The organism is Pseudonocardia nantongensis (assembly GCF_046546495.1).
GTDB classification, from domain to species: domain Bacteria; phylum Actinomycetota; class Actinomycetes; order Mycobacteriales; family Pseudonocardiaceae; genus Pseudonocardia; species Pseudonocardia nantongensis.
Genome location: NZ_JBKGXT010000016.1, coordinates 1 through 56,616 on the forward strand (window position 1 = coordinate 1; position 56,616 = coordinate 56,616).

52 protein-coding genes (1 of these 52 only partly in view) are annotated in these 56,616 nt (G+C 73.9%); 14 read left to right on the top strand and 38 right to left on the bottom strand.

Annotated elements, in window-relative coordinates; genetic code table 11:
- Positions 1-123 precede the first annotated feature (123 nt).
- The 5 genes from ACLFMI_RS17685 to ACLFMI_RS17705 form a co-directional block, all read right to left on the bottom strand.
- The gene (locus ACLFMI_RS17685; protein WP_410948983.1) at positions 124-1,578 is read right to left on the bottom strand and encodes a vWA domain-containing protein; all 1,455 of its coding nucleotides are present in this window, start codon (positions 1,576-1,578) and stop codon (positions 124-126) included.
- 49 nt (positions 1,579-1,627) lie between these two features.
- Positions 1,628-2,518 (bottom strand): serine protease, encoded by an 891-nt coding sequence (locus ACLFMI_RS17690; RefSeq protein ID WP_410948984.1) that lies wholly within the window; start codon positions 2,516-2,518, stop codon positions 1,628-1,630.
- Positions 2,519-2,608: 90 nt separating this feature from the next.
- Positions 2,609-3,484, bottom strand: a complete 876-nt coding sequence (locus ACLFMI_RS17695; protein ID WP_410948985.1) for an AAA family ATPase — start codon at positions 3,482-3,484, stop codon at positions 2,609-2,611.
- Positions 3,485-3,567: 83 nt separating this feature from the next.
- Entirely contained in the window at positions 3,568-4,401 is an 834-nt protein-coding gene (locus ACLFMI_RS17700; RefSeq protein WP_410948986.1) for an ABC transporter permease, read from the bottom strand.
- Positions 4,398-5,369 (bottom strand): ATP-binding cassette domain-containing protein, encoded by a 972-nt coding sequence (locus ACLFMI_RS17705; RefSeq protein ID WP_410948987.1) that lies wholly within the window; start codon positions 5,367-5,369, stop codon positions 4,398-4,400. The genes ACLFMI_RS17700 and ACLFMI_RS17705 overlap by 4 nt, the downstream gene beginning before the upstream one ends.
- 102 nt (positions 5,370-5,471) lie before the next feature.
- Here ACLFMI_RS17705 and ACLFMI_RS17710 point away from each other — a divergent pair, with 102 nt between their 5' ends.
- The 3 genes from ACLFMI_RS17710 (at position 5,472) to ACLFMI_RS17720 (ending at position 9,102) form a co-directional block, all read left to right on the top strand.
- Positions 5,472-6,272, top strand: coding sequence for a TetR/AcrR family transcriptional regulator (locus tag ACLFMI_RS17710; protein ID WP_410948988.1), 801 nt, complete (start codon positions 5,472-5,474; stop codon positions 6,270-6,272).
- A gap of 139 nt (positions 6,273-6,411) precedes the next feature.
- The gene (locus ACLFMI_RS17715; RefSeq protein WP_410948989.1) at positions 6,412-8,517 is read left to right on the top strand and encodes a RecQ family ATP-dependent DNA helicase; all 2,106 of its coding nucleotides are present in this window, start codon (positions 6,412-6,414) and stop codon (positions 8,515-8,517) included.
- Between the two features lie 180 nt (positions 8,518-8,697).
- Positions 8,698-9,102 carry a nitroreductase/quinone reductase family protein gene (locus ACLFMI_RS17720; RefSeq protein WP_410949121.1) on the top strand — a complete coding sequence of 135 codons (405 nt, stop codon included), beginning with the start codon at positions 8,698-8,700 and terminating at the stop codon, positions 9,100-9,102.
- 28 nt (positions 9,103-9,130) lie between these two features.
- Here ACLFMI_RS17720 and ACLFMI_RS17725 read toward each other — a convergent pair whose 3' ends face one another.
- The 7 genes from ACLFMI_RS17725 to ACLFMI_RS17755 all read right to left on the bottom strand — a co-directional run bounded on the left by ACLFMI_RS17725 (position 9,131) and on the right by ACLFMI_RS17755 (position 18,492).
- Entirely contained in the window at positions 9,131-10,480 is a 1,350-nt protein-coding gene (locus tag ACLFMI_RS17725) for a class I SAM-dependent methyltransferase (protein ID WP_410948990.1), read from the bottom strand.
- A 97-nt stretch (positions 10,481-10,577) separates the two neighbouring features.
- On the bottom strand, positions 10,578-11,696 hold the full coding sequence (gene proB / locus ACLFMI_RS17730) for a glutamate 5-kinase (RefSeq protein WP_410948991.1): 1,119 nt from the start codon (positions 11,694-11,696) through the stop codon (positions 10,578-10,580).
- Positions 11,697-11,704: 8 nt separating this feature from the next.
- Complete coding sequence (obgE, locus tag ACLFMI_RS17735) at positions 11,705-13,207, bottom strand: GTPase ObgE (RefSeq protein WP_410948992.1); 1,503 nt, start codon at positions 13,205-13,207, stop codon at positions 11,705-11,707.
- Positions 13,208-13,302: 95 nt separating this feature from the next.
- Positions 13,303-13,560, bottom strand: a complete 258-nt coding sequence (gene rpmA, locus ACLFMI_RS17740; RefSeq protein WP_410948993.1) for a 50S ribosomal protein L27 — start codon at positions 13,558-13,560, stop codon at positions 13,303-13,305.
- An 11-nt stretch (positions 13,561-13,571) separates the two neighbouring features.
- Complete coding sequence (gene rplU, locus ACLFMI_RS17745) at positions 13,572-13,877, bottom strand: 50S ribosomal protein L21 (protein WP_410948994.1); 306 nt, start codon at positions 13,875-13,877, stop codon at positions 13,572-13,574.
- Between the two features lie 171 nt (positions 13,878-14,048).
- Positions 14,049-17,501 carry a translation initiation factor IF-2 N-terminal domain-containing protein gene (locus ACLFMI_RS17750; RefSeq protein WP_410948995.1) on the bottom strand — a complete coding sequence of 1,151 codons (3,453 nt, stop codon included), beginning with the start codon at positions 17,499-17,501 and terminating at the stop codon, positions 14,049-14,051.
- A 172-nt stretch (positions 17,502-17,673) separates the two neighbouring features.
- Positions 17,674-18,492, bottom strand: a complete 819-nt coding sequence (locus ACLFMI_RS17755; RefSeq protein ID WP_410948996.1) for a TIGR03936 family radical SAM-associated protein — start codon at positions 18,490-18,492, stop codon at positions 17,674-17,676.
- A 127-nt stretch (positions 18,493-18,619) separates the two neighbouring features.
- Here ACLFMI_RS17755 and ACLFMI_RS17760 point away from each other — a divergent pair, with 127 nt between their 5' ends.
- Both ACLFMI_RS17760 and ACLFMI_RS17765 read left to right on the top strand, forming a co-directional pair.
- Positions 18,620-19,450, top strand: coding sequence for a class I SAM-dependent methyltransferase (locus ACLFMI_RS17760; RefSeq protein ID WP_410948997.1), 831 nt, complete (start codon positions 18,620-18,622; stop codon positions 19,448-19,450).
- Between the two features lie 84 nt (positions 19,451-19,534).
- Positions 19,535-21,073, top strand: a complete 1,539-nt coding sequence (locus ACLFMI_RS17765; RefSeq protein ID WP_410948998.1) for a hypothetical protein — start codon at positions 19,535-19,537, stop codon at positions 21,071-21,073.
- A gap of 22 nt (positions 21,074-21,095) precedes the next feature.
- On the opposite strand, the gene ACLFMI_RS17770 is transcribed toward ACLFMI_RS17765, so the two are convergent.
- Positions 21,096-21,674: a GNAT family N-acetyltransferase gene (locus ACLFMI_RS17770; RefSeq protein WP_410948999.1), complete on the bottom strand. Its 579-nt coding sequence runs from the start codon at positions 21,672-21,674 to the stop codon at positions 21,096-21,098.
- A complete protein-coding gene (locus ACLFMI_RS17775; RefSeq protein WP_410949000.1) occupies positions 21,667-23,670 on the bottom strand; it encodes a TIGR03960 family B12-binding radical SAM protein in 2,004 nt (667 codons plus the stop codon). The genes ACLFMI_RS17770 and ACLFMI_RS17775 overlap by 8 nt, the downstream gene beginning before the upstream one ends.
- A gap of 208 nt (positions 23,671-23,878) precedes the next feature.
- On the opposite strand from ACLFMI_RS17775, the gene ACLFMI_RS17780 reads away from it, so the two are divergent.
- Complete coding sequence (locus ACLFMI_RS17780; protein WP_410949001.1) at positions 23,879-25,054, top strand: acyl-CoA dehydrogenase family protein; 1,176 nt, start codon at positions 23,879-23,881, stop codon at positions 25,052-25,054.
- On the opposite strand, the gene ACLFMI_RS17785 is transcribed toward ACLFMI_RS17780, so the two are convergent.
- The 3 genes from ACLFMI_RS17785 to ACLFMI_RS17795 form a co-directional block, all read right to left on the bottom strand.
- Positions 24,985-25,227: a hypothetical protein gene (locus ACLFMI_RS17785; protein ID WP_410949002.1), complete on the bottom strand. Its 243-nt coding sequence runs from the start codon at positions 25,225-25,227 to the stop codon at positions 24,985-24,987. The two genes, ACLFMI_RS17780 and ACLFMI_RS17785, sit on opposite strands and share 70 nt — an antisense overlap.
- A gap of 419 nt (positions 25,228-25,646) precedes the next feature.
- Positions 25,647-26,834 carry a fatty acid desaturase family protein gene (locus tag ACLFMI_RS17790; protein WP_410949003.1) on the bottom strand — a complete coding sequence of 396 codons (1,188 nt, stop codon included), beginning with the start codon at positions 26,832-26,834 and terminating at the stop codon, positions 25,647-25,649.
- Positions 26,835-26,845: 11 nt separating this feature from the next.
- Complete coding sequence (locus ACLFMI_RS17795; RefSeq protein WP_410949004.1) at positions 26,846-27,904, bottom strand: ferredoxin reductase; 1,059 nt, start codon at positions 27,902-27,904, stop codon at positions 26,846-26,848.
- 88 nt (positions 27,905-27,992) lie between these two features.
- Here ACLFMI_RS17795 and ACLFMI_RS17800 point away from each other — a divergent pair, with 88 nt between their 5' ends.
- The gene (locus ACLFMI_RS17800; protein ID WP_410949005.1) at positions 27,993-28,820 is read left to right on the top strand and encodes a MerR family transcriptional regulator; all 828 of its coding nucleotides are present in this window, start codon (positions 27,993-27,995) and stop codon (positions 28,818-28,820) included.
- Positions 28,821-28,905: 85 nt separating this feature from the next.
- Here the strand turns inward: ACLFMI_RS17800 and dapA are convergent, their stop codons facing one another.
- The 11 genes from dapA to ACLFMI_RS17855 all read right to left on the bottom strand — a co-directional run bounded on the left by dapA (position 28,906) and on the right by ACLFMI_RS17855 (position 38,828).
- A complete protein-coding gene (gene dapA, locus ACLFMI_RS17805; RefSeq protein ID WP_410949006.1) occupies positions 28,906-29,784 on the bottom strand; it encodes a 4-hydroxy-tetrahydrodipicolinate synthase in 879 nt (292 codons plus the stop codon).
- A 57-nt stretch (positions 29,785-29,841) separates the two neighbouring features.
- Positions 29,842-30,618 (bottom strand): hypothetical protein, encoded by a 777-nt coding sequence (locus tag ACLFMI_RS17810; protein ID WP_410949007.1) that lies wholly within the window; start codon positions 30,616-30,618, stop codon positions 29,842-29,844.
- Between the two features lie 126 nt (positions 30,619-30,744).
- Positions 30,745-31,269 (bottom strand): GNAT family N-acetyltransferase, encoded by a 525-nt coding sequence (locus tag ACLFMI_RS17815; protein ID WP_410949008.1) that lies wholly within the window; start codon positions 31,267-31,269, stop codon positions 30,745-30,747.
- Entirely contained in the window at positions 31,266-31,676 is a 411-nt protein-coding gene (ndk, locus tag ACLFMI_RS17820; RefSeq protein WP_410949009.1) for a nucleoside-diphosphate kinase, read from the bottom strand. The genes ACLFMI_RS17815 and ndk overlap by 4 nt, the downstream gene beginning before the upstream one ends.
- Positions 31,677-31,723: 47 nt before the next feature.
- Positions 31,724-32,113, bottom strand: a complete 390-nt coding sequence (locus ACLFMI_RS17825) for a type II toxin-antitoxin system death-on-curing family toxin (protein ID WP_410949010.1) — start codon at positions 32,111-32,113, stop codon at positions 31,724-31,726.
- A complete protein-coding gene (locus tag ACLFMI_RS17830; RefSeq protein ID WP_410949011.1) occupies positions 32,110-32,310 on the bottom strand; it encodes a ribbon-helix-helix protein, CopG family in 201 nt (66 codons plus the stop codon). The genes ACLFMI_RS17825 and ACLFMI_RS17830 overlap by 4 nt, the downstream gene beginning before the upstream one ends.
- A 45-nt stretch (positions 32,311-32,355) precedes the next feature.
- A complete protein-coding gene (locus ACLFMI_RS17835; RefSeq protein ID WP_410949122.1) occupies positions 32,356-32,757 on the bottom strand; it encodes a DUF4233 domain-containing protein in 402 nt (133 codons plus the stop codon).
- Positions 32,758-32,762: 5 nt separating this feature from the next.
- Positions 32,763-34,409: a bifunctional folylpolyglutamate synthase/dihydrofolate synthase gene (locus ACLFMI_RS17840; RefSeq protein WP_410949012.1), complete on the bottom strand. Its 1,647-nt coding sequence runs from the start codon at positions 34,407-34,409 to the stop codon at positions 32,763-32,765.
- 3 nt (positions 34,410-34,412) lie between these two features.
- Positions 34,413-37,049, bottom strand: coding sequence for a valine--tRNA ligase (locus ACLFMI_RS17845; protein WP_410949013.1), 2,637 nt, complete (start codon positions 37,047-37,049; stop codon positions 34,413-34,415).
- 52 nt (positions 37,050-37,101) lie between these two features.
- On the bottom strand, positions 37,102-37,620 hold the full coding sequence (locus tag ACLFMI_RS17850; protein WP_410949014.1) for a hypothetical protein: 519 nt from the start codon (positions 37,618-37,620) through the stop codon (positions 37,102-37,104).
- Positions 37,617-38,828, bottom strand: coding sequence for an MFS transporter (locus ACLFMI_RS17855; protein ID WP_410949015.1), 1,212 nt, complete (start codon positions 38,826-38,828; stop codon positions 37,617-37,619). The genes ACLFMI_RS17850 and ACLFMI_RS17855 overlap by 4 nt, the downstream gene beginning before the upstream one ends.
- A gap of 125 nt (positions 38,829-38,953) precedes the next feature.
- On the opposite strand from ACLFMI_RS17855, the gene ACLFMI_RS17860 reads away from it, so the two are divergent.
- The 3 genes from ACLFMI_RS17860 (at position 38,954) to ACLFMI_RS17870 (ending at position 42,135) form a co-directional block, all read left to right on the top strand.
- On the top strand, positions 38,954-39,391 hold the full coding sequence (locus ACLFMI_RS17860; RefSeq protein ID WP_410949016.1) for a PPOX class F420-dependent oxidoreductase: 438 nt from the start codon (positions 38,954-38,956) through the stop codon (positions 39,389-39,391).
- Positions 39,392-39,527: 136 nt separating this feature from the next.
- Positions 39,528-40,562, top strand: a complete 1,035-nt coding sequence (locus ACLFMI_RS17865) for a family 43 glycosylhydrolase (protein ID WP_410949017.1) — start codon at positions 39,528-39,530, stop codon at positions 40,560-40,562.
- Between the two features lie 136 nt (positions 40,563-40,698).
- Positions 40,699-42,135, top strand: a complete 1,437-nt coding sequence (locus ACLFMI_RS17870; RefSeq protein WP_410949018.1) for an MFS transporter — start codon at positions 40,699-40,701, stop codon at positions 42,133-42,135.
- A 115-nt stretch (positions 42,136-42,250) separates the two neighbouring features.
- Here ACLFMI_RS17870 and ACLFMI_RS17875 read toward each other — a convergent pair whose 3' ends face one another.
- From ACLFMI_RS17875 to ACLFMI_RS17915, 9 genes are all read right to left on the bottom strand, one after another.
- The gene (locus ACLFMI_RS17875; RefSeq protein WP_410949019.1) at positions 42,251-43,837 is read right to left on the bottom strand and encodes an alkaline phosphatase D family protein; all 1,587 of its coding nucleotides are present in this window, start codon (positions 43,835-43,837) and stop codon (positions 42,251-42,253) included.
- A gap of 46 nt (positions 43,838-43,883) precedes the next feature.
- Entirely contained in the window at positions 43,884-44,144 is a 261-nt protein-coding gene (locus ACLFMI_RS17880) for a DUF6457 domain-containing protein (RefSeq protein WP_410949020.1), read from the bottom strand.
- Positions 44,144-44,287: an MFS transporter small subunit gene (locus ACLFMI_RS17885; protein ID WP_410949021.1), complete on the bottom strand. Its 144-nt coding sequence runs from the start codon at positions 44,285-44,287 to the stop codon at positions 44,144-44,146. The genes ACLFMI_RS17880 and ACLFMI_RS17885 overlap by 1 nt, the downstream gene beginning before the upstream one ends.
- A complete protein-coding gene (locus tag ACLFMI_RS17890; protein ID WP_410949022.1) occupies positions 44,284-45,675 on the bottom strand; it encodes an OFA family MFS transporter in 1,392 nt (463 codons plus the stop codon). The genes ACLFMI_RS17885 and ACLFMI_RS17890 overlap by 4 nt, the downstream gene beginning before the upstream one ends.
- Positions 45,676-45,804: 129 nt before the next feature.
- The gene (gene clpX / locus ACLFMI_RS17895) at positions 45,805-47,097 is read right to left on the bottom strand and encodes an ATP-dependent Clp protease ATP-binding subunit ClpX (protein ID WP_410949023.1); all 1,293 of its coding nucleotides are present in this window, start codon (positions 47,095-47,097) and stop codon (positions 45,805-45,807) included.
- Positions 47,098-47,325: 228 nt separating this feature from the next.
- A complete protein-coding gene (locus ACLFMI_RS17900) occupies positions 47,326-47,985 on the bottom strand; it encodes an ATP-dependent Clp protease proteolytic subunit (protein ID WP_410949123.1) in 660 nt (219 codons plus the stop codon).
- Positions 47,986-48,017: 32 nt separating this feature from the next.
- Positions 48,018-48,617: an ATP-dependent Clp protease proteolytic subunit gene (locus tag ACLFMI_RS17905; RefSeq protein ID WP_410949124.1), complete on the bottom strand. Its 600-nt coding sequence runs from the start codon at positions 48,615-48,617 to the stop codon at positions 48,018-48,020.
- A gap of 295 nt (positions 48,618-48,912) precedes the next feature.
- Positions 48,913-50,376, bottom strand: a complete 1,464-nt coding sequence (tig, locus tag ACLFMI_RS17910) for a trigger factor (RefSeq protein WP_410949024.1) — start codon at positions 50,374-50,376, stop codon at positions 48,913-48,915.
- Between the two features lie 235 nt (positions 50,377-50,611).
- A complete protein-coding gene (locus ACLFMI_RS17915; RefSeq protein WP_410949025.1) occupies positions 50,612-50,938 on the bottom strand; it encodes a hypothetical protein in 327 nt (108 codons plus the stop codon).
- A 320-nt stretch (positions 50,939-51,258) separates the two neighbouring features.
- Between ACLFMI_RS17915 and ACLFMI_RS17920 the strand changes: the two genes are divergently transcribed.
- Genes ACLFMI_RS17920 through ACLFMI_RS17930 form a run of 3 tightly spaced genes read left to right on the top strand, consistent with a single transcriptional unit; the run spans position 51,259 to position 52,780 of the window.
- Positions 51,259-51,852 (top strand): RNA polymerase sigma factor, encoded by a 594-nt coding sequence (locus ACLFMI_RS17920; RefSeq protein WP_410949026.1) that lies wholly within the window; start codon positions 51,259-51,261, stop codon positions 51,850-51,852.
- On the top strand, positions 51,843-52,418 hold the full coding sequence (locus tag ACLFMI_RS17925) for an Asp23/Gls24 family envelope stress response protein (RefSeq protein ID WP_410949027.1): 576 nt from the start codon (positions 51,843-51,845) through the stop codon (positions 52,416-52,418). The genes ACLFMI_RS17920 and ACLFMI_RS17925 overlap by 10 nt, the downstream gene beginning before the upstream one ends.
- Positions 52,415-52,780, top strand: a complete 366-nt coding sequence (locus tag ACLFMI_RS17930) for an Asp23/Gls24 family envelope stress response protein (RefSeq protein ID WP_410949028.1) — start codon at positions 52,415-52,417, stop codon at positions 52,778-52,780. The genes ACLFMI_RS17925 and ACLFMI_RS17930 overlap by 4 nt, the downstream gene beginning before the upstream one ends.
- Here ACLFMI_RS17930 and ACLFMI_RS17935 read toward each other — a convergent pair.
- On the bottom strand, positions 52,774-53,619 hold the full coding sequence (locus ACLFMI_RS17935; protein ID WP_410949029.1) for a (2Fe-2S)-binding protein: 846 nt from the start codon (positions 53,617-53,619) through the stop codon (positions 52,774-52,776). The genes ACLFMI_RS17930 and ACLFMI_RS17935 overlap by 7 nt on opposite strands.
- A 506-nt stretch (positions 53,620-54,125) precedes the next feature.
- Here ACLFMI_RS17935 and gltB point away from each other — a divergent pair.
- Positions 54,126-56,616: the 5' portion of a glutamate synthase large subunit gene (gltB, locus tag ACLFMI_RS17940; protein WP_410949125.1), read on the top strand. Its footprint extends 2,096 nt past the window's final position; only the first 2,491 of its 4,587 coding nucleotides appear in the window; it begins with the start codon at positions 54,126-54,128; its stop codon lies off the right edge, out of view.

Here is a 56,616-nt window from a genome sequence, read left to right on the forward strand (position 1 = left end):
AACCGCCGTCTGGTGAGTGCACGAGCCCCGCAGCGGACCGGCCGACAGATCCCCTTGAAGACCCGGAGTCAGTCAGTCGGTGGGTCAGACCGACCGCTGCGGGGCTCACCTACATCCTCACTGTCAGACGGGGAGCAGGGCCTCCACGACGTCGGCCAGCTGCGCGGCGGTCCGGCACTCGTGCATCGGCAGCACCTCGGCGTAGGTCCTGGCCGCCGAGTCCCCGCTGCCCCACATCCGCTGCGACTCCGGGTTGAGCCAGTGCGCGTGCCGGACCCGGCCGGTCATCATCCGCAGCGCCCGCAGATTCGGGTCCCGGTAGTTGGTCCGCCCGTCGCCCAGCACCAGCAGCGACGCCTTCGGGGTGAGCGCCTCGGCGTACTGCTCGACGAAGTCACCGAACGCGGAACCGTAGTCGGAGTGCCCGTCGAACGCGGTCAGCCGGGCCTCGCGCAGCACCCGCTGCATCACCCCGGACAGCTCGGCCCCGGGTTCGAACAGGTGCGTCACCTCGTCCGCGCGCTCGACGAAGGCGAACACCCGGACCTTCGAGAACTGCTCGCGCAGCGCCTGGACCAGCAACAACGTGAAGTGGCTGAACCCGGCGACCGAGCCCGAGACGTCACAGAGGATCACCAGCTCCGGCCGGCCGGGCCGGCGCACCTTGTACGCCGGGTCCATCGGGACCCCGCCGGTGGACATCGACCGGCGCAGCGTGCGCCGCAGGTCCAGCTGCCCCCGGTTGGCCCGGCGGCGCCGGGTGGACAGCCGGGACGCCAGCCGCCGGGCCAGCGGGTGCACGGTGCGGCGCAGCTCGGCGAGCTGGGCGGCGTTCGCGGTGAGGAAGCTGACCTGGTCGGTCTGCATCGGCGTCGTGGACTTCGCGACCTGCTCCCGGCCGCGCTGCTCGGCGGTCCGGCGGCGCACCTCGTCCCGGATCATGTCCCGGAAGCGGGCGATCCGGTCCCGGATCTCGCGGCGCCGGACCTCGGAGACGAAGTCGGTGTCGTCCTCCTGGCCCAGCCCGTCCAGGATCCGGGCGAGCAGGGTGTCCGGCGACAGCGCGTTCAGCGCCTGGTAGGCGGACCAGTTCGGCTTCGCGGTCTGCCCGCGCACGCCCTGCCCGGCGGCGCCGGAGTTGCCGATGGCGTCCACCGCGGCGCGGGCCAGCTCGCGCAGGGTCTCCTCGTCGCCGTCGCGGAGCAGGTCGGCGAGCACCTCGCGCAGCGCGTCGACGTCGACCGGGCCCTGCCCTCCGCCGGCCTCGCCGTCGTCCACCCGGGGGACGTCCACCTCGGACGCGCCGGCGCCCAGCGCGGGCGGGAACCACAGGTCGAACAGGGCGTCGAAGGTGTCGCGCTGCCCGGACCGGCGCAGCAGCGCCGCGGCCAGGCCCTCCCGCAGATGGTCGCGCTGCAGCAGGTCCAGCGCGCCGAGGACCTGCGCCGCGTCCACCGACTCCCCCGGCCCGACGGCGACCCCGTGCCGGCGCAGCGCGGCGACGAAGTCGACCAGGTGCCCGGGCAGGCCGTGCTCCGGCGCTACGGAACCGGCGGCGGGGGCGGACGGGGCGGGCACTCCCCCATCATGCGCGAGAGCACCGACATCCGCGACGCCCGGAGCGTGCTCAGGCGCCCTGTCCGAGATCGACCGGCAGCGGCTGCGGCGTGAACGGGCGCTCGCCCTCGACCAGCCGCAGCTCGCCGTCGTGACCGCCCGGCCCGTTGGCGTAGTCCAGTGCCGAGCGCAGGTCGGTGATCCCGTTCGTGCCCGCGTCCGGGGCGACGTTCAGCGTCGACAGCAGGCCGAGCGCCGCGCCGTCCGCGGACAGGTAGCCCGACCCGGAGTCGCCGGGGACCCCGGGCGGCACGGTGACCACGGTGTGCGTCCGGCCCCCGCCGGAGGTGCCGGTCGAGGTGCCGGTCTTCGGCTTCAGCGCGGTGACGCCCTGGCGCAGCGAGGAGTTGCCGTAGCCGTAGACGACCTCGCCGGGCTGCGTCCCGTCCGGGTCGACGCCGGTCGGGCCACCGTAGAAGGGCATCGTCGGCGTGGTCCGGGCGACGTCGGCCGGGTCCAGCGCGACCAGCGCGAAGTCGTTGTACCGGCAGAGATCCGGGTCGGTCTCGCCGGACTCCTGCATCGAGAGCCAGGACGAGTACGCCAGCGTCCCCGGCCGCTCGGCCCCCTCGATCTCGACCGGGGTGCCCAGCGGCAGCGAGTCGGAGGTACAGCCGTCGGTCTCGGACGACTCGCCGGTGCCCGCACAGTGCGCGGCCTGGCCGAGGTAGACCGTCTCGCCGTCGGAGAACACGAAGTTCGCGGTGCACATGGCCCGCTCGGGGCCGGTGAAGGTCATTGCGCCGGGGGCCACCGCGGCGTCGTCCGGCGGGGCGAACCCTGTTTCGTCCTCGGCGGCGGCGGGACCGGCCGCGGCGACGGCCAGGACGAGCGCGGACGCGGTGGCCAGTCCGGCCCGGAGCAGCACCCGAGGCAGGCGGGGCGAGTCAGCGGCGGTCATCGACGTGTCCCTCCGTCGTGCGATGGCGATCTCATCGCTCAACGCCCGGGAGCCGCCGAGGTGACGCCGCGAGCCGGAATCCCTTCCGAGCTAGTTGAGCCGGAGCTCGGCGGCGGCCTTGTCGGCGTCGGTGCGGTGCTTGAGCACCACGCCGAGGGTGGCGCGCACGGCCTCGTCGTCGAGGGTGTCCAGGCCCAGGGCCAGCAGCGTCCGGCCCCAGTCGATCGTCTCCGCGACGCTCGGGACCTTGCGCAGCTCCATCGCGCGCAGCACCCGCACCGTCCGGACCAGCGCGTCGGTCAGCGCCTCGGTGAGCTCCGGGACCCGGGTGAGCACGATCCGGCGTTCCAGGTCGGCGTCCGGGAAGTCCAGGTGCAGGAACAGGCAGCGCCGCTTGAGCGCCTCGGACAGCTCGCGGGTGGAGTTCGAGGTGAGCAGCACGAACGGCCGCCGGTTCGCCGACACCGTGCCCAGCTCGGGGATCGAGACCTGGTAGTCCGAGAGCACCTCGAGCAGCAGGCCCTCGACCTCGACATCGGCCTTGTCGATCTCGTCGATCAGCAGCACCGTCGGGTCGGTGCGGCGGATCGCGGTGAGCAGCGGGCGCGGGAGCAGGAACTCCTCGGAGAACACGTCGTCCCGGGTCGCGTCCCAGCTCTCCTGACCCTGACCGGCGGTGATCCGCAGCAGCTGCTTGGCGTGGTTCCACTCGTAGAGCGCCCGGGCCTCGTCGATGCCCTCGTAGCACTGCAGCCGGACCAGGCCGGACCCGGTCGCCTCCGCGACGGCCTTGGCGAGCTCGGTCTTCCCGACGCCGGCGGGGCCCTCCACCAGCAGCGGCTTGCCGAGCCGGTCGGCCAGGAAGACGGTGGTCGCGACCGCGGTGGACGCCAGGTAGCCGGCCTCGCCGAGCCGCTCCGTCACGTCGGCGACGGAGGCGAACACGGGCTGGTGGGCGAAAGTCACGGCGGCCATCCTGCCCTGCGGCCCCCCGGGACGCCCCGCGCCCCGGAGGGATCGGTGACCCGGATCACCGGTCCCCGCCGGCGTCAGCGACCGCGGCGGGCGAACACCCACGCGGCGGCCGCCAGCGACACCACTGCGAGGCCCGCGCACCAGGTGAGCGCGACCGCGGCGGTCGGGCCGAGGTCGGTCACCGGCGCGCCGTCGGCCCCTAGACCGACCAGCAGGCCGCGGACGGTCTCGATCACCGGCGTCACCGGCTGGTTCTCGGCGACGCCGCGCAGCCAGGCCGGCATCGTCTCCGGCGGGACGAAAGCGCTGGAGACGTAGGGCAGGAACAGCATGAAGAAGCCGAGCCCCCCGGCCGCGGCGGGAGTGCGGGCCACGACGCCGACGAGGGTCGCCACGCAGGTGATGGCCACGACGTAGGCGGTGACGACGCCGACCGCCCCGAGCCAGCCGAGCGGACCCGCGTCCGGCCGAAAGCCGATCACCGCCGCCACCGCGAGCACGGTCGCCGTCGTCACCAGGTTCTTCGCCACGCTCGCCAGCACGTGCCCGGCGAGCACCGTCGCGCCCGCGACCGGCATCGACCGGAACCGGTCCATGATCCCGAGGGAGGCGTCCTGGACCAGCGCGATGGCCGTGTTCGACGCCCCGTACCCGGCGCACAGCAGGATCACCCCTGGCGTGGCGTAGCTCAGGTAGTCGGTGCCGACCTCGATCGCCCCGCCGAAGACGTAGACGAACATCAGCATGATCATCGTCGGCAGCAGCAGCGCGACGAGCAGCTCGTCCGGGTCGCGGCGGGCGAGCCGCAGCGCCCGACCGGTCATGGTCATGGTGTCCGGCACGACCCGCAGCCACCGGGTCGCCGCCGACCCGGGCACCGGTCCCGGGACACCCAGAGTTGCGGTCATGCCGCCACCTCCACGGGCTCGCGGTCGCCGGTTGCCCGGGTGGCGTGCCCGGTCAGCGCGAGGAACGCGTCGTCCAGGGTGGGCGCGCGCAGCTGCCAGTGCTCGGGGACGACCCCGGCCGCCTCGACGCCGGCCAGGAGGTGCCGTACGTGCCCGACCGAGCCGTCGGTGGGCACCCGCAGCTCCCGTGCGACCGGGGCGGGAACGCCGAGCGCGGATGCCACCCGGACCGCGTCGGTGGCCGCGGCGAAGGCCAGTTCGACGCTCGCGTCGCCCACCTCGCGCTTGAGCTGCGCGGGCGTGCCCTCGGCGACCACCCGGCCGCCGTCGATCATCGCGACGCGGTCGGCGAGCCGGTCCGCCTCCTCCAGGTACTGGGTGGTGAGAAGCAGGCTGGTGCCGTCGGCGACGACGCGGCCGATGACGTCCCACATGCCGTGCCGGCTGCGCGGGTCCAGGCCGGTGGTGGGCTCGTCGAGGAACAGCACCCGCGGGTGCCGGAGCAGCCCGGCGGCGAGGTCGAGCCGGCGGCGCATCCCGCCCGAGTAGGTCCGCAGCTGCCGCCCGGCGGCACCGGCGAGGTCGAAGGCATCGAGCAGCTCGTCGACCCGGGGCCGGACCGCACGGCGGGGCAGGTGCGCCAGCCGCGCCATCGTCGTCAGGTTCTCCCGGCCGGTCAGCTTCTCGTCGACCGCCGCGTACTGCCCGGTGAGGCCGATGACCTCGCGGACCCGGCGGGCCTCGGTGACGACGTCGTGCCCGGCGACGACCGCGCTGCCGCCGTCCGGCCGGGTCAGCGTGCTGAGGATGCGCACGGTGGTGGTCTTGCCCGCTCCGTTCGGCCCGAGCAGCGCCAGCACCTCCCCCTGTCCCAGCCACAGGTCGACGCCGTCCAGTACCCGGACGGTGCGCCCGCCACCGCCGTAGCTCTTGCGCAGGTCCCGCACCCGCACCTCGGGCTCGTCCATCTCGGTCCTCCTTCTGCGTACAGCTCAAACTGTTTATAGCATAAGCTGTGTATGGCCGACACAGTGAATCCGCGGCGGACCGGCCGGGAGAGGATGGGCGCCATGGGTGAGCAGGAGGAGGTCCCGTCGACCCTGCGACGGCTGTGGGGACACGCCGACCGTCCGCGGCGCGGGCCGAAGGCGTCCCTGAGCGCGGATCGGATCGTGGCGGCGGCCGTGGAGCTCGCCGACGCCGAGGGCCTGGCCGCGGTGTCGATGGCCCGGGTGGCGGAGTCGCTGGGTTTCTCGGCGATGGCGCTGTACCGACACGTGGCGAGCAAGGACGAACTCCTGGTCCTGCTGACCGACCACGTCGCCGGGCAACTCACGATGCCGGAGCACGGCGACGACTGGCGGTCCGGGCTGCAGGCGTGGACCCGCGCCCAGATCGTGGGGGTCATCGCCCGGCCGTGGTTCCTGGATCTCCCACTGGCCGTCGCGCCGCCGGGGCCGCATCGGATGCGCTGGATGGAGGCGGCCTTCGCGATGCTGCGCGGGGTCGGCCTGACCGGCGAGGAGAAGCTGGCGATCATCGGCCTGCTCGCCCAGCACGTGCTCGCGGAGGCACGGGTGCAGACCGAGGCCGGGCGGGCGGCGGCCGCCGACGTGCGCCGCACCCGGGGACTCCCACCGGGAACCCCGGAGTCCGAGCTGGACCCGGCCGACCTCGCGGCGGCGAACCCGATGCACGACTTCGAGGCCGTGCTGCGCCACCTCGCTGGCCCCGGGGAGTACCCGGAGATGGCCGCGGCGCTGGCCGGGCCCTCCCCCGCCGGCGCCCCCGACGTCGACGACGAGATCGACTTCGGGCTCGGGATCGTGCTCGACGGCATCGAGGCGTTCGTGCGCCGGCGCGCCGGCTGAGCGGAGCTTGCGGAGCGAACATCGGTGCTGAGCGGAGCTTGCGGAGCGAACATCGGTACTGAGCGGAGCCTGCGGAGCGAACGGTCGGTACTGAGCGGGCCGCCGCGAGACTGTCGGGGGTCGGCGCCACCATGGGGACGTGACCACCACATCGACAGACCTGCGCGAGCGTGCCGAGGCCGTCCTGGAGCAGCTCGCCGGCTCCGGCGCCCGGCTGCGCGAGGACCAGTGGACCGCGATCGAGGCCCTGGTCGCGCAGCACCGCCGTGCCCTGGTGGTGCAGCGCACCGGCTGGGGCAAGTCCGCCGTCTACTTCGTCGCGACCGCGCTGCTGCGCGAGCAGGGCGCGGGCCCGACGGTGATCGTGTCCCCGCTGCTGGCGCTGATGCGCAACCAGATCGACGCCGCGATCCGGTCCGGGATCGTCGCGGTCACGGTGAACTCGGCGAACGCCGACGAGTGGGACGCAGTCTACGCCGACATCGCGAACGGCGACGTCGACGTCCTGCTGGTCTCCCCGGAGCGGCTCAACAACCCCGACTTCCGGGACCGGGTGCTGCCGAAGCTGGCCGCGAGCGCCGGGATGCTGGTGGTCGACGAGGCGCACTGCGTGTCCGACTGGGGGCACGACTTCCGGCCGGACTACCGGCGGCTGCGCACGCTGATCGCCGAGCTGCCGTCCGGGATCCCGGTGCTGGCCACGACCGCGACGGCCAACGACCGGGTGGTCACCGACGTCTCCGAGCAGCTCGGCATGGGCCGGACCTCGGACGACGCCGGGACGCTGGTGCTGCGCGGCTCGCTGGACCGGGAGTCGCTGCGCCTGGCCGTCGTGTCGCTGCCGAGCCCGGCCCGGCGACTGGCCTGGCTGGCCGCGAAACTCGACGAGCTGCCCGGCGCCGGGATCGTCTACACGCTGACCGTGCAGGCCGCCGACGAGGTCGCCGAGTTCCTGCGCGAGCGCGGGTTCGCGGTGCGCTCCTACTCCGGGAAGACCGACCCGGAGGAGCGCCTGTCCGCCGAGTCGGACCTGCTGCAGAACCGGGTGAAGGCGCTGGTGGCGACCTCGGCGCTGGGCATGGGCTTCGACAAGCCCGACCTCGGCTTCGTGGTGCACCTGGGCGCGCCCGCCTCGCCGGTGGCCTACTACCAGCAGATCGGCCGTGCCGGGCGCGCGCTGGAGCGGGCCGAGGTGATCCTGCTGCCCGGCCGGGAGGACCGCGACATCTGGGCCTACTTCGCCTCGCTGGCGTTCCCGCCGGAGCCGCTGGTCCGCCAGACCCTGGCCGTGCTGTCCGAGCAGCCGCAGTCGACGGCGTCGATCGAGACCTGGGTGGACCTGTCCCGGACCCGGCTGGAGATGCTGCTCAAGGTGCTCGACGCCGACGGCGCGGCGAAGCGGGTGAAGGGCGGCTGGGTCGCCACCGGTGCGGACTGGGTCTACGACACCGAGCGGCACCAGCGGGTGGACGAGGCCCGGAAGGCCGAGCAGCAGGCGATGCTCGACTACATCGCGACGACCGAGTGCCGGCTGGTCTTCCTGCGCCGCCAGCTCGACGACCCGGACCCCACCCCGTGCGGGCGCTGCGACACCTGCACCGGCACCGCATGGTCCGGCGACGTCGCGGCGGACGGCGAGGAGGCGGCCGCGGAACGGCTGTCCCGGCCCGGGGTGGAGCTCGCCCCGCGCAAGATGTGGCCGTCCGGGATGAAGGAGATCGGGGTCCCGCTGTCCGGGAAGATCCCACCCGGCGAACAGGCCGCGGCGGGCCGGGCGATCGGGCGGCTGTCCGACATCGGCTGGGGCACCCGGCTGCGCGAGCTCCTCACCGGCGGCGACGACCCCGTCCCGGCCGAGGTCCTGGACGCCGTCGTCCGGGTGCTGGCGGGCTGGGGCTGGGAACGACGCCCGGTCGGGGTGATCGGGATCGGCTCGCGGACCCGGCCGCACCAGCTCGACCACCTGGCCCGGCGGATCGCCGAGATCGGCCGGCTGCCGCTGCTCGGCACGCTGCCCCCGCTCGGCGGTCGGCCGGAGGCGAAGGAGAACTCCGCGCAGCGGCTCGCCGCGGTGTGGGAGTGCCTGGACACCGCGGCGCTGCCCGACCTGTCCGGGGTGGACGGCCCGGTCCTGCTGGTCGACGATGTCGTCGACTCCGGCTGGACGATGACGGTCGCGGCCCGCGCGGTGCGACTCGCGGGCGCGCCGGGGGTGCTGCCGCTCACCCTCGCGGTCGCGGGGTGACCTGCCGATGGTCGTCGGCGAGCAGCGGGCGCGGCAGCGGTCACCCGCTGCCCGTCACAGCAGCTCGGCGAGCAGCGCCGCGCCCCGTAGCCACGGCGCACTGCCCGTCTGCACCCGAACGGCCCATTACCCGAGAGTAGGATCGAGCGGGTGAACCCTCCCGACTTCGCGCTGAAGGCGATGAACGCCGGCCATCGGTTACTGATCAAGCTCACCGGCGGGAAGGTCGGCTACTCGGCGATGGGCATGCCCGTCGTCGAGCTGACCACGACCGGGCGCCGCAGCGGTGAGCCGCGGACGGTCCTGCTGACCGCGCCGACGCACGGCGACGGGCGATACGTCGTCGTCGCGTCCCGGGGTGGCGACGACCGGCATCCGGCCTGGTTCCTCAACCTGCGGGCGAACCCGGACGTCGAGGTCGCGGTCGGTGGCGGCGACCGCGTACCGATGCGGGCCCGGATCGCGGATCCGGGCGAACGCGCGGAGCTGTGGCCGCGGATCGCGACCGAGTACCGCAACTACGCCGGCTACCAGCGCAGCACCGAGCGGGAGATCCCGCTGGTGCACCTCGAACCGCGCGGCTGACCCAGGTCGCGCTCGCACCGGGACGGGCTCAGGCCGGGACCGGGCTCCACACCGGGATCAGGACCGTCCCCGCCACATCGACCAGCGCACCGGTGTCCGGCTCCCCTCCCGCGGCGGCGGCCGCCGCTGCGGCAGCGGTCCGCTCCGGCGCGACCGGTGCCGGTCCCACCGACGCCGGTCCATCCGCTGCAGGTTCCGCCGGTGCCGGGTCGTCCGGTGCCGGGTCGTCCGGTGCCGGGTCGTCCGGTGCCGGGCCGGCCGGATTCGGGTCGTCCAACTCCGGCACGACGGCGGAGAGCCGCAGGTCGGCGGAGTGCGGGCGGCCGGCCCGGACCCAGCCCGTCAGCAGCGCCGCGAGCCGGTCGGCGGCCCGCGGCCCGCCCGGTCCGAACTCCCGCACCGTCGCGGCGGGGTCGGCGAGCAGCAGCGCGCAGCCGTCGCTCGCGGCGAGACCGAGCGCGGCCCGGCCCCCGGCCAGCGGCAACGCCGCCGCGGCCAGGCCCGGGCCGTCCGGGCCGAGCAGCCGGAAGACCGCGGGATCGGCGAGCGCGCACCACAGGCCCAGGCCGTCCCACAGGTCTGAGACCGACCCGGCACAGGCCGCCGGCCGGTCCGCGCCGGGATCGTCGAGCACCCGGGCCGGGAACGTCGGCGCGTCCCGGCCGGCGGGCTGGATGGTCCACCCGGATCCTGCGAGCACGGTGTCGGTGTCCGGATCGGCGCCGGCACCGCGCAGCCGGACGAACGCGCAGCTGCGCACCGAGTCCGACTCCAGCCGGCCCGGACCGGTCCGGGTCAGCGCCACCGACAGCTGGCTGCCGCGCACGGTCAGCGGCAGCAGCAGCCGACCACCCGGGGCGAGCTGCGCGACCCATTCCGGGCGGACCCCGCCGGTACCGACGGTCAGCTCGATGCGGTCGTACGGGGCACCGGGCGGGTACCCGCCGGAGCCGTCCGCGGTGACCGCGACCACCGCACCGATCCCCGCGGCCGCCAGGTTCCGCCGGGTGGCCTCGACCAGGTCGTCGTCGATGTCGACCGTGGTCACCACTCCGGTCCGGCCGACGACGTGGGCGAGCAGGCCCGCGTTCCAGCCGGCACCGGCTCCGATCTCCAGGACCCGGTCGCCGGGTCCGGCGTCGAGCTGCTCCAGCATGATCGCGACCATCGAGGGCTGCGACACCGAGCTGACCGTGACGCCGCCGGCGACCTTGATCGGCACGGCTTCGTCGGCGTAGGCGTCGGCCGGTTCGACGTCGGGCAGGAACAGGTGCCGGGGTACCTCTTCGAGAGCGGCGCGGACGCGTGAGCTACGCACCCGACCGCCGCGCACGAGGTCGGCGACCAGCTGCTCCCGGGCCCGGTCGGCGGTCCGCATGCCCGCATCCTCGCCGCTGCCCACCCGTCCGACAATCGCACACCCGAGCACCACCCCACCCACGATGGCTCCACAACGCGGGTGGAGGGGCGGGGGTCTAGATGACGACGAGGTCGTCGGCGTGCACCAGTTCGCGGCGCTGCTCGGGGGGCAGGTCCCGGGTCCGGCGTCCGATCATCGCGGGCAGCTCCGCGGCGTCGTAGGAGACCACGCCACGGGCGACGGCCCGGCCGTGCGGGGCGAGCAGCTCGACGACGTCGCCGGCCACGAAGTCCCCGGACACCCCGTGCACCCCGGCGGCGAGCAGCGACCGCCGGCGCTTGCGGACGGCCTCGACGGCCCCGTCGTCGAGGTCCAGGGCGCCACGGACGTCGGCGGCGTGCCGCAGCCAGAACCGGCGCGCGCTCATCCGCCGCCCGGAGGCCCGGAACGCCGTCCCGACCTTCGGACCGTGCGGCCCGGCGTCGACCGCGGCCGCGGCCTCCTCGGCGGAGGTCAGCAGCACCGGGATCCCGGCGGCCGAGGCCATCGCGGCCGCGGTGACCTTGGTGGCCATCCCGCCGGTCCCCAGCCCCGATCCGGCCCTGGTGACGCTGATCCCGGCCAGCTCGGCGGGATCCTCGACCTCGCCGACCAGCGACGACGCCAGGTCGCCGGGGTGGCCGTCATAGAGGCCGTCGACGTCGGAGAGCAGCAGCAGCGCGTCCGCCCCGACGATGTGCGCGACGAGCGCGGCGAGCCGGTCGTTGTCCCCGACCCGGATCTCGGCGGTGGCGACGGTGTCGTTCTCGTTCACCACCGGTAGCGACCCGAGCTGCAGCAACCGCTCCAACGTCCGCTGCGCGTTGCGGTAGTTGGACCGCCGGATCATGTCGTCCGCGGTGAGCAGCACCTGCCCGATGCCCTGCCCATACCGGCCGAACGACGCCGAGTAGGCATGCGCGAGCAGCAGCTGCCCGACCGACGCGGCGGCCTGCTGGGTGGCCAGGTCGCGCGGCCTGCGACGCAGGTTCAGCGGGGCCAGACCGGCCGCGATCGCGCCGGACGAGACGAGCACGACCTGGCTGCCCGCCTCGCGGCGCGCCATGAGCGCGTCGACCAGGGTGTCGAGCCGGGCCGGGTCCAGCCCACCGGTGAGGCTGGTCAGCGACGACGACCCGACCTTCACCACGATCCGCCGCGCCGCCCCGATCGCGGAGCGCGTGTCCCCGCTCATCGGCGTCGTCAGTCCTCGATCTCGTGGTCGGAGGAGTACCGCGCGCCCGCCGCGAGCTCGGCGTCGGACAGGTGCGCCCGGCGGGCCGCCCGCGCCCGCTTGCGGTCCGAGGCGCCGACCCGGTCGTGACCGTCCTCCAGCCGGACGTCGGTGCCCCGCCCGGTGAGCAGGGCGGCCATCCCGGCCGGGGTGGAGGGCTCCCAGTCGAAGGTGACCTCGCCGATCGTGACCGGGCAGCCGGGGACAGCCCCAGCCTTGGCCAGCGCCTCCTCGACACCGAGCCGGGCCAGCCGGTCGGCCAGGTAGCCGACGGCCTCGTCGTTCTCGAAGTTCGTCTGCCGGATCCAGCGTTGCGGTCGCTCGCCGCGCACCACGAACCCGCCCTCGAGCTCGCGGTCCGATTCCACGGTGAAGCCGCTGTCGCCGATCGCGTGCGGCCGGATCACCGTGCGGGTGGGCTCGACGGCCGGGACCGCGGCCCGGGCCGCGGCGACCCGCTCCGCCATGGCGAACGTCAGCTCCCGCAGGCCGGACCGGCTCGCGGTGGAGATCGCGAAGACCGGCCAGCCGAACCGCTCGGCCAGGTCGGCCCGGACGATGTCGACCAGGTCGGACGCGTCCGGAATGTCGATCTTGTTGAGCGCGATCAGCCGTGGCCGTTCGTCGAGCCGGTCGCCCTGGGTCCCCTCGCCGAGGGCCGCGGCGTAGTGCGCGAGCTCGACCTCCAGCGCCTCGATGTCCGACGCCGGGTCGCGCTCGGTCTCGAACGTCGCGCAGTCCACCACGTGCACCAGCACCGAGCAGCGCTCGACGTGCCGGAGGAACTCCAGGCCCAGCCCGCGGCCGTCGGCCGCACCGGGGATCAGCCCGGGCACGTCGGCGACGGTGAAGGTCTCCTCGCCCGTGCTGACCACGCCGAGCTGGGGCACCAGCGTGGTGAAGGGGTAGTCGGCGATCTTCGGCCGGGCCGCGGACAGCGCCGCGACCAGCGAGGACTTGCCGGCGCTGGGAAACCCGACCAGCCCGACGTCGGCCAGCGACCGCAGCTCGAGGGTGTAGGAGATCTCCTCGCCGGGCTCACCGAGCAGCGCGAACCCGGGGGCCTTGCGGGCGGTCGAGGCCAGCGCGGCGTTGCCGAGCCCGCCGCGGCCGCCCTGCGCGGCGACGAAACGGGTGCCCACACCGACCAGGTCGGCCAGGATCTCGCCGTCGCCGTCGAGCACGACGGTCCCGTCCGGGACCCGCAGCTCCAGGTCGGGGGCGTTCGCCCCGTTCTTGAACGACCCCTGACCCTGGGTACCGCTCTTGGCCATCGCGTGCGGGCGGTGGTGGTAGTCGAGCAGCGTGTGCACGCCCGGATCGACGACCAGCACGATCGAGCCGCCGCGGCCACCGTTGCCGCCGTCCGGGCCGCCGAGCGGCTTGAACTTCTCGCGGTGCACCGAGGCACAGCCGTTGCCGCCGGCGCCCGCGGTCGCGTGCAGCACGACGCGGTCCACGAACCGGGACATGATGGTGCCTCCTCGGTAGGGGTGTCACACGCCGAACGGCGGGCCACCCGTCTCAGGTGACCCGCCGTCGGTGAGCTGGAACCGGTGAGGTCGGATCAGACCTCGGCCGGCACGATGTTGATGGTCTTGCGGCCCCGCTTCGCACCGAACTGCACGGTGCCCGCGGCGAGCGCGAACAGCGTGTCGTCGCCACCGCGCCCGACGTTGACGCCCGGGTGGGTGCTGGTGCCGCGCTGGCGGATGAGGATCTCACCGGCCTTGACGGACTGGCCACCGAAGCGTTTCACACCCAGGAACTGGGCGTTGGAGTCGCGACCGTTGCGGGAGCTGGATGCACCCTTCTTGTGTGCCATGACGCGACTCCTTACTTGCCGATCGAGGTGACCTGGACCGTCGTCAGCGGCTGGCGGTGGCCCTGACGCTTCTGGTACCCGGTCTTGTTCTTGAACTTGTGGATCCGGATCTTCGGACCCTTGGTGTGCTCGACGACCTTGGCAGTCACCGCGGAGGTGAGGCCGGAGGTCTCGGTGGTCACCTGGTCGCCGTCGACGAGCAGCACGGCGGGCAGGCTGATCTCGGCGCCGGGGTCACCGTCGATCTTCTCGACGGTGACCACGTCGTCCACGGCCACCTTGTACTGCTTGCCGCCGGTCTTGACGATCGCGTACATCGCTGACGCACGACTCCTGAAAATCGGGGGGCGCTCACTTGCGCGCTCGGTTCCTCACAGCTCGCGCCGGTGCGGCGCGCACGCCGCGGCCCCCGAAAACAGCAGAGGCGCGGCTTCTGTCGGTCAAGGATACGTGACCCCGTCGGTGGGGTCACGGCCGGGGGGTCGGACTCATCCCCCGTCCTGCGGGGGGCCCGCGGGCCGGGACGCCGCCCGGCGACGCCGGGGACGCGAGGCCACCGGGGCCGGTTCCGGCTGCTCGACGACGTCCGGGGTGACCTCGGGGGTCGTGGACACCGCCTCACCGTTCCCGGCCGGGGTGGACGTGCTGATGACGACCGGCTCGGCGGTGCGCTGCGGGGAGCCGGCCGACCGGCTGACCCGGCGCCGCTTCGGCGCCGGCTCCGCGGCCGGTTCAGAGGTCGCCGGCTCGGGCGCCGCCGACTCCGGTGTCGCCGGTTCCGGCGCGGGGGCCGCGTCCGCGGCCGCGGTGTCCGGCGCCGCCGTGGGCGCCGGGGCCCGCGTCCCGCCGTCCGGCGTGCCCGTCTCCGGGCCCGCTTTCTCCGGGGCCGCCTTCTCCGGGGCCGCGGTCGTGGGGACCGTCGTGGGCGCGACGTCCGGCGCGGAGCCGCGGGCCGGCCCGGCCGGGGCCGGGGTGGCGGCGTCGGCGTCCGGGTCGGCGGTCGGCTCGGGCGCCGGTGCGGCGTCGGTAACCGTGGAGTCCGCGGTGGCGGGCACCGGGTCCCCGGTCCGGGTGCTGCCGGCGATCACGGCCACGGCCGCGGCGGCCGTGCTGGTGTCCACCTCGCGGGCGGTCTCCGCGTCGCCACGGTCCTGGTCCCGACCACCGTGCCGACCGCCGTCGCGGCCCCCGCCGGAGCCGGTCTCCCCGTTTCCGGAGTCACCGCCGCCCCCACCGCGACGACGGCGGCGGCGTCCGCCGCCCTCCCCGTTGGTGCCGTTGGTGCCGCTGTTCCCGTTGTTCCCGTTGTTGCTGCCGCCGTGCGCGCCGTTGGCGTGCTGGTGCGTGGCGTCGGACGGATCGGTCGTGACGATCACGCCCCGGCCCCGGCAGTGCTCGCACGGGCTGGAGAAGTGCTCCAGCAGCCCGCCGCCGACCCGCTTGCGGGTCATCTGCACCAGCCCCAGCGAGGTCACCTCGGCGACCTGGTGACGGGTGCGGTCCCGGGCCAGGCACTCGGTGAGCCGGCGCAGCACCAGGTCGCGGTTGGCCTCCAGGACCATGTCGATGAAGTCGACGACGATGATCCCGCCGATGTCCCGCAGCCGGAGCTGGCGCACGACCTCCTCGGCCGCCTCCAGGTTGTTCCGGGTGACGGTCTCCTCGAGGTTGCCGCCGGAGCCGGTGAACTTGCCGGTGTTGACGTCGACGACGGTCATCGCCTCGGTCCGGTCGATCACCAGGGTGCCGCCGGAGGGCAGCCAGACCTTGCGGTCCAGCGCCTTGAGGAGCTGCTCGTCGATCCGGTGCTCGGTGAACGCGTCGGACGGGCCGGCGTGCCGGTGCATCCGGTCGACCAGCTCCGGGGCGACGTGCTCGACGTAGCCGGAGACGGTCTCCCAGGCGTGGTCACCGGAGACGATCAGCCGGGAGAAGTCCTCGTTGAACTGGTCCCGGACGACCTTGACCAGCATGTCCGGCTCCTCGTAGAGCAGCGTCGGGGCCTTCGGGGAGCCCGGACCGGTCTTGCGCGCCTTCGCGTCGACGACCTCCCACTGCGCCTGCAACCGGCGGACGTCGCGCTCGAGGGCGTCGTGCGAGACGCCCTCGGACGCCGTCCGGATGATCACTCCGGCCTCGGCCGGGACGATCTCCTTCAGCATCTCCTTGAGCCGCTTGCGCTCGGTGTCGGGCAGCTTTCGGCTGATCCCGGCGGCCCCGCCGGAGGGCACGTAGACCAGGAACCGCCCGGCCAGGGAGATCTGGGTGGTCAGCCGGGCACCCTTGTGCCCGACCGGGTCCTTGGTGACCTGCACCAGGACCTGGTCGCCGGACGACAGCGCCTGCTCGATCTTGCGCGCCTTGCCGTTCAGGCCGGCGGCGTCCCAGTTGACCTCGCCGGCGTAGAGCACCGCGTTGCGGCCGCGGCCGATGTCGACGAACGCCGCCTCCATCGAGGGCAGCACGTTCTGCACCCGGCCGAGGTAGATGTTGCCGACCATGCTGCCGCTGCCGGTGCGCGAGCTGGTGATGAAGTGCTCGACCAGCACGTCGTCCTCGAGCACGCCGATCTCGGTGCGGTCGGCGAGCTGGCGGATCACCATCTGCCGGTCGACCGACTCGCGGCGGGCCAGGAACTCCGACTCGGACAGGATCGGCGGGCGGCGCCGCCCGGCGTCGCGGCCGTCCCGGCGGCGCTGGCGCTTGGCCTCCAGCCGGGTGGACCCGCGAACACCCTGGACGCCGTCGTCGGCGGTGTCGTTGCTGCGCGTCTCGCGGACCTTCGTGACGGTGTTCGGCGGATCGTCGTCCGACCGGTCGTCGGAGTCCGAGCCACCCCGACGACGACGGCGGCGGCGCCGGCGGGACCCTCCGGAGCCGGAGTCGTCGTCGTCGGACCGCTCGTCCGGCCCGTTCCCGCCGTCGGTGCCGGTCCCGGAGTCGGAGCCGGACTCGGCGGAGTCGCCGTCCGCCCCGGTCCCGGAACCGGAGCGGTCCTTGCGCCGCGACCGGCGGCGACCGCCCGCGCCGGAGCCGGACCCGGAGTCGCCGGAGTCGGCGCCGTCCCCGGTGTCCCGGGTGTCCCGGGTGTCCCCGGCGTCCGCGGTCCCGGTGTCCGCGTCATCGGAGTCGGACTCGGAGTCGAAGTCGGAGTCGGAGTCGGAGTCGCCCTGCTCGTCGCCGCCCTTGCCGCGGCCACGGCCACGGCGACCCCGGCGCCGACGGCGACGGTTGGCGTCCTCGTCGTCACCGTCGTCGTCGGCATCGCCGTCGGCGATGTCGGTGCTCTCGTCCTCGGCGCCGCCGGAGGTGCTGTCCTCGACCGGCTCGTCAGGGGTCTCGTCCCGGCCCTTGCGGCGGTTCTTGCGGCCCTTGCGGACGCCGCCACCGTCCTCGGTGGGCTCGGTCGCCGGTGCGGTCGGCGTCGGGGCCGGGGCCGGGGCCTGAGTGGTCGGGGCCTGGAACATCGGCACGGCGAACACCGGCGCCAGCCCGGCCGACCGACCGGAGTCCGGCGCCGCCTCGGCCGCGGGGTCCCGGGTCTCGGCGGCGGAGATCTCGGCGGCGGAGATCTCGGCGGCCGGGGGCTCGGGTGCTGCGGACACCTCCAGGACCTCGGGCGCTGCCGGAGCCTCGGGCTCCGCGGCGGCCTCGGGAGCCGGGACGGTGTCGGCGGTGTCGTCCGCCGCCGGCGTCGCCGGGCTCAGCGCCGCAACGACCTGCTCGGCCGTCGCCCGCGTGATGCTGGACTGGACGCTGCGGACCTCCTGGCCGAGCCCGGCGAGGGCGCCGAGGACGTCCTTGCTGGCACGGCCCAGCAGCTTCGCCAGTGCGTGCACACGCATCCTGTCCGGCAGCTCCGGATTCGCCTGCGGCGAGGCCGCATCCGACACACCGGAGGGCCCGCCGGTGCCACCGGCGGGCGCGTCATTCATCGTCATCGAGCTCCTTCGCCCCCGGGCGCCTCGCGTGGAGGCGGCCGCGCAGGGACCTTGCGCGTTCTCGTTCCGCTGCTCGCGCGGGTGCGCGGTGCGGCACATCTGGTGTCGCTGTCCCCGGATCTCCGGGGGCCTTCCACGACGACGTGGCGACAGCGTTCTGCGTGCTGCCGGCTCAGGATCCGGCTGGACGGCTCCGGGTCACCGGAGCCGCGCCGAGCGGATCCACCAGGCCGCCCCCGTCGTCGAGCAGTCCCTGCGCCAGCCGGGTGGCCGTCACCGGTACCGGTGGCGTCAGGTCTGCGACAACGTTGAGCGCACCCAGCACGTCGTCGGGTCGAACGGTCGGTGTCGTCTGCCGTACGACCACCGTCAGTATCGCACAGTCCGTCGCCGCATCCGGCGAACCCGCCACCGCGTCCGGGGTGCCGTCACCCGTTCCGGCATCCGCGACGGGCTCGACCACCACCGCGACCAGCGCGGCCCGGACGTCGATCTCCTTGCGCCCGGACGGCGTGACCCGGGTGACGACGACGGTCTCGCGGGCCAGCAACGCCGCCACGGCCGCCTCGACCTCGGCCCGCGGCACCCCGCGGACCTCCAGCCGCCAGCGGCCGGCGTCGATCCGGTCGGCCAGCGCCGGAGCCGTGGCGACCGCCGCGTCCAGCACGTCCAGGCCGTCGGGCAGCGCCGCGTCCAGCGCGGCGCGCAGCGACTCCGGGTCGACCTCGCGGGTCAGGCCCAGCTCGACGAACTCGGCCTCGCTGGCCGCGCCGGTCGGGGCCGCACCGACCCAGGACAGCCGCGGGTGCGGGCTGAACCCGTGCGAGTGCGCGACCGGCACACCGGCCCGCCGGACCGCTCGCTCGAAGCTGCGGGCGACGTCACGGTGTGAGAGGAACCGCAGCCGGCCGCGCTTGGCGAACCGCAGGCGGACCTTCTGCACCGTCGGGGGTGCCGGGTTCGCCGCCTCGCCGGCCCGCACTCGTGCCATCGCCCCAGTCTAGGGACCGCCCGGTCAAGCCCCCGCGCCGGAGGCGCACACGCTCCGGCACACGGGACCGGGCCAGCCTCGCTGTCCACCGGATCCACCGGGCAAGCCCGAGACAGGGAGCAGCACCATGACGACCACCGACACCCCCACCGGCCCGGACCTCGACGCGATCGGGGCGAGGCACCGCGCCGTCTGGGCCTCCGGCGACTACCCGGCGGTCGCCGCCGACCTCATCCCCGGCCTCGGCGCCGTCCTGGTCGACGCCGTCGGCACCGGTCGCGGCGACCGGATCCTGGACGTTGCGGCCGGCACCGGGAACGCGGCGATCCCGGCCGCGCTGACCGGCGCCGACGTCGTCGCCTCCGATCTCACACCGGAGCTGCTGGCCGAGGGCGCCCGGATCGCGGAGGCCCGCGGGGTCCGGCTGCAGTGGGCCGAGGCCGACGCGCACGCACTCCCGTTCGCCGACGCCGAGTTCGACGTCGTGCTCTCCTGCGTGGGGGTGATGTTCGCCCCGTTCCACGAGCGGGCCGCCGCCGAGCTGCTGCGGGTCTGCCGCGCCGGCGGCCGGATCGGCCTGCTGAGCTGGACACCCGAAGGCTTCGTCGGCGGGATGTTCGCGACCCTGAAGCCCTACGCTCCGCCGCCCCCGCCGGGCGCCTCACCCCCGGTCCGCTGGGGCGACGAGGCCTACCTGCGCGGCCTGCTCGGGGACGGTGTCACCGGCCTGCGGGCCGAGCGGGGCACCGCCCGGTTCGCGGTCGAGGGCGACGCCGTCGGGTTCCGGGAGTGGTGGAAGCGGAACTACGGCCCGACGATCGCCACCTACCGCGGTATCGCCGACGACCCGGAGCGCGCTGCGCAGCTGGACGCCGCGTTCCTCGAGCACCTGGAGCGGACCCGGGTCGGCGACCACTGGGACGCGGAGTACCTGCTGGTGACGGCCGTGCGGAGCTGAGCCTCCGGCCGAACGGCGCAATCCCGCCGGGCGGCCGTGGTGCCATCCTGGACGCTCCGCTCCGGCAGGCGCCGAGGAGGGCCCATGACGGTCGTCCGGCTGCTCGGCCCGCCCGGGGTGACCGGGGCACCGGTCACCCGGGGCCGCAAGCCGTGGGCGCTGCTCGCCCTGCTGCTGTGCTCCACCGGACCGGTCCCCCGCACCCGGGTGGTCGAGCTGCTGTTCCCGGACGCCGACGATCCGGGCGCCGCGCTGCGCTGGACGCTGAGCCGGGCCCGGCGGGCCACCGGCGGCGCGGTCGTCCTGGGCGGGGACCCGCTGCGGGCGGTGCCGGCCGAGGGCGTCACGGTGGACGTGCTCGACGTCCTCGCCGGCCGGGACCCGGGCGGCTGGCCGCTCGCCGAGGCCACCCTGCCGCTGCTGGAGGGATGCGAGCCGGACGTGCCCGGTTTCGTGGCCTGGCTGCACGGGCGCCGGCGCGACCTCGCCTCGGCCGGGGCCCGGCTACAGCGCTCCCGACGGGCCCGCCCGTGCTCGCCGGCGGGCCGCGGGGCGGTCCGGGAGCTGATCCTCGTCGGCGAGCGCGTGATGGACGCCGGGGCGGCCCGGGACGGCACACGCGTGTTGGCCGGGGCGGTCCGCCGGGCCCGCGTGCTCGACGACGACGCCGTCCTGGCCGGGGCGCTGGCCCACTACGGCCGCGGGATCGTGCACGCCGTCGCCAGCACCGACCCGGGGGCCGCCGCCGCGCTGCGCGAGGCCGACCGGCTGGCCACCCGCGAGGGGCTGGCCGACGTCGCCGCGCTGGCCCGTCGGGAGCTCGGCTTCGTCGCGACCGCCACCGGGGACCAGCCCGGCGCGCTCGCCGAGCTGGGCCGGGCCACCGTGGCCGCCGCCGGCCGTCCCGGGGACGAGGCCGGGGTGGCGCACGTGCGGGGGTTCGCCCTGGTCGACACCCCCGGCTCGGCGGGCGCCCCGGCCGAGCTGACCCGGGCCGTCGAGCTGGCCGAGACCGCGGACCGACCGCGGGCAGCCGCCGCCGCGCTCGCCATCCGGGCCCGGGCCCTGCTGCAGCGCGACGACGAGGTGGGCGCCGAGGCCGACCTGGCCCGGGCCCGCGGGCTGGTCGCCGAGCAGCGATGGACGGCGATGCGGCCGTGGGTGGACGCGCTGCACGGTGAGCTGCTGCTCCGGGCCGGGCACACGGCCGAGGCGGAGGCGGTGCTGGCGGACGCGCTCACCCTGGCCGAGGTGCTCGACGACGCCTGCTGGATCGCGCTGACCGCGCGCGGGCTCGCCGCGGCCCGGGCCGCCCGGGGCGACCCGGTCGGCGCCGCCGGGGCGCTACGCGCCGCGTGCCACATCCTCGTCGCCGACGCCGACGTCTGCTGCTGGATCGAACTGCACCTGCGGGACACGCTCTGCACGGTCACCGCCCGCTACGACCCGGCCGGGGCGATCGCCGAGAGCCGGACGCTCGCGGCCCGCGCGGCCCGGGTCGGGCTCGAGGAGTACGAGGTACGTGCCGTACGGCACCGGGCACGGCTCGGCGACGCCGAGGCCGCCCTGGAGCAGCGGGCCCGGGCCGAGCGGCTGGACAACCCGGCCCTGCTCCGGACCTGAGCCGGCCGCCGGTGGCCGGTGGTCAGACCCCGACGGTCCGCGGGTCGACGACCAGCAGCGAGTCCCCGGCCGGCGCGAACCCGGCCCGCCGGTAGAACGCGGCGCTGCCCGCGGTCGGGGCGAGCATCAGCCGCCGGAACCCGCGGTCGCGGGCGTGCGCGACGACCGCACCCAGCAGCACCCGCGGCACCCCGGCCTCGGCGAACCCGGACAGCACGAACGCGTTGCCGACCTGTCCGGTGCGCGCGCCCCGGCCGCCGGGGCGCGGCATCTGCACCGTCTCCAGGACGTTGATCGACCCGACCGGGGTCCAGCCGGCCCGGTCGCTGCCGGCCTCGGCGACCCAGAACGCCCGGCGCGGCTGCTCGACCCGCCACCAGGCGGCGAACGCCTCCTCGAACCCCGGGTCGGTCACCGGGCGGCCGGCCCGCTCCTCCAGCCACTGCCGGCGCAGCCGGGCGAGTGCGGCGACGTCGCGCTCGTCGGCGACCCGCACCCGCAGCTGTCGCCCGCCGAACTCCCAGGTCGAGCCGTCGGGCTCGGGCGCCCCGGCGCCCGGGATGCTGGACCGCCCGTGGTCGGTGGCGCTCGCCTCAGCCACCCGATCCCTGCCGTGACCCCGGCCCCGGCGCGGCGGACCCGCCGTCGTCCACCGGGGTGCCCGAGGCGGTCGGGTTCACGACCGTCAACGGGAGGAGCGTGGTTCCGCTCGGACCCACCTCGATGTCGGTGCCGGTGGACGGGCACACCCCGCAGTCGAAGCACGGGGTCCAGCGGCAGTCGTCCTGCTCGCGGCCCTCCAGGGCCTCCTGCCAGTCCTCCCAGAGCCAGTCCTTCTCCAGGCCGGAGTCCAGGTGGTCCCAGGGCAGGATCTCGTCCTGGCCGCGCTCGCGGGTGGTGAACCACTCCAGCGACACGCCCATCGGCTCCAGCTCCCGCGCCGCGGCGTCCACCCAGCGGTCGTAGGAGAAGTGCTCGGACCAGCCGTCGAACCGGCCGCCCTCGCGCCACACCCGCTCGATCACCGCGCCGACCCGGCGGTCGCCGCGGGCGAGCAGTCCCTCGATCAGCGAGGGCTCGCCGTCGTGGTAGCGCATGCCGATGTTGCGGCCGATCTTGCGGTCGGCGTTGACGGCCTCGCGCAGCTTGCGCAGCCGGGCGTCGACGGTCTCCGGGTGGCACTGGGACGCCCACTGGAACGGGGTGTGCGGTTTCGGGACGAACCCGCCGATCGAGATGGTGCAGCGCACGTCGTTGCGTCCGGACGCCTTCCGGCCGGCCTGGATGACCCGGTAGGCCATGCCGGCGATCTCCAGCACGTCCTCGTCGGTCTCGGTCGGCAGGCCGCACATGAAGTAGAGCTTCACCTGCCGCCAGCCCTGGGCGAACGCCTCCGAGCAGGTCCGGATCAGGTCGTCCTCGGAGACCATCTTGTTGATCACGCGGCGGATCCGCTCGGAGCCGCCCTCGGGGGCGAAGGTCAGCCCGGAGCGCCGGCCGTTGCGCGAGATCTCGTTCGCCAGGTCGATGTTGAATGCGTCCACCCGGGTGCTCGGCAGCGACAGCGAGGTGTTGGTGCCCTCGTAGCGGTCGGCCAGCCCCTTGGTGATCTCCGCGATCTCCGAGTGGTCGGCGGACGACAGCGACAGCAGGCCGACCTCGTCGAACCCGGAGGCGCGGACGGAGGCGTCGACCATCTCGCCGACGCCCTGCAGCGACCGTTCCCGGACCGGGCGGGTGATCATCCCGGCCTGGCAGAACCGGCAACCGCGGGTGCAGCCACGGAAGATCTCCACCGACGCCCGCTCGTGCACCGTCTCCGCCAGCGGGACCAGCGGCTGTTTCGGGTACGGCCAGTCGTCCAGCTCGGTCGTGGTGCGCTTCTGCACCGTCTCCGGGACGCGCTCCCCGACCGGCGTCACCGCGGCGATGCCGCCGTCGTCGGCGTAGCCCACGTCGTAGAGCGCGGGCACGTAGCAGCCCGGGGTGCCGGAGAGCCGGACCAGCAGCTCGTGCCGTCCGCCGGGCCGGCCCTCGTCCTTCCACACCCGGACGACGTCGGTGATGTCCCCGACGACCTCCTCGCCGTCGCCCAGCGCGGCGACGTCGACGAAGTCGGCGACCGGCTCCGGGTTGAACGCCGCGTGCCCGCCGGCGACGACGACCGGGTGCGTGGCGTCCCGGTCCCGGGCGTGCAGCGGGGTGCCGGCGAGGTCGAGCGTGGTGAGCAGGTTGGTGTAGCCGAGCTCGGTGGAGAACGAGACGCCGAGCAGGTCGAAGTCGCCGATCGCGTGGTGCGCGTCGACGGTGAACGCCGGCACGGCGTTCTCCCGCATCAGCTGCTCGAGGTCCGGCCAGACCGCGTAGCAGCGCTCGGCCAGCGCGTCCGGCCGCTCGTTGAGGACCTCGTAGAGGATCTGCACGCCCTGGTTGGGCAGGCCGACCTCGTAGGCGTCCGGGTAGAGCAGGGCCCACCGGACGGCCGCGGAGTCCCACGGCTTGACCTGCGAGTTCCCTTCACCGCCGACGTACTGCACCGGCTTGGAGACGCGGGGCAGGATCGGCTCCAGGGCGGGGAAGACGGAGGTGGGTGCCACGCTGCGCCAGGGTAGCCGCGTCGCCACGATGTGCACCGGCGGGGTTTACCGAGCCCGCCCCGGGAGCGACACGGGTCACGGTGCGCCACGGGTCCGCTCACCTACCCTGACGATCACGCCGGCGAGCACCGGAGGTGGCACGAGCACGGCGACCGGACACCCGACCACACCTGGGAGTGCTGTGAACGCTGTGAACCCCGAGACCTCCGTGACCGACGCCGAGCTGCACGCCCGGTTCCGCCCGCTGTTCGACGACATCGCCGCCGGGGCGGTCGAGCGCGAGCTGACCCGCACGCTGCCGTCGAAGGAGGTCGCCGAGCTGGCCGCCGCCGGGTTCGGCGCGCTGCGGGTCCCGGTCGCCGACGGCGGCACCGGGGCGTCGGTGAGCCAGCTGTTCGGGCTGCTCGTCGAGCTCGCCGCGGCCGACCCGAACATCCCGCAGGCGCTGCGCACGCACATCGCCTTCACCGAGCTGTGGCGGGCCGCCGACGACGACGTCTCGCGCCGCCGGCTGGCCGCGATCGCCTCCGGGAAGCTGGTCGGCAACGCCATCACCGAGCGCGGCGGCGTCGCGCAGAACTCCTCGACCACCGTGCTGCGCCGGGACGGCGAGCGGCTGCTGCTCGACGGCGAGAAGTTCTACTGCACCGGCACCCTCTACGCCGATCTGGTCGACGTCGTCGCGCTCGATCCGGACGGCAACCGGGTCACCGTGCTGGTGGACGCGCACGCCCCGGGCGTCGAGAAGGTCGACGACTGGCGCGGCTTCGGTCAGAAGCTGACCGCCAGCGGGACCACCCGGTTCACCGGGGTCGAGGTCGACCCGGCCGAGGTCCGGCCCGCGCCCACCGAGGTGCACGTCCCGGTCCGGCAGGCGCTGCTGCAGCTGGTGCTGCTGGCCGCCCTGGCCGGGATCGCGCGGCGGGCCGCCGACGACGCGGCCGCCTACGTCCGGGACCGGCGCCGCAGCTGGCCCTATGCCTCGGCGGACCTGCCCCGAGACGACCCGCTGGTCCAGCAGGTCGTCGGGAAGCTGGATGCGGCGGCCTTCACCGCGGCGGCGACGGTCGGCGCCGCCGCCGCGTCGCTGGAGCGGGCGATCGACGACCCGGCACACGGTCCGGCCGCCGAGATCGACGTCTACCGGGCCCAGTCGGTCGTCCCGCAGATGGTGCTGGACGCGACCTCGGAGCTCTTCGAGGTTGGCGGCGCCTCCGCCGTCGACGTCGACCGGGCGCTGGACCGGCACTGGCGCAACGCCCGCACGATCGCCGTGCACAACCCGATCATCTACAAGCAGCGGGTGGTCGGCGACTACGTCGTCAACGGCGCGGTGCCGGTGCTGTCGCTGTCCTCGGGGACCGCACCCTCCTCCTCTGCCTGAGCCCGGGCGGCCGCGGCGGCGTGCAGCGCCGCCCGGGTCGCGTCGTCGGCGGGCAGGAAGGTCTCCAGCGCCAGCTCGGCGAGCGTGACGTCGTGCGGGGCACCGAACGTCGTCATCGTGGAGTGGAACGCCAGCGGACCGTCCGGGGTGTCGAGCAGCAGCGGGAGCAGCACGTCCGCGCCCGGTGCCGGCAGCGCGACCTCGTCCGGTGCCGGGTAGCCGCGGCACTCGGCCGGCAGCGCGGTGAGCAGGCGGGCCGCGGTGACCCGGACCTGGCGTCTCCAGCTCCTCGGCGAGCGCGCCGAGCAGCTCGCGGCTGGCCCCGGAGCGCCCGGTCTCGACGAAGCTCAGGTGCCGGGTCGACACCCTGGCCGCCAGAGCCAGGTCCAGCTGGCTGCGCCGCCGCCGGGCCCGCCAGAACCGGAGCGTCTCCCCCGGGCCGGCGTTCCGGGACGGGCGGGCGTTCGAGCTCTGGACGCCTTCCCGGGTGAGCGCGACGAAGTGATCATCTTCTGAGTGCCGATCGGTGCCATGGTTGGCACCGATCAGCACTCGTCCGACGATCACCCGGCAGGCTCGGGCCGACCGGAGTTCAGCGCTTCCCGTTCGGCAGGGCCAACCGGTTGATCGTGCCCAGGACCTGCAGGTACTGCTTCCACAGCGGGCCGGACGTGTACTCCAGCCCGTACTCCTCGCAGAGCGCGCGCACCTCGGGCGCGACCTCGGCGTAGCGGTTGCTGGGCAGGTCCGGGAACAGGTGGTGCTCGATCTGGTAGCTGAGCTGGCCGGTCATCAGGTGGAAGTACCGGCCCCCGTCGAGGTTGGCCGAGCCGAGCAACTGGCGGACGTACCACTCGCCGCGGCTCTCGTCGTCGAGCTGCTCCTCGTCGAACTGCACCGCCCCGGTCGGGAAGTGCCCGCAGAAGATCACCGCGTGCGACCAGACGTTGCGCACCAGGTTCGCGGTGACGTTCCCGGCCAGCACCGGCGCCCAGAACGGCCCGGCCAGCGCCGGGAACGCGAGGTAGTCCTTGAAGATCTGGCGGCCGGTCTTGCGGCCGATCGACTTGACCTGCTGCCACACCCGCGACAGCGGCTTCTGCCCCGCGACGACCTTCTCCACCTCCAGGTCGTGCAGCGCGACCCCGTACTCGAAGAAGAGCGAGAGGAGGAAGTTGTAGAGCGGGTTTCCCAGGTAGTACGGGTTCCAGCGCTGCTCCTCGGACAGCCGCAGGATCCCGTAGCCGACGTCGCGGTCCTTGCCGACGACGTTGGTGTAGGTGTGGTGCATGTAGTTGTGCGAGTGCTTCCACTCGGCCGAGGACGAGACGTTGTCCCACTCCCAGGTCGACGAGTGGATCTTCGGATCGCGCATCCAGTCCCACTGGCCGTGCATGACGTTGTGCCCGATCTCCATGTTCTCCAGGATCTTGGCGATCGAGAGCATGGCGGTGCCGGCGATCCAGGCCGGGGGCAGCACGCCGGCGAACAGCAGCGCCCGGCCGCCGAGCTCCAGGGCGCGCTGCTTCTGCACGACGCCACGGATGTGGGCGGCGTCCGACTCGCCGCGCTCGGCCAGTACCCGGTCCCGGATCGTGTCGAGCCGGCGGCCGAGCTCCTCGATCTGCTCGGGCGTCAGGTTCGTCGTCGCGACGACGTCCTCGCGGCGGGTGGAGGGGACGAGCTCCAGCGCCGGGCGCTGCGGCTGCTGCTGCAGGTTGGTGACCTCCGGGCCGGGCTCGGTCGCGGGGTTCACCGGGGTCTCGACGGTCGCGGTCATGGGAGTGCTCCTCAGGGGTTGTCGATGCGGGCGGGGCCGCCGGCACCGTTGATGCAGGTCTGGACGAGGTCACCGGGTTCACCGTGCAGCTCGCCGGTGCGCAGGTCGCGGACCCGGCCGTCGCGCAGCGGGAGCACGCAGCCGAAGCAGATGCCCATCCGGCAGCCGCTGGGCATGAGCTCGCCGGCTGCTTCCCCGGCCTCCAGCAGGCTCTGCCCGGGCGCCACCTCGACCTCGGTGTCCCCGAGGCCGACGGTGCCGCCAGCCCCACCGGCCGCCCGGGCCGGCGAGGCGAACCGTTCGACGGTCACGCCGTCCCAGGCGTCGGTCAGGGCGTCGAGCAGCCCGGTCGGGCCGCAGGCGTACACGGCGCGCTCGGCCCGGTCCGGGACGCCTGCGTCCAGCGACGCCGGGTCCGGCCGGCCGGTCACCGAGGTGTGCCGCGACACCACGCGCAACGACGGGTGCCGGGCGGCCAGCCCGGCGAGCTCCGCGGCAAAGATCGTGTCGTCCGGGGTCCGCGCGCTGTGCACCAGCACGGTGTCGGGCATCGTGTCGCGCGCGTCCAGCGTGCGGAGCATGCTCATCACCGGGGTGATCCCGCTGCCCGCGGTGACGAACAGCAGCTTCGACGGCAGCGGGTCGGGCAGGGTGAACTCCCCCGCCGCCTGCTCCAGCTCGACGATCGTGCCGATCGGCAGGTCACGGACCAGCTTCGTGGAGACGGTCCCGTCCGGGACCTCCTGCACGGTCACCGTCAGGTAGTCGGCGCCCTCGGGCGCGGACAGCGAGTAGGTCCGCCGGTACCGGACGCCGTCGACGTCGACCCCGATACCGACGTACTGGCCGGCGTGGTGCCCGGCCCAGGCACGGCCGGGCTCGATGGTCACCGACACGGCCCGGTCGGTCTCCCGGCGGCGGGCGACCACCCGGCCGCGCAGGGAGGTGGTCGACCACAGCGGGTCGAACAGGGTCAGGAAGTCCTCGGGCAGCAGCGGCGTGGTCAGCGCGCTCGCCGCGTCCAGGAGGCGCCTGCGTCGCGAGGTCGCCGCAGTGGCGGATCGGAACATGACATCGACTCTGCACAATTTGATGTCACATAGCAAACCATAGTCGTCGGTTCTCTGTGTCACATGTGCCCTTGCTACAGTGCATGTCATGATGGAGTCCGGGAGGGCCGAGGAGTCCGAGGAGCCCGATGCCCTGGAGGGCTGGCAGACCATCGACGAGCTGGCCGGCGCCAGCGGTGTCACGGTGCGCAACATCCGCGCCTACCAGTCCCGCGGGCTGCTGCCCGCCCCACAGGTCAGAGCCCGGACCGGGTACTACGGGCCCGGTCACGCCGCGCGGCTGGAGCTGATCCAGGACCTGCAGGACGAGGGCGTCAAGCTCGACACCATCAAGAAGCTGCTCGACACCACCGGCGGGTCCACCGAGCAGGTGGTGCAATTCATCCGGACCGTTCGGGAGCTCTTCGCGCCCGAGGACCGGCAGATCGTGCAGCTCGGCGAGCTGGCGCAGCGCTACGAGACGACCGACACCGGGCTGGCCAAGCGCGGGGTCAAGATGGGCCTGCTGCGTGAGCTGGGCGAGGACACCTACGAGGAGATCAGCCCCCGGCTGATGAACGCCGCGGCCGAGCTGACCGGCCTCGGCATCCCGATCAGCCGCTCACTGGACGTGGTCGAGCAGCTGCGCAAGCACGCCGACGCCGTCGCGAAGCTCTACGTGGACCTGTTCCTCGGCGAGATCTGGCAGCCGTTCGACGCCTCCGGGCGTCCGGACGACCAGTGGCCCCGGGTCTACGAGACGATCGAGCGGATGCGCCGGATCTCCGGCGAGGTGATGATCGCGGTGCTGGAGCTGGCCGTGGCCGAGCGGGTCGACGTCACCTTCGGCCGGGACATCGTGCGTAACGTGCGGACCACCAGCGCCGGGCCGGACACCGGTGACGCGGGCGGCGGGGCCTCGGACGGCGGGAGCTGAGTCATCGGGGCATGTCAGAGCCCTGACCCGAGAGCCCCAGGCCGGCCTCTGCCCCGTCGCATGCCCGCTGGGGCTCCCTGTGTTCTCAACTCATCAATCCCGCGGCCCGCATCGCCGCCCGGACGTCCTCGTGGTGCCACTCGTCCAGCGGGACCAGCGGCAGCCGGATCCCGCCCGACATCAGCCCCAGCTCGGCGAGCGCCCACTTCACCGGGATCGGGTTCGGCTCGGAGAACAGCGCCGCGTGCAGCCCCGCCAGGTCGGCGTCGAGCCCGGCGGCGGTCTCGTCGTCGCCGGCGACGGCGGCCTTGCACATCCGGGCCATCGTCTCCGGAGCGACGTTCGCGGTCACCGAGATGTCGCCGTGGAACCCGGCCAGCATGGAGGCGCGGGCGGTGCCGTCGTCGCCGGAGTAGAGCGCGAAGTCGCCCCGGTCGAGCGCGACCAGCTCGCGGACCCGGTCCAGATCGCCCTTGGCCTCCTTCAGCCCGACGATGTTCGGGATCTCGGCCAGCCGCGCCACCGTGGAGGGCAGCAGGTCGCAGGCCGTCCGGCCGGGGACGTTGTAGAGGTACTGCGGGATCGCGACGGTCTCGGCGACCCGCTTGAAGTGCTGGTACAGGCCCTCCTGCGGAGGCTTGTTGTAGTACGGGGTGACCAGCAGCGCGCCGTCGGCGCCTGCCGCCCGTGCGGAGCGGGTCAGGTGGATCGCCTCGTCGGTGGAGTTCGCACCGGTTCCGGCGATGACCGGGACGCGGCCCTTCGCGACCTCGATCGTGCGCCGCATGACCTCGGTGTGCTCCAGCACCGACAGCGTCGAGGACTCGCCGGTGGTGCCGACCGACACGATCGCCGAGGTGCCGGCGGCGATCTGGCGCTCGACGAGCTCGCCGAGAGCCGTGTGGTCGACCTCGCCGTCGTCACGCATCGGGGTCACGATCGCGACGATGCTTCCAGTGATCACGCTGGCCTCCCCGGCACGGCTGACGACGACCCGGCGACGGTAGCAAGCTCGGCGCGGCTACCCGAGCGCGATCCGGGCCGGCTGCACCGAGCGACGGATCCGGCGGACGGTCTGCACCGCGATCACCACCGCGGCCAGCACCGCGACGACGGTCACCGCGATCGGCCGGTCGTTCGCGGCCACCCCGGCGAGTGCCCACACGACCCCGGCGGCGAACCCGGCGATCCCGGTGGCGGAGCCGACCACCGACAGCACGACGGCGGCGAGGATCACCAGCAGCAGGACGGCCGCGGTCTGCGGCAGGGCGCCGGCGTCGGGTAGCCCGACCGCGACACCCGCGGCCATCAGGCCCAGCACCAGCGCACCCGACGACCAGCCGAGGTAGATCGCGATCGGCAGCCGGAGGGCGAGCCGCTCGGCGCGGCCGGTCGCCGGGTCCCGGGACATCCGGGAGAACGCCACCGCCAGCACCACCACCAGTGCGATCAGCACGACCTGGGCGGTCACGACCGCGCGGGCGGAGAACGCCACGATCCACAGCGGGTTCAGCACCGCCGAGGCCGCGAGCCACCAGCCGACCCTGCGCTGGATCTCCCGACCGCGCCGGCCGGGGAGCAGTCCGAACCCGGCCTGCACCAGGAAGCCGAGGTAGATCAGGCCCCAGATCGAGAACGCCCACCCGGCCGCGAGCAGCGGGGTCTCGTAGGACCGCGCGACCTCGCCGATCCCCGACCCGGCCAGCGCGGCCACCAGCACCTGCACGATCGCCAGGACCGCCACGACCACACCACGGACGAGATCGGCGGTGGTCGGGCGCGGGGTGAGCACCGTCATGCGCACATGGTGGCGCCCCGCGCCCGACCCTGCCATTCGGCCCGGCGGGCGCCCGGACCGGGAGTGCACGCTGATGTTCGCTCCGCAAGCTCCGCTCAGCGCTGATATTCGCTCCGCAAGCTCCGCTCAGCGAAGCGGGTGGACGAACAGGTGCACGTCGCGGGCGTCCTCGGCGGAGAGCCGCACCCCGCGGGGCAGCCGCCCGTACTCGACGAACCCGCGGGCGGCGTAGAACGCCGGGAGCGCGGTGCCGCCGCGGGCCCCGAGGGTGAGCATCTCGACGCCCATCCCGGCGCCCTCCGCCACCGCCGCGGCCAGCAGGACGCTGCCCAGCCCGCGTCCCTGCAGGCCCGGCCGGACCATCAGCCGCTGGACGTCGGCGCGGTGCGCGGCGATCCCGGTGCCGCGGACGAGGAACACGGTACCGTCCGGGTCGGTCTCGGCGCCGAGGACCAGCATCCGGGCGGTTCCGGAACGGACCTCCTCGATCGTCGCGGCGGCGAGGTCCCGGATCTCACCGGGATCCCAGCCGGCCACGAAGTCGACGGCGCCACCGGCCTCGGTGACGGCGATCCAGAGCTCGCCCAGTGCACGGGCGGCGTCCGGGTGCGGATCGGCGACCCGGCGGGGCACCGGGCCGCCCGAGGTCACAGGTTCGGGAACCAGAGCTTGATCTCCCGGTCGGCCGACTCCGCGGAGTCCGAGCCGTGCACCAGGTTGGAACCGGTCTCCAGGGCGAGGTCGCCGCGGACGCTGCCCGGGGCGGCCTTCTCCACCGGGTCGGTGCCGCCGGCCACCTGCCGCCACGCGGCGATCGCCCGCGGGCCATCGACGACGGCGGCCAGCACCGGGCCGGAGGTGATGAAGGCGAGGAGGTCTTCGAAGAAGGGCTTGCCGTCGTGCTCGGCGTAGTGCTGGGCGGCCAGTTCACGGTCGACGATGCGCAGGTCCAGCGCGACCAGGTCGAGGCCCTTGCGCTCGATCCGGGAGACGATCTCACCGACGAGCTTGCGCTGGACCCCGTCGGGCTTGACCAGGACGAGAGTGCGTTCAGTCACGCCGCTCAGGGTAACGACGGTGCGTGACGGTCCTTGCACCGCCACCATCACGCACCCACCGGCCCGCCCGTCAGGTCCACGATCGCCGCGGCGATCCGGTCCAGATCCCGCATGCCGCCCTCGGACACCGCCACGACCAGGTCGAACACCGCGTCCTGGTCCACACGTGGCCGCGCGCCGTTCAGGACGAGGAACACCGCCGTGGCGGCCCAGGCCAGCCTCTTGTTCCCGTCCACCAGAGCATCGTTGGCGCAGAGGCTCTGCAGCAGCGCGGCGGCCTTGAGGTGGAGGCCCGGATAGGCGTCCCGGCCGAGCAGGGTCGTCGCCGACCGGGCCAGGGCCGATTCGAGCAGGCCGAAATCCCGCACCGCCGGCTTCTCGCCGAGTGCGGCCTCGGCGAACCGGAGGACGTTGGTCAGGTCGAGGTAGCGGGTCACGCCCGGCCGAGCCGGTCGAGTGCCTCCCGGAAGTTCTCGGTCACCCAGGCCGCCGCGCGATCGACGTCATCGGTGCGGTCGTGCCGCTCGACGTACTCCCGGACCGCGGCACGGGCGATCTCCTGCATCGAACGGTCCTCGGCCTCCGCACGCCGGCGGAGCGCGTCGGTCTCGTCGTCGGTGAGTCGCAGGGTCATGGCAACGCCGTGATGATACCGGATGCGATACCGGGTCTCCGGAGCTCAGCCGTCCTGCTGCGACGGCAGCGTCCCGGCCGCCATCCGGCGCGCCACCTCCCGGCGCATCCAGACCAGGACCGCCCAGACGACCGCGAACACCAACCCGACGATCCCGAGCGCGGGCACGAACACGAACCCGGCGACGATCAGCAGCACCTGCAGCACGAGCGCGGCGGGCAGCCCCCAGGACCGCCGCTGCACCCCGGAAGCGAGGATCATCGCCAGCGCCAGCGCGCCGACCACGCCGGCCCCGAGCCCGCTCGAGCCGCCCCCGAAACGGGGCACCACCAGCAACGCCAGCAGCACGACGATCGCCTCGAGGATCAGCGTCGCGGCGAACACGCCGCGGGCGCCCTTCATCGGATCCTTCGGCGGCGGGCGCACACCCTCCGGAACCCCGGGCATCTCGCTCACTCGGGCTCCTTGCCGAACAGCGACCGGGCCTCGCCCGCGGTCACCACCGACCCGGTCACCACGACGCCGACGCCGGACTCGCCGGCCTCCTCGGCCAGCTCGACGCCCTCGTCGATCGCCTGCTGCAGCGACGGCTCGACGCTGACCCGGTCCGAGCCGAACACCTCGGTGGCCAGTGCGCCCAGCTCGTCCGGGTCCATCGCCCGCGGCGAGGAGTTCGTCGTCACCACGACCTCGTGCAGCACCGGCTCGAGCCCCTCGAGGATCCCGCGCGCGTCCTTGCCCCGCAGCACGCCGACCACCCCGACCAGCCGGGTGAACCGGAACTCCCCGGTCAGCGCCGTGGCCAGGGCCCTCGCACCGGCGGGGTTGTGCGCGGCGTCGAGCAGCACCGTCGGGGTGTCCGGGCCACCCTGCACCGGCTCCAGCCGCCCAGGGGACCGGATCGACGCGAACGCGGCGCGCACCGCCTCCGGATCCAGCGGCTGCCCGGTACCGGCCCCGATCAGCGCCTCGGCGGCGGCGAGCGCGACCGCCGCGTTCGACGCCTGGTGCTCGCCGTGCAGTGGCAGGAACACGTCGTCGTAGCGCCCCGACAGCCCCTGCAGCTCCAGCCGCTGCCCGCCGACGGCGAGCTCCCGCTCCCGGACGCCGAACTCGGCGCCCTCCCGGGCCACCTGCGCGTCGACCTCGGCGCAGCGCTCGATGAGCACCTCGGCGACCTGCTTGTCCTGCGCCGCGAGCACCGCGACCGAGCCGGGTTTGATGATCCCGGCCTTCTCCCGGGCGATGTCGAGCACGTCGTCACCGAGGTACTCGGCGTGGTCGAGGCCGATCGGCAGGACCACCGCCACGTCGCCGTCCGCGACGTTGGTCGCGTCCCACCGCCCGCCGAGGCCGACCTCGATCACGGCGGCCTCGACCGGCGCGTCGGCGAACGACGCGAACGCCATCGCGGTGAGCACCTCGAACTTGCTCAGCTCCGGCCCCTCGCCGCGCTTGGCGTCGACCAGCTCGATCAGCGGCTCCACCTCGCGGTAGGTCCCGACGTAGCGCTCGGGGGTGATCGGCCGGTTGTCCAGGTTGATCCGCTCGGTGGCCCGCTGCAGGTGCGGGCTCGTGTAGCGGCCGGTGCGCAGGCCCACCTCGGTGAGCAGCGCGTCGATCATCCGGGATGTCGAGGTCTTGCCGTTGGTGCCGGTCAGGTGCACCACCGGGTAGCCGTGCTGCGGCTCGCCGAGGGCGTCGCAGAGCGCGTTGATCCGGTCCAGCGACGGCTCGATCGTCGTCTCCGGCCAGCGCCGGTCCAGGGCCGCCTCGACGGCCAGGAACTCGGCGTAACCGGTGACCGATGACTGCGCGGGCACCACGTCCGGGGTGTCACCGCCGCGGATCTCCTCCAGGACGGCCGCGATCACCGCCTCCTGCGCGTCCTTCTCCGGCTCGGCGGCGTCGTCCTCGCGCGCGGCGGCGTCGGACCGGTCCTCGTCCTCGTCCCGGTCCTCGTCACCCGGCTCGGCCGCCGGGGCCGGCTCGTCGGACTCGCCGTCCGCGCCGAACCCGCCCTCGGCCCAGCGGTCCCCGCCGTACGTCGGTGAGTCCTGCTCGTCGAACTGGTCGTACTCGTCGTCCTCGCGTGGCACGTCTCAGGCCTCCCGCAGCGCGGCCAGCCGCGCGGTGATCCGCTCGATGTCGGCGACGGCGGTCTCCCGCCGGGCCCGGATCCCGTCGACGACGTCGGCCGGTGCCTTCTCGGTGAACTTCGGGTTGCCCAGCTTCTTGTCGGCCTGGTCCCGCTCCTTCTCGGCGGTGGCAAGGTCCTTGCCCAGCCGGGCCCGCTCGGCGGCGACGTCGATCGCCCCCGAGGTGTCCAGCTCGACGGTGACCGGCCCGCCCGAGGTCGCGACCTCGAACGTGGCGGTGGCCGCGAACTCCGGCCCGGCCTCGTCCAGTCGGGTGAGGAACCGGACCGCGGGCCTGTGCGCGGACAGCCCCGCGGCATCCAGCCCGACCAGCCGCGCCGCGACCGACTTGCGGTCCGGCAGGCCCTGCTCGGTGCGGAACCGGCGGACCTCGGTGATCACCTTCTGGGTGTCGGTGACCCGGGCGAGCGCCGCCCGATCGACCGGGGCGCCGGCCTCCCCGGCCCTCGGCCAGGCCGCGGTGACCACCGTCTCCCGCCCGGTCAGCACCGTCCACAGCGCCTCGGTGACGAACGGGGTGATCGGGTGCAGCAGCCGCAGCAGGACGTCGAGGACGTGGCCGAGGACGGCGCGGGTGCCGTCCACGGTGGCCGGGTCGTCCAGCTGGGGCTTGGCCAGCTCGACGTACCAGTCGGCCAGGTCGTCCCACGCGAAGTGGTAGAGCCCCTCGGTGGCCTTCGCGAACTGGTAGCTCTCGAGCAGCTCGTCGGTCTGCTCCCGGACCTCGCCGAGCCGGCCGAGGATCCAGCGGTCGGCGTCGGTGCGGTCGGCCTCGGCGGGCAGCGACGCCGCGGCGTCGGCCCCCTTCGCCAGCGCGAACCGGGTGATGTTCCAGAGCTTCGTGGTGAAGTTCCGCGATCCGGCGACCCACTCCGGCGACAGCGACATGTCGGTGCCCGGGTTGGAGCCGCGGGCGATCGTGAACCGCAGCGCGTCGGCACCGTAGTCGGCCATCAGGTCCAGCGGGTCGATCACGTTGCCCTTGGACTTGGACATCTTCTTGCCGTGCTCGTCCCGGATCAGGCCGTGCAGGTAGACGTCCCGGAACGGGGTCTCGCCCATCGCGTACGTCCCGAACATCATCATCCGGACGACCCAGAAGAACAGGATGTCGTAGCCGGTGACCAGCACCGAGTTCGGGTAGTAGCGCTCCAGGTCCGGGGTCTCGTCCGGCCAGCCGAGCGTGGAGAACGGCCACAGCCCGGAGGAGAACCAGGTGTCGAGGACGTCCGAGTCCTGCCGCCAGCCCTCGCCGCTCGGCGGCTCCTCGTCCGGTCCGACGCAGACGACCTCACCGGCCGGGCCGTACCAGACCGGGATCCGGTGCCCCCACCACAGCTGACGGCTGATGGTCCAGTCGTGCATGTTGTCGACCCAGTCGAAGAAGCGCCTCTCCTGCTCCTCCGGGTGCAGCACGGTCGCCCCGGAGCGGACCGCGTCCCCGGCCGAGCGGGCCAGCGGCTCGACGCGCACGAACCACTGCAGGCTCAGCCGCGGCTCGATCGGGACGCCGGTGCGCGAGCAGTGCCCGACCGAGTGCAGGTAGGGCCGCTTCTCGACGACGATCCGGCCCTGTGCGCGCAGCTCCTCGCTGATCGCGGCGCGCGCCTCGTACCGGTCCATCCCGTCGAACCGGGTGCCGGAGCCGGCGATCGTGCCGGTCTCGTCCATGATCGTGGGCATCGGCAGGTCGTGCCGGCGGCCGACCTCGAAGTCGTTCGGGTCGTGCGCCGGGGTGATCTTGACCGCGCCGGAGCCGAACTCCGGGTCGACGTACTCGTCCGCGATCACCGGGATCCGCCTGCCGGTGATCGGCATCTCGATCTCGGTACCGACCAGGGCGGCGTACCGCTCGTCCCCGGGGTGCACCGCGACCGCGGTGTCGCCCAGCATCGTCTCGACCCGGGTGGTGGCGACGACGACCGAGGCGTCCCCGTCCCCGTAGCGCATGGAGACCAGCTCACCGGAGACCTCGATGTGGTCGACCTCGATGTCCGAGATCGCCGAACGCAGCGCCGGGGACCAGTTGACCAGGCGCTCGGCCCGGTAGATCAGCCCGTCCTCGAACATCCGCTTGAAGACGGTGGCGACCGCGCGGGACAGCCCGTCGTCGAGGGTGAAGCGCTCGCGGGACCAGTCGACGCCGTCCCCCAGGCGCTCCATCTGGCCCAGGATCGACCCGCCGGACTCGGCCTTCCACTCCCAGACCTTCTCGACGAACGACTCCCGCCCGATCGCGTGCCGGTCCGGCTCGCCCGCCGCGGCCATCCGCCGCTCGACGACCGACTGGGTGGCGATGCCGGCATGGTCCATGCCGGGCAGCCACAACGCGTCGTAGCCCAGCATCCGGCGGCGCCGGGTCAGCACGTCGATCAGCGTGTGGTCCATCGCGTGGCCGAGGTGCAGGCTGCCGGTGACGTTCGGCGGCGGGATGACGATGCAGAACGGCGGCTTCTCGGACGCCGGGTCGGCCTCGAAGTACCCGCGCTCGACCCAGCGGCGGTACATGTCGCCCTCTACCTCGCCCGGGGTCCACTTGGCGGGCAGGTCGGCAGTACGCGATGGCAGGGTCTCGGTCACATGTCAAGTCTACGAGGCGACACCGACAGGTTCCCGGGCCCCCGCGCCCGGCTCACGGTCTCGGGACCAGCGCGCAGTACGCCCGGGGCCACCCGAGCACGGGCGTCGCGGACCGGGTGGCGAGCGTCCCCGGGGCGAGCAGCCGGACCTCCCCGGACGACGGCTCGTAGACCTCCCAGCCCCGCTCACCGACCCGGATGACCAGCACCCAGTGCCGGGGCAGCCACACCGAGCCGACCAGCAGCGGGACCGGGTGCCCGGCCGCGGCGGCGGCCGCGACCGCGCCGGAGGTGGCGGAGCTCCAGGGCCGGATCCGGAACCGCCCGGCGGCCGGGGCGTGCCGGTGCAGCCACCGTCGCATCCCGAACGGCGTCGTGCCGAGCGCGCGCGGCCACCAGCGGTTCGCCTGCCGGTGCGCGAGCCGCTGCGCCCGGCCGAACCGCCCCGCCACCGCGCCCGGCCAGCCCGAGCCGGTCAGTGCGGCCGTCGCGACCAGCACCGACGGACCGCATGAGACGCCGTCGACCTGGGCGAGCAACCGCCGGCCGGCCCGCTGCGGCCCGGGCCTCATCCGGGCGCTCCGAGCCGCCGGTCGGCCGACCGGGACACCAGCGCCAGCGCGATCGCGCCCGCCGTCAGGCCGACCCCGATCAGCGACGGCGAGGTCAGGCCCCAGCCGGCGGCGATGACGACGCCGCCCAGCGCCGGGCCCAGCGAGTTGCCGACGTTGAACGCCGAGGTGTTGGTCGCGCTGGCCAGCGTCGGCGCCGCCCCGGCCAGGGCGAACACCCGCGCGTTCAGCGGGGCGGCGGCCATGAACGCGATGAACCCGAGCCCGACCGCGAGCGCCGGCGCGGCACCCGGCAGCGGCGCGGTGAGCCCGAGCGCGGCGAGCAGCACCCCCGCACCGGTCAGCGCCGCGAAGAGCGTCGGCCACGGGTACGCGTCGGCGAACCGGCCGCCGACGGTGATCCCGGCCAGCGAGCCGATGCCGGCACCGAACTGGACCGCGGGCACCCCGCCCGGTTCGAGTCCGGCGACGTCGATCAGCAGCGGGGCCAGGTAGGCCAGCATCGCGATCATGCCGGCCTGGTAGAGCGCGGTGGTGCCGAGCGCGAGCCACAACCGGCCGCGCCGGAACGCCGCGGTCTCGGCGGCCAGACCCGGAGCCCGGCCGGACGGCCGCCCGCCCGGCACCATCGCCAGCACGCCGGCCAGCCCGGCCACCGCGAGCACCGCGATCAGCCAGAACGTGGCCCGCCAGCCGAACTGCTGGCCGACCACGGTGCCCAGCGGGATGCCGACGACGTTCGACACGGTCAGCCCCGCCAGCAGCCGGGACAGCGCCCGCGCCCGGTCCCCCGGCCGCACGGACGACACGGTCACGACCGCGGCGACCGCCCAGAATCCGCCGGTCGCCACCGCCGTCAGCACCCGGATCGCGACGAGCAGCGGGTAGCTGGTGGTCACCGCGGCGAGCACGTGCGCCGCGATCACCACGAGCAGCATCGCGACCAGCGTGGTGCGCCGCGGCAGGCGCAGCGTCGCGACCGCCATCACGGGTGCTCCGACGATCATCCCGACGGCGAACGCCGAGATCAGGTAGCCGACCTCGGGGACCGAGACGCCGAGGTCCCCGGCCATCTCCGGGAGCAGCCCGGTGATCACGAACTCGCTGGTGCCGAGCACGAAGATGCTCAGGGCGAGCACGGTGACCACCCGGGGCACTCGAGCCCGGCCGGTGCCGGTGACCGCGCCGGTGTCGGTCGCACAGGTCATACCTCTCCCGAACCCCTCCCGACGCCGCGGGCTCGCCCGGCGTGGTGGCCGCCGGAACCCGGTCGCCGACGCTAACCACCTCCGGCGCCCGCCTCATTCCGGTTTCCGCCGTAGGCTCGGCGGACGTGAGCGCCGACACCACCGCCAGCCTGTCCCCCGAGGTCGTCGAGTTCCTCTCCGAGGGCACCCGCACCGGCATGCTCGGCTGGACGGCCGCCGACGGGCGCCCGCTCGTCGCGCCGGTCTGGTTCGTGGTCTCCGGCGGCGGGATCGTCTTCAACACCGGTGCGGACACCGCCAAGGGGCGCGCGATCGCGCGCGATCCGCGGCTGGTGCTGACCGCCGACCTGCAGGCCCCGCCGTACGCGTTCGTGCAGGTCCAGGGCGTCGCGACGACCAGCGACGACCCGGCGGAGCTGGAGCGCACCGCGACCGCGATCGGTGGCCGCTACATGGGTGCCGACCGCGCCGAGGAGTTCGGCCGGCGCAACGGCGTGCCGGGCGAGCTCGCCGTCCGGATCCGGCCGACGAAGGTCAACGCCGTGCTGGACATGACGACGTAGCTCCCCGGCAGCCGCAGACGGAGCCGCACCCGCGCCCGGCGCGCGGCGGCGGCGGCGGTCGCCCGGCCGGGTGGACCCGTCCGGTGCCCGGCGTGCCCGGGCGCGGGCGGCCGCGCCCGGCCGTCACGGTGGCCCGGTGTCGCGATCCCGTCTCCCGGTGCTGGCCGTCCTCGCCACCGCGCTCGCCCTGACCGCCGGCATCGCGCCGGCCGCGGTCGGCGCGCCCGCCACCGCGACGGAACCCGCCACCCCGGCCCCGGCTCCCGATACCGACCCCGCGCCGCGCCGCCCGGTCGGCGGCCAGGCGCTGGGCGGCTACTACGCGGACCCCACGATCGCCGTCTCCGGGCGGACGTACTACATGTACCCGACCACCGACGGCGACGGCGCGGCCGACGCGTCGTTCACCGTCTGGACCTCGCGGGACCTGGTCAGCTGGCGGAACCGGGGCGAGGTGCTGCGGCTCGGCCCCGACGTCGAATGGGCGGACGAGCTCGCCTGGGCGCCGGAGATCGCCGAGCGGGACGGCCGCTGGTACCTCTACTTCACCGGTGACACGAAGATCGGCGTCGCGGTCGCCGACTCCCCGCTGGGCCCGTTCACCGACAGCGGGCGCCCGCTGGTGCCGTCCAACCCGGGCGGCCGCGGCGCGGCAATCGATCCGGCGGTGCTCGCCGCTCCGGACGGCACCCGCTACCTGTACTGGGGCAACGGCCAGGCGCACGTCGTCCCGCTGAACCCGGACATGACCTCGTTCGACCCGGCGAAGATCCAGGTGATCGAGGGGCTGGACGGGTTCGGCGAGGGCCTGCACATGACCTACCGGGCCGGGACCTACCACCTGACCTGGTCGATCGGGGACTTCCGCTCCGAGGACTACCGGGTCGGCTACGCGACTGCGCCGAGCCCGACCGGCCCGTTCACCGACCACGGGGTGATCCTCGCCAAGGATCTGCGTCAGGGCGTCCGCGGGCCCGGGCACGGCTCGGTGCTGCGGATCCCCGGCACCGACGAGTGGTTCTACGCCTACCACCGCTTCGCGATCCCCGGCGGCGACGGCACGCACCGCGAGGTCACCCTGGACCGGCTCCCGATCACCCCCGAGGGCCGGTTCGGCCGGATCGCTCCCACCCTCACCGGGCCCGCCCCGCACCCGGTACCGGTCACCTGACCTCCCTGCGCCCGCGAGCCTGACCCGAAGCTTGACCTGAAGTCGAGTGCAGTTCCTAGCGTCCCGCCCGACCGATGAGTTCGCGGGCGCCGCGTGGTCCCCCACCACGACGGACGATCAGGACGGGGTGAGGGACGTGTCCCACGAGGGAACGACGACCGGGACGGCGCCGGCGCTGGACCTGCGACACGGCACGCAGCGGGTGTTCGCGCACCTCGTCGCCGGCACCCTGACGGTGTCGGTCGTGAACTTCACGATCTGGTTCGCGGTGACGTTCTGGGTGTTCCTGGAGACCGGGTCGGTGCTGGCGACCGGGATCATCGCGGGCATCTTCCTGGCCGCGACGAGCCTGACCGGGATCTGGTTCGGCAGCCTGGTCGACCGGTTCCGCAAGCGGACGGTCATGCAGGCATCGGCCGCGGTGTCGGCGGCGATCTACCTGGGCTGCCTGGCGATCCTGCTGTCGACCCCTGCGGCCGGGTTCCGGGACCCGGCGAGCCCGCTGCTGTGGGGGTTCGTCGTGCTGCTGATGGCCGGTGTGATCACCGGCAACCTGCGGACCGTCGCGATGCCCACCCTGGTGACGTTGCTGATCCCGGCCGGCCTGCGGGACCGGGCGAACGGCCTGGTCGGGACCGCGACCGGCGTCTCGTTCCTGGTGACGTCGGTGCTGTCCGGGCTGCTGGTGGCCGTCGACGGGATGCGCTCGGTGCTGCTGCTCGGGATCGTCGCGCTGGCGGCGTCGCTGCTGCACCTGGCCCGGATCCGGGTGCCCGAGCCCGCGCCCGCGCGGACCGGCGGTGCCGGCGACGGCGTGGACCTGCGCGGGACGCTCCGGATCGTCCGCGGCGTCCCAGGGCTGCCCGCACTGATCGTGTTCAGCTGCGTGAACAACCTGCTCGGCGGGGTGTTCATGGCGCTGATGGACCCCTACGGCCTGACGATGATGTCGGTGCAGGCGTGGGGGCTGCTGTGGGGCGCGCTGTCCACCGGCGTGATCGTCGGCGGGCTGCTGGTGGCCCGGACCGGGCTCGGTGCGCAGCCGGTGCGGACGCTGCTGCTGGTCAACGCCGTCCTGTGGACGACGACGATGCTGTTCCCGTTGCAGGCCTCGATCGTGCTGCTCACGATCGGGATGGTGGTGTTCATGTTGCTGATGCCCTACGCCGAGGCGGCCGAGCAGACGGTGCTGCAACGGGTGGTCCCCTACGGCCGTCAGGGCCGGGTGTTCGGGTTCGCGCAGAGCGTCGAGCAGGCCGCGTCACCGCTGACCGCGTTCCTGCTGGCCCCGGTCACCGAGCTGTGGGTGGTGCCGTTCATGACCGACGGCGCCGGGGCCCGGCTGATCGGCGACTGGTTCGGCACCGGGACGGCCAGGGCGATCGCCCTGGTGTTCGTGGTGACCGGGCTGATCGGCCTGGTCCTGACCGTCACCGCCCTGACCAGTGGCCCGTACCGGCGGCTGCGCGCCGCCTACCGGGAGTCCGCGACCGTCGAGCAGACCCCCGCCGGCACCGTGCCGACCCCGGCCGCCGCGTGCCCCGCGACCGATCCGGCCTGCGCCGCCGCCTGACAACCTCCGCCCCCGCTGCACACCCCTTCGCGGCCGTCACACCCGCCGCAACAGGTGTGACGCCGGGCCACGCGGTGCGAAGCCCGGGCACGGGTGCGCCGGGTGCGACCGGCGGTCAGGCGCGGGTCAACGTGGTGTTCCAGAGCGAGGCGCCGTCCTGGTCGCGGAGGTGGGCCGCCAGCTCGGAACCGTCGGGCGCGACGTCGATCTCGCCGAAGTGCTGGAACCCCTCCACCGGCGAGGCCCCGTCCCGGTCCGGCCCGCGGGCGAAGACGGCCTCCGGCCCGAAGGTCGGGTCCAGCTCGCTCGGCCCGAACGCCCCGGCGTGCAGCGGCCCGGAGACGAACTCCCAGAACGGGTCGAAACCGGCGAAGGCGGCCCGCTCGGGCGAGTAGTGGTGGGCCGCGGTGTAGTGCACGTCGGCGGTCACCCAGACCACGTTGCGGACCCTTCTGCGGGCCAGCGCGGTGAGCACCCCGGCGATCTCCGACTCGCGCCCGCTCGGCGGCCCCGGCTCGCCGTTCGCGATTGCCTCCCAGGCGGTGTCGCCGTCCGGAACCAGCACCCCGATCGGCATGTCCGAGGCGACGATCTTCCAGGTCGCCCGGGACGACGCCAGCGCCTCCACCAGCCAGCGGGACTGCCGCTCCCCCAGGATCGGCTCGGACGCCCCGGCGTCGATGCGGCCCCCGCGAGAGGGAGTGCGTCGACCGGTGTTCGCCGTGTTCGGCCCGCGGTAGGTCCGCATGTCGATCACGAAGACCTCGACGTGCGGCCCGAACGGCATCCGCCGGTACACCCGGCCGTCGACGGCGAGTGCCGGGTCGAGCGGCTGCCACTCGTGGAACGCGCGAAAGGCCCGCTCGGCGAGCACGTCCACCCGCTTCTCGGAGTACTTCTCGCCGACCTCGCCGGTCAGGATCTCGCCCGGATACCAGTTGTTGACGACCTCGTGGTCGTCCCACTGCACGATCTGGCCGACCGACGCGGCGAACCGGCGCAGGTTGTCGTCGCGCAGGTTGTAGGCGAACTGGCCGCGGTACTCGGCGAGGGTCTCGGCGACCTTCGCCTTCTCCGGCGTCATCTCGTTCCGCCAGACCCGGCCGTCGGGCAGCGTGACGGTCTCGGTCAGCGGCCCGTCGGCGTAGACGGTGTCCCCCGAGTGCAGGAACAGGTCCGGCTCCCGGTCGGCCATCGCGGAGAAGATCCGCATCCCGCCGGTCGCGCGGTCGATCCCCCATCCCTGTCCCGCGACGTCGCCCGACCACTGGATCCGGACGGGCTCGCCGCGGCCGGGCACCGCCCGGAAGGAGCCGGTCAGCGGCTCGCTCGCGGCGCCGCCGGCGAGGTCCTCGGCGACGACCCGGTAGTGCACCCGCCCGGCGGCGGCCGGGATGCGCAGCTTCCCGGTCAGGTCGGTGTCCGGGGTCAGCACCGGGCCGGGGATCCGCCTGGCCCGGCGGAACTCCGGGTTGTCGGCGACCTCGACGTGCATCCGGGACGGCCGGTCGGCGCGGGTCCAGACCAGGCCGGAGCCGGGCCGGACGTCGCCGGACGTGACGCCGTGGGTGAGCACCGGGCGCCCGGACCGGAGCAGCGCGGGGGCCGCGCCGGCGGTGCCCGGCAGGGTCAGGGCGGCGGCGCCGGCGAGGCCACCGGCGGCCGCGGAACGCAGCAGGGAACGACGGGAGAAGGGGACCACCCGGAAAGTGTCACCCGTCCGGGTGACCGGAGGGTGAACGCCGGGTTCATCCCCAGGTGCCGGCCTTGCGGGAGATCCGTTCGGCGAGGTCGGCCACCGCGGTGTCCGGGTCGGTGGCCCGGCCCGCGGCGATCCCGAGCAGGAACGCGGTGACCGGCGCGGCTGGCCGGGACACCCCGTGCGCGACGTCGGCGGTCAGGTCGAGCACGGTGTCCACCACCGCGCCGGTGTCGACGTCGGTGAGGCCCAGGTCCGCGGCGACGGCGGACACCCAGTCCGCCATCGCCGCGGCGTCGTCGCCGGCCATCAGCCGAACAACGCCGGGATCTTCAGGAGCAGCTCGTAGAGCCCGTAGCCGAACGGGATGCCGACCCAGAGCCAGGCCAGCACCGCCCCGACCCACTGCAGCGGACTCCAGCCGGCCGATCCGGCCTGCTCGTGCGTGCTCATGTCTGCGCCCCCTTCGACGGCACGGTCTCCGTCCCGGCGGCGCCGGGCTCGGGTTCGTGGTGCTTCGGGTTCACCGGCCGGATCAGCTCGTTGCACACGAACGCGATCACCAGCAACACGATCATGATCGAGAACGCGGTGGTGTACCGGGCCGGGCCCTCCACCCCGGCCTGGATCCGGGCGTCGGCAATCGCGTTGACGATCACTGGGCCGAGCACGCCGGCGACCGACCACGCGGTGAGCAGCCGGCCGTGGATCGCGCCGACCTGGTAGGTGCCGAACAGGTCCCGCAGGTAGGCGGGCACGGTCGCGAAGCCGGCGCCGTAGAACGACAGGATCAGCACGGCGGCAATGATGAACAGCGCCCGGTTCGAGTTCGGGACCAGCGTGATCAGCAGGTAGAGCAGCGCGCCGACGCCCAGGTAGATCCGGTACATGTTCTTGCGGCCGAGCACGTCCGACAGCGACGACCAGGCGATCCGGCCGGCCGAGTTGGCCAGCGAGAGGATCGACACGAACCCGACCGCCGCGGCGGAGAGCAACTCTGCGGGGGTGGAGTCGCGGAAGAAGTCCTGGAAGATCGGGTTCGCCCGCTCCAGGATGCCGATGCCGGCCGTGACGTTGAAGGTGAGCACCACCCACAGCAGCCAGAACTGCGGGGTGCGCAGCGCCGTGTTCGCCGAGACCTGACCGGTGGAGATCATCCCGCTCTGCTTGGCGGTCGTCGGGTCCCAGCCGGGCGGCACCCAGCCGTCGGCGGGCACCCGGATGAGCAGCCAGCCCATCGACATGAAGACCAGGTAGATCAGGCCCATGACCAGGAACGTCGACCCGATCCCGGACGCCGTCGCGCCGTCACCGGAGCCGCCGAACGCCGACAACAGCGACGAGGTCAGCGGCGAGGCGATCAGCGCGCCGCCGCCGAAGCCCATGATCGCCAGACCGGTGGAGAGGCCCGGCCGGTCCGGGAACCACTTGATCAGCGTCGACACCGGCGAGATGTAGCCGATACCGAGCCCGATCCCGCCCACGAAGCCGTAGCCGACGACGACCAGCCAGTACTGGCCCAGGTAGAGCCCGACCGCGGAGATCAGGAATCCGGCGACGAAGCAGCCGGTCGCCACGGCCATCGCCCAGCGCGGGCCGTTGGCGTCCACCTTGGTGCCGAACACCGCCGACGACAGGCCCAGCATGATGATGCCGAGGGTGAACGGCAGCGCCGTCGCGACGCCGGACAGGTCCAGCGCGTTGGCCAGCGGCGTCTTGAACGCGCTCCACGCGTAGACCTGACCGATGGCCAGGTGGATGGACAGTGCCGCCGGTGGGACGAGCCACCGGCTCCATCCGGGCGGGGCGACGATGCGCTCCCTCGTCAGAAATCCGGCCATGGTGTCCTCCGTCGGTCGTTGACGGCGCAACGCTAAGTAACCGGAGGGACCAGTGCAATTCGGGGAAGATCACGAAACGACGACGCCGGCCCCACCTGGTCGTGGACCGGCGTGTTCGCGGTGGAGCGCTCAGGCGGAGCGGTCGCGGCGCTCCCGGCGGGGAGGCTGCCGCGGCACGATCGTCGGGTTGACGTTCTCCTTCACCGTCTGCGCGGTGACCACGACCTTGGCCACGTCGTCCCGGCTCGGGATGTCGTACATGACCGGGAGGAGCACCTCCTCCATGATCGCCCGCAGGCCACGGGCGCCGGTGCCGCGCAGGATCGCCTGGTCGGCGACCGCGTCCAGCGCGTCCTCGGCGAAGTCCAGCTCCACGCCATCCATCTCGAACAGCTTGCGGTACTGCTTGACCAGGGCGTTGCGCGGCTCGGTGAGGATCTTGACCAGGGCGTCCTTGTCCAGCGAGGTCACCGACGCCACGATCGGCAGCCGGCCGATGAACTCGGGGATCAGCCCGAACTTGATCAGGTCCTCGGGCAGGGTCTCGGCGAAGCTCTCCGACGAGTCCATGTCCTTCTTCGAGCGGATGTCGGCGCCGAAGCCGATGCCGGACTTGCCGACCCGCTCCCCGATGATCCGCTCCAGCCCGGCGAACGCACCGGCCACGATGAACAGCACGTTCGTCGTGTCGATCTGGATGAACTCCTGGTGCGGGTGCTTGCGGCCGCCCTGCGGCGGGACGCTCGCGGTGGTCCCCTCCAGGATCTTCAGCAGGGCCTGCTGCACACCCTCGCCCGAGACGTCCCGGGTGATCGACGGGTTCTCCGACTTGCGGGCGACCTTGTCGACCTCGTCGATGTAGATGATCCCGGTCTCGGCGCGCTTCACGTCGTAGTCCGCGGCCTGGATCAGCTTCAGCAGGATGTTCTCGACGTCCTCGCCGACGTAGCCGGCCTCGGTCAGCGCCGTGGCGTCGGCGATCGCGAACGGGACGTTGAGCAGCTTCGCCAGCGTCTGCGCCAGGTAGGTCTTGCCGCAGCCGGTGGGACCGAGCATCAGGATGTTCGACTTGGCGATCTCGATGCCGTCGGCGGCGTCGCCGCCGCCCGCGGCGCGGGTCCGCTCACCGGCCTGGATGCGCTTGTAGTGGTTGTAGACGGCCACGGACAGCGTGCGCTTGGTGTCGGGCTGGCCGATGACGTACTGGTCGAGGAAGTCGTGGATCTCGGCGGGCTTGGGCAGCTCGTCGAGCTTGACCTCACCGGCCTCGGCCAGCTCCTCCTCGATGATCTCGTTGCAGAGGTCGATGCACTCGTCGCAGATGTAGACGCCGGGGCCGGCGATGAGCTTCTTGACCTGCTTCTGGCTCTTCCCGCAGAACGAGCACTTCAGCAGGTCCCCGCCGTCGCCGATGCGTGCCATAGGTGTCGATCCCCAGTCCTGGTCCGGCGTGTGCTGTGTCGCGGCCTTCTCGCGCGCGGCCCGACCGGGACGAGCGCACGGCTCGCCCGGCACGGCGTGGCTCCGTCCTCGGAAGAAGACGGTACCTGCCCGGGCCCGCCGTCGGGACCTTCTCCGGTGTCCGATTCGACGGCGGGTCGGCGGGCGGTCGCCGGCCACTGTCCGTTCAGCGGCCGGCGACCCGGAGCGTCAGCGTCCGCTGGTGGCGGACAGCTTCCGGCTCTGCACGATCTCGTCCACCAGGCCGTACTCCTTGGCCTCCTCGGCCGTGAGGATCTTGTCCCGGTCGATGTCGGCGTGCACCTGCTCCGCGGTGCGGTTGCTGTGCCGGGCGAGGACCTCCTCCATCCGCTTGCGGATGCGGGAGATCTCGGTGGCCTGGATCTCCAGGTCCGACGCCTGGCCGTAGACACCCTCGGTGGCCGGCTGGTGGATCAGGATGCGGGCGTTCTCGACCGCCATCCGGCGGCCCGGGCTGCCCGCGGCCAGCAGCACGGCCGCCGCCGACGCGGCCTGCCCGAGGCAGACCGTCTGGATGTCGGGCCGGATGAACTGCATCGTGTCGTAGATCGCCATCAGCGACGTGAACGACCCGCCCGGCGAGTTGATGTAGAGCGAGATCTCGCGGTCCGGGTCCAGCGACTCGAGCACCAGCAGCTGGGCCATGGTGTCGTTCGCCGAGGTGTCGTTGATCTGCTCGCCGAGGAAGATGATGCGCTCCTCGAAGAGCTTGTTGTACGGGTTCGACTCCTTGACCCCGTAGCTCGTGCGCTCCACGTAGGACGGCAGCACGTACCGGGCGGTGGCCGGGTGCGGCGCGTACCCACCCGGGCCGCGAAGGTCGGCGATCGACTCGGGGTGGCGCGGATCGAAGGTGCTCATCAGGCGCTCCCGTTCTGCGAACCGATACCCGATCGGCCTGCGTGGGTGACGACGTGGTCGACGAAGCCGTAGTCCAGGGCCTCCTGCGCGGAGAACCAGCGGTCCCGGTCCGAGTCCCGCTCGATGGTCTCGAGCGACTGCCCGGTGTGCTGGGCGATCAGCTCGGCCATCTCGTGCTTCGTCTTCCGCAGCTGGTCGGCCAGGATCGTGATGTCGGCCTCGGTGCCGCCGATGCCGCCCGAGGGCTGGTGCATCATGATCCGCGCGTGCGGCAGTGCCGACCGCTTGCCGGGGGTCCCCGCGGAGAGCAGGAACTGCCCCATCGACGCGGCGAGCCCCATCGCCGTCGTCGCCACGTCGCACGGGATCAGGTTCATGGTGTCGAAGACGGCCATGCCGTCGTTCACCGAACCGCCCGGCGAGTTGATGTAGAGCTGGATGTCCTTCTCGGGGTCCTCGGCCGCGAGCAGCAGCATCTGTGCCGCGATCCGGTTCGAGATCTCCGAGTCCACCTGCTGGCCGAGCACGATGATCCGCTGCTGGAGCAGCCGCTCGTACACCGAGTCGGACAGCGACATGCTGCTGGGCGCGGACCGCATCTGCGGCCCGTCGCCGCGGCCCACGACCGGGCCGGTGTCCTGCTGGCTCACTTCACCCTGCTTTCCGAAGTCGGGGGCACCGGCGCTCGCACGCCGGCGGGTCCCGAGGGTCTTCCCTGGTCGCTCTCGGTTCTCCGGTGTCGGGTCTCGCGAACCCGTTCACGGTCCCTTCGGGACCGGTTCGGGGCCGACCCTACGCGGACCGTCCGGCCCGCGTAGGGAACGACGCCCGATGTTCGCCGAGAGCGCACCCGGCGTGCTGCGGCAGCACGCCACGGCCCGGCGGACGGCGCCGTCAGGCCTTCGCGTCCGTCTTCTCGGCGGCCGCCGAGCCACCGTCCTGGTCGGACTCGGCGGGGGTCTCGGCGGGGGTCTCCGCGACCTCCCCCGGGACCTCGGCGGGCAGCTCCTCGGCGGCCCCCTCGTCGTTCTCGTCGCCGTCGCCGAGCAGGTCGGACAGGTCGACGGCGTCACCGTTCGGGAGCGTGATCGAGGCGGCCCGGACGGCGGTGATCAGCGCCTTGCTGCGCCGCACGTCCTGGTAGATCACGCCGAGCTGGCCGGCCTGCTGGATCTGCTGGACGAACTGCTCGGGCGCCATCCCGTACTGCTGGGCCTGGTACAGGATCCGCTCGGTCAGCTCCTGGTCGCCGACCGAGACCTCCTCGGAGTCCGCGAGCGCGTCGAGCACCATCCGGTAGCGGACGGCGTTCTCGGCCTCCTCGCGGGTCTCGGCGTCGAACTGCTCGCGGGTCTTGTCCTGCGAGGTGAGGAACTCGGCGAAGCGGTCCTCGTCGTGGTCGAAGGCGTGCACCGCGTCGTGCGTGCGGGTGTCGACCTCGGACTGCACCACGCTCTCCGGCAGCGGCACCTCGGCGCTCTCGACGAGCTTGTCGAGCAGCCGGTCGCGGGCCTGCGCGGCCTGCTCCATCCGCTTCGACTGGCCGACCCGCTCGCGCAGGTCCTCGGTCAGCTCGTCGAGCGTGTCGAACTCCGAGGCGAGCTGGGCGAACTCGTCGTCGGCGTCGGGCAGGTGGCGCTCCTTGACCGTGGTCACCTTGACGGTGATCTCGGCGTCGCGGTCGGCGTACTCGCCGGCCACCAGGGTCGAGGTGAAGGTCTTCTCCTCGCCGGCCGACATGCCCTCCAGGGCCTCGTCGATGCCGTCGATCAGACCGCCCTGGCCGACCTCGTAGGAGAAGCCGGTCGTGGCCGCCTCCTCGATCTCCTTGCCGTCGACCGACGCGGACAGGTCGATCTGGACGTAGTCGCCCTTCTGCGCGGGACGCTCGACGCCGGTCAGCGTGCCGAACCGGGCGCGCAGCTGGTCCAGCTGCTCGGTGACCTGGTCCTCGTCGGCCTCGACCTCGTCGACCTCGACGGCCAGCCCGTCCAGCTCCGGCAGCTCGATCTCCGGGCGCACGTCGACCTCGGCGGTGAACGCGATGCGCTCGCCGTCGGCGATCTCGGTGACCTCGATCTCCGGGCGGCCGATCGGGGTGAGCTCCTCCGCGGAGGTCACCGCCTCCTGGTACTTGGCCGGGATCGCGTTGTTGACGACCTCGTCGAGCACCGGGGCGCGGCCGATCCGGGCCTCCAGGATCCGGGCCGGGGCCTTCCCCGGGCGGAAGCCCGGGATCCGGACCTGCTGGGCGATCTTCTTGTACGCGCGGTCGAAGTCGGGCTTGAGCTCGTCGAACGGCACCTCGACGTTGATCCGGACGCGCGTCGGGCTGAGGTGCTCGACGGTGCTCTTCACGGTGGAACTCCCTGCAGTACGGACTTCTCGTGGAACGGGCCGCAGCTCGGCGACCTGGTCTGGGCACGCCCCCGCAGGCGACGACGTCGCAGCCGGTGGACGACCCCGGGGGGCCCGGGCGTCGCCTGCGGTCCCGCGATGAGCACGGCGGACGTGCTCGATACGACGGCGAGGGCTCGCGCGAGTCTAGGTGAGGGCGCTCCCGGCGCGTCGGGCCGGGCGGTGACGGCGCCGTTCAGCCGGGGCCGACCGGCCCGCCGGCGGCGACGTCGGCGACCGTCACCTCGACCCGCAGGTCCGGGTCGCCGAGCGTCCGGCGGACCCGCTCGGCGACCCCGTCGGCGATCCCGGCGAACGGGACACCGAGCGCGGCGACGACCGCGATCTCCACCGGTCCCGGCTCGCCGGGACCGGGCAGCCGGACGCCCCGGAGCCGGGCGCCGGGGAGGTAGGTGGCGATGCTGCCGAACGGGCCGCCGTCCAGCCGCAGCACCGCGGGATGCGCCAGCACGGCGGCGGCGACCTCGGCCGGTCCGGGCCGGCCTGCGCTGGAGTCGGTCACCGGCGCAGCGTAACCGCAGGTGGTCCCGGGCGGGGCCCGCGCACGACCGGCGGGGACGACGGCGGCGAGCACGGCGTCAGCGGGGGTGACAGCGGCGGCGCCCCGGGAGGATCCGGCCGGAACGCCGCCGCCTGCTGTTCGGGGGTGCCGCCGCGCGTGGCCGGCCGTGTCCCCTGCGTGTCCGCCGCGCGCCCGGGTCGCCCCGTCGCTACCGTCGGGCCAGCGGTTCCGGGTTACCCCGTTGGCCGCGGCGGCACACATCCGGGGCGCGCCGACCGGCCCCTGTACGAGGCTTCGACCAGCGACGGGGAGCGACGGACGTGCAGCTCATCGACCGGGCCGGGCCGGACCGGCCGCAGTCGGGCCGCACGCTGGACGAGCCCACCCTGGTCGCCCGCGCCCAGGACGGCGACGTCCGCGCGTTCGAGGAGCTGGCCCGCCGGCACCAGGAGGCGCTGTTCCGGGTCGCGGTGCGGGTGCTCGGCCAGCGCGCCGACGCCGAGGACGCGCTGCAGGAGGCCCTGATCGACGCCTGGCGCCGGATCGGTACGTTCCGCGGGGATTCCGCCTTCTCCACCTGGATGTACCGGATCGTGACGCACCGGTGCACCGCGTTGCTGCGGCGCCGACGCCGGACGGTCCCGCTGCCGGAGGACGACGCCCCCGGCGCGGAGCTGCTCGCCGGGGCCGGGTCGCCGGAGCGGGCGGCCGAGATGGACGCCGAGCTGCGCGCGCTGTCCCGGGCGGTCGCCGGACTGCCCGACGACCAGCGCACCTGCTGGGTGCTGCGGGAACTGGAGGGCCTGGGCTATGCCGAGATCGCGCAGATCACCCGAGCGTCGGAGACGGCGGTACGCGGCCGGATCCACCGGGCCCGGACGTCGCTGACCGGAAGGATGCGGGCATGGCGGTAGAGCAGGTGGAGCCGCTGGCCTGCGGCCGGGACGCCGCCGAGGTGTGGGAGCACGCGGCGGCCGGCACCCTCGACGAGCACGAGCGGTCCTGCCCGTACTGCGGGTCGGCCCGGGCCGGCCACGACCGGCTGGGCGCGCCGGCCGCCCGGATGGCGGCCGAGCCGCTGCGCCCGCCGCCGTCGGTGCTGGAGCGGGTGACCGGCGCGGCGGTGGCCGGGCTGCGCCCGCACGAGCTGCTGGAGATCGGGCCGGACGCGTGGCTGGGCCGCCCGGCCGCGGAGGCAGCCCTGCGACACGTCGTCGACTCGGTGGACGGGCTGCGCGCGCGGCACTGCCGGATCGAGCAGCAGGGCCCGGCCGGTCCGGTCCGGGTCGGCCTGACGGTGGCGGCGCGGGTCGGGGTGGACCTCCGATCAGTGACCGCCCGGGCCCGCCGGATGGTCGTCACGGCCGGGGCGGGCACCCTCGGCGTCCCGGTCGCCGGGGTGGACATCCACGTGGAGGACGTGTGGGAGGAGCCGACGGCCCCGGCCGGCCCGGCCGGCGGACCGGAGCCGGCGCCGTGACCGGGCCGGGCGTGCGGGTGCACGTGTCCGACCTGGCCGTCGCCCGGCTCGCCGCGCGGCGGGCGCGATCGGTACCCGGGGTGACGGCGCTGGTCGGCGACGTCGCGCAGACCCTGCTCGGGCTGGCCGCGAACCGGCTCCCCCGGGACCCGGTGCCCGACGAGCTGCGCACCGAGGGTGTCGTCGCCGCCGTGCACGGCGGCGAGGCCGACGTCCGGGTGACGCTCGGCGCCCGGCACGGCGTGCCGTGTGCCGAGCTGGCGGCCCGCGTGCAGCGGGAGGTGGCCGAGGAGCTCGCCACGGTGGCCGGGCTGGCCGCCCGGGTGCGGGTGACGATCGCCGACATCGACGTGCCCTACTGACGGCCGGTCAGGACGCAGTCCCCGCAGACACCGCCGCCGGGGACGCGGACGTAGAGGCAGCAGGACCGTCGGCGGAACGACCACTCGGTGTCCGGGTCGCCGGGATCGAGGCGCAGCAGCCTGCCGGTGGCCCCACCCGGCAGCGGCCCGCGCAGCGCCGGGTGCCCGACGAGCTCGTCGAGCAGCCCGACCAGTGCCGGGCGGGCCGTCCGGCGGACCGGTTCCAGGACCCGGGCCGCCCCCGCGATCGAGGACACGGCGTTGCCGCGCAGCACCCGCTCGGACACCGAGACCCGCTCCCGGACCGCCGCGTACAGCGGTTCCAGGTGGGTCGCGGCCAGTTCGCGGGCCAGCAGGTCGGCGGCACCGGCCGGATCGGTGACCGGGTCCGGCGTCCCTGCCGCGGCGGGGGCCCCGGAACCGTCCGGGGAGTCCGGGGCGGCGGCCAGCCCGGGCGCCCACGGGTCGTCGGCGGCAGGGCGCCGGTGCAGCGCCCCGAGGCCGGGCAGCACCCGGTGCAGGGCCACCGCGGCCAGCGGGAACGACACCAGGCGCGCCGCCATCCCCTGCACCGCGATCGACGCCGCCTCCCGACGGCCGCAGCGCAGCGACGCCGCCACCGCGTCGATCCGGTCGGACAGCGGGTCCGCCCCGGGCGACGGCGGCCGGTACAACGCGTCCCACCGGATCCAGCCCGGGTCGGGCGTCACGGGGAGCACCGGGACGGCGAACCACGGGCCGAGCTCCGCGACGTCGTCCAGCGCGCCGAGCACCGCGGGTGCCGGGGCCGGCGTCCATCCGGGTGGTACCGGTGCGCCGGCACGGTCGGAGGTGTCCATCGGGCCCAGTCTCCCCCGCCTCGCGGGCCCGCCGGGCCCGGTCGGTAACACCGCGCGCACCCCGGTCGATCCCAGGAGGCGAGAGGCCGTTCCCGGCCGATGGTCACGTCCGGCTCACCGTCCGGACACGGGACGGCAACGTCGACCTGCTGTGATGCGCAGCGATCCACATCACGGACCTGCCTTCGATCATCAGTAGCGCGCCCGGGCGGCGCCGTGCGACTCTGTGCTCTCGCCAGACCGCACTCGCCGGGGTGTGCGGTCGGACCGTGCCGCGGGAACGGCCGGGTGGACGTCAGTGCCCGGCCGCTCGTCGTGCCCGGACGAAGATCCAGCACTACCCCCACACCGGCACGGCACACCTGAACGGCCTACAACACGACGAGCCGGACGGGCCTCCGCTGTACTCTGGACTCCCTCTTCGGACCGCAGCGCGATGCCGCGGTCCTCCTCGTCCGATGCGGGTGTCAGGTGCACCGACACGACAGGAGGAGCAGTTGGCCGCGATCAGTGACGCGACGCCCGAGCGCAGCTTGCGTAGCGAGCCTCGGCACCGCCCCTCGCCCGGCGGGCTGTACGCCGCCGATCACGAGCACGACGCCTGTGGGGTGGCCATGTTGGCCGACGTCACCGGCCGTCGCGACCACGCCATCGTGCAGAAGGCCATCGAGGCCCTGCTGCGTTTGGAACACCGTGGTGCACGTGGCTCGGAACCCAACACCGGTGACGGTGCCGGGATCCTCATCCAGGTTCCCGACGAGTTCTTCCGCGAGGTCACCGACTTCGAGCTGCCCGGGCCGGGCAGCTACGCGGTCGGCATCGCGATGCTGCCGCAGGACGAGGGCGAGGCCGCGGCCGCGGTGGCGCGGGTCGACGAGCTGGCCGCCGAGGAGAACCTCACGGTGCTCGGCTGGCGTGAGCTGCCCACCGACCCCGACGCCGCCGACCTGGGCCCGACCGCCCTGGCCGCGATGCCGTCGTTCCGGCAGCTGTTCGTGGCCGGCATCGAGCTGACGACCGGCGGGGACGCCCCGGCCGGGATCGAGCTGGAACGCCGGACGTTCTGCCTGCGGAAGCGGATCGAGCACGGCACCGGCGCCTACTTCCCGTCGCTGTCCCCGCGCACGATCATCTACAAGGGCATGCTGGCCGAGCCGCAGGTCGCCGCGTTCTACCCGGACCTGGCCGACGAGCGGGTCACCTCGGCGCTGGCGATCGTGCACTCGCGGTTCTCCACGAACACGTTCCCGTCCTGGCCGCTGGCACACCCGTTCCGGTACGTCGCGCACAACGGTGAGATCAACACGATGCGCGGCAACCGGAACTGGATGGCCGCCCGCGAGTCGCTGCTGGAGTCGGCGAACCTGCCGGGAGACCTGCAGCGGCTGACCCCGGTGATCACGCCGGACGCCTCGGACTCGGCCACCCTCGACGAGGTGCTCGAGCTGCTGCACCTGGGCGGCCGCAGCCTGCCGCACTCGGTGCTGATGATGATCCCCGAGGCGTGGGAGAACAACACCGAGATGAGCCCCGCCCGACGGGCGTTCTACGAGTACCACTCCACGCTGATGGAGCCGTGGGACGGACCGGCGCTGGTGGCCTTCACCGACGGCACGCAGATCGGAGCCGTGCTCGACCGCAACGGCCTGCGCCCGGCCCGCTGGTGGGTCACCGAGGACGGCCTGGTCGTGCTGGCCTCCGAGGTCGGTGTGCTGGACGTCGCCCCGGACAAGGTGGTCCGCAAGGGCCGCCTCGAGCCCGGCCGGATGTTCCTCATCGACACCGAGCGCGGCAAGATCGTCGACGACGAGGAGATCAAGGGCGAGCTCGCCGCCGAGCACCCCTACGCCGACTGGCTGCACGCCGGCCTGATCCGGCTCGACGAGCTGCCCGAGCGTCAGCGCGAGATGCCCACGCACGACGCGCTGACCCTGCGCCAGCAGGCCATGGGCTACACCGAGGAGGAGCTGAACGTCCTGCTCCGCCCGATGGCCGTCACCGGGGCCGAGCCGATCGGCTCGATGGGCAACGACGCGCCGCTGGCCGCGATCTCGGAGCGGCCCCGCCAGCTCTACGACTACTTCAACCAGCTCTTCGCCCAGGTCACCAACCCGCCGCTGGACGCGATCCGCGAGGAGCTCGTCACCTCGCTGTTCAGCCAGCTCGGCCCGGAGCAGAACCTGCTCGACGCCACCCCGGCACACTGCCGGACGATCGTCGTCCCGTTCCCGGTGCTGACCAACGACGACCTCGCGAAGATCGTCGGGGCGAACGCCGACGGGGAGCTCCCCGGCTTCAACTCGCACATCGTGCAGGGCACCTTCCTCGCAGGCGACGGCGGCAAGGGCCTGCTGTCCCGGCTCGCCGAGATCAGGCAGGAGGTGTCCCGGGCGATCGAGAACGGTGCCCGGCTGATCGTGCTGTCCCAGCGCGGGGTGGACGCCGAGCACGCGCCGATCCCGTCGCTGCTGCTCACCGGCGCGGTGCACCAGCACCTGGTGCGCGAGCGCTCGCGCACCAGGGTCGGGCTGGTCGTGGAGTCCGCGGACGCCCGCGAGGTGCACCACATCGCGCTGCTGCTGGGCTACGGGGCCTCCGCGGTGAACCCGTTCCTGGCGATGGCCACCGTCGAGGACCTCGCCGAGCGCGGTGACGTCCCGGGCGTCGACGGCCGGACCGCGGCCAAGAACCTGGTCAAGGCGCTCGGCAAGGGCGTCCGCAAGACCATGTCGAAGATGGGCGTCTCGACCGTCGCCTCCTACACCGGCGCGCAGATCTTCGAGGCAGTCGGGCTCGGCCCGGACGTCGTCGACGCCTGCTTCACCGGGACCACCTCGCGGCTGGGCGGCGTCGGGTTCGACGTGCTCGCCGAGGAGGTGCTGGCCCACCACCGCCGGGCGTTCCCGGCGGACGAGGTGCGGGCCCACCACCGCGCGCTCGTCGTCGGCGGCGAGTACCAGTGGCGGCGCGAGGGCGAGCTGCACCTGTTCAACCCGC

What these genes read in the sequence shown, in the direction of transcription:
- ACLFMI_RS17690 (WP_410948984.1), bottom strand. Translation starts at nt 2,518, where the DNA reads ATGACCGCCGCTGACTCGCCCCGCCTGCCTCGGGTGCTGCTCCGGGCC.
- ACLFMI_RS17700 (WP_410948986.1), bottom strand. Translation starts at nt 4,401, where the DNA reads ATGACCGCAACTCTGGGTGTCCCGGGACCGGTGCCCGGGTCGGCGGCG.
- ACLFMI_RS17705 (WP_410948987.1), bottom strand. Translation starts at nt 5,369, where the DNA reads ATGGACGAGCCCGAGGTGCGGGTGCGGGACCTGCGCAAGAGCTACGGC.
- ACLFMI_RS17710 (WP_410948988.1), top strand. Translation starts at nt 5,472, where the DNA reads ATGGGTGAGCAGGAGGAGGTCCCGTCGACCCTGCGACGGCTGTGGGGA.
- ACLFMI_RS17720 (WP_410949121.1), top strand. Translation starts at nt 8,698, where the DNA reads ATGAACGCCGGCCATCGGTTACTGATCAAGCTCACCGGCGGGAAGGTC.
- ACLFMI_RS17725 (WP_410948990.1), bottom strand. Translation starts at nt 10,480, where the DNA reads ATGCGGACCGCCGACCGGGCCCGGGAGCAGCTGGTCGCCGACCTCGTG.
- proB (WP_410948991.1), bottom strand. Translation starts at nt 11,696, where the DNA reads ATGAGCGGGGACACGCGCTCCGCGATCGGGGCGGCGCGGCGGATCGTG.
- obgE (WP_410948992.1), bottom strand. Translation starts at nt 13,207, where the DNA reads ATGTCCCGGTTCGTGGACCGCGTCGTGCTGCACGCGACCGCGGGCGCC.
- rpmA (WP_410948993.1), bottom strand. Translation starts at nt 13,560, where the DNA reads ATGGCACACAAGAAGGGTGCATCCAGCTCCCGCAACGGTCGCGACTCC.
- rplU (WP_410948994.1), bottom strand. Translation starts at nt 13,877, where the DNA reads ATGTACGCGATCGTCAAGACCGGCGGCAAGCAGTACAAGGTGGCCGTG.
- ACLFMI_RS17750 (WP_410948995.1), bottom strand. Translation starts at nt 17,501, where the DNA reads ATGACGATGAATGACGCGCCCGCCGGTGGCACCGGCGGGCCCTCCGGT.
- ACLFMI_RS17755 (WP_410948996.1), bottom strand. Translation starts at nt 18,492, where the DNA reads ATGGCACGAGTGCGGGCCGGCGAGGCGGCGAACCCGGCACCCCCGACG.
- ACLFMI_RS17760 (WP_410948997.1), top strand. Translation starts at nt 18,620, where the DNA reads ATGACGACCACCGACACCCCCACCGGCCCGGACCTCGACGCGATCGGG.
- ACLFMI_RS17765 (WP_410948998.1), top strand. Translation starts at nt 19,535, where the DNA reads ATGACGGTCGTCCGGCTGCTCGGCCCGCCCGGGGTGACCGGGGCACCG.
- ACLFMI_RS17790 (WP_410949003.1), bottom strand. Translation starts at nt 26,834, where the DNA reads ATGACCGCGACCGTCGAGACCCCGGTGAACCCCGCGACCGAGCCCGGC.
- ACLFMI_RS17795 (WP_410949004.1), bottom strand. Translation starts at nt 27,904, where the DNA reads ATGTTCCGATCCGCCACTGCGGCGACCTCGCGACGCAGGCGCCTCCTG.
- ACLFMI_RS17800 (WP_410949005.1), top strand. Translation starts at nt 27,993, where the DNA reads ATGATGGAGTCCGGGAGGGCCGAGGAGTCCGAGGAGCCCGATGCCCTG.
- ACLFMI_RS17810 (WP_410949007.1), bottom strand. Translation starts at nt 30,618, where the DNA reads ATGACGGTGCTCACCCCGCGCCCGACCACCGCCGATCTCGTCCGTGGT.
- ACLFMI_RS17830 (WP_410949011.1), bottom strand. Translation starts at nt 32,310, where the DNA reads ATGACCCTGCGACTCACCGACGACGAGACCGACGCGCTCCGCCGGCGT.
- ACLFMI_RS17835 (WP_410949122.1), bottom strand. Translation starts at nt 32,757, where the DNA reads ATGCCCGGGGTTCCGGAGGGTGTGCGCCCGCCGCCGAAGGATCCGATG.
- ACLFMI_RS17850 (WP_410949014.1), bottom strand. Translation starts at nt 37,620, where the DNA reads ATGAGGCCCGGGCCGCAGCGGGCCGGCCGGCGGTTGCTCGCCCAGGTC.
- ACLFMI_RS17855 (WP_410949015.1), bottom strand. Translation starts at nt 38,828, where the DNA reads ATGACCTGTGCGACCGACACCGGCGCGGTCACCGGCACCGGCCGGGCT.
- ACLFMI_RS17880 (WP_410949020.1), bottom strand. Translation starts at nt 44,144, where the DNA reads ATGGCCGGCGACGACGCCGCGGCGATGGCGGACTGGGTGTCCGCCGTC.
- ACLFMI_RS17885 (WP_410949021.1), bottom strand. Translation starts at nt 44,287, where the DNA reads ATGAGCACGCACGAGCAGGCCGGATCGGCCGGCTGGAGTCCGCTGCAG.
- ACLFMI_RS17890 (WP_410949022.1), bottom strand. Translation starts at nt 45,675, where the DNA reads ATGGCCGGATTTCTGACGAGGGAGCGCATCGTCGCCCCGCCCGGATGG.
- clpX (WP_410949023.1), bottom strand. Translation starts at nt 47,097, where the DNA reads ATGGCACGCATCGGCGACGGCGGGGACCTGCTGAAGTGCTCGTTCTGC.
- ACLFMI_RS17905 (WP_410949124.1), bottom strand. Translation starts at nt 48,617, where the DNA reads ATGCGGTCCGCGCCCAGCAGCATGTCGCTGTCCGACTCGGTGTACGAG.
- ACLFMI_RS17925 (WP_410949027.1), top strand. Translation starts at nt 51,843, where the DNA reads ATGGCGGTAGAGCAGGTGGAGCCGCTGGCCTGCGGCCGGGACGCCGCC.
- ACLFMI_RS17935 (WP_410949029.1), bottom strand. Translation starts at nt 53,619, where the DNA reads ATGGACACCTCCGACCGTGCCGGCGCACCGGTACCACCCGGATGGACG.